Genomic DNA, 56,715 nt, shown 5'->3' with positions numbered 1-56,715 from the left:
GATACGTGGTGGAGCACACGCGCTGCGACCGGCATGCGCACCACCTCCTCTCCGACTCCCGGTGCCGCGTTGGCGACGACGCGGACCGGGCGGCCCAGGTCGTCGGCCCCGACGGTAGGTGCCGCGCCGACGCGCCGAAAGCGATTTCCCCGGCGGCGCGCCCTGCCCGGGCCCGCTAGTGTCGAACCGTGAGAACGCGATGACCACCGACCCCCTGCTGCTGACCGGCCCGCTGGCCGAGGCGAACGACCGTCTCCTGCGTACCGTGTCCGGCCTGACCGCGGCGGACGTCGCGGCGCCCTCGCTGCTGCCGGGCTGGTCCCGGGCGCACGTGCTCACCCACCTGGCCCGCAACGCCGACGGGTTCGTCAACCTGCTCACCTCCGCGCGCACCGGCGAGGACATCCCGATGTACGCCTCGGCGCAGGCCCGCGCCGCCGACATCGACGCCGGCGCCGACCGGGGTCCGGCCGACCTGCTCGACGACGTACGCCGCAGCGGCCAGCGCTTCGACGCGGCGGTCGCGGCGATGCCCGTGGACGCCTGGGGTGCCACCGTGCAGACCCGGCGCGGCCCCTGGCCGGCGGCGATGCTGGTCTGGGGCCGGCTGCGCGAGGTCGAGGTCCACCACGTCGACCTGGCGGCCGGTTACCTTCCGGCGGACTGGCCGGAGGCGTTCGCCCAGCGGCTGCTGCACGAGGTGGTGACCGGGCTGTCCGGCAATCCGGCCGCGCCGGCCATGGTGCTGCGCTTCGACGGCGCGGCCTCCGAACTCGTCGTGGGTGACCCCGAGGGGGCGCCCACGGTCACCGGCCCCGCGCCGGAACTCGCCGCCTGGCTGACCGGCCGGGGCGCGGGCGAGCTGCTCACCGTCGACCCCGACGGCCCTCTGCCCAACCCACCGGAATGGATCTGAACATCGTCATGACCTACACCGGAGACGTCACGCCCGGCGGGCCGCCGGCCGTGCGCGAGCTCGACCGGCTCACCGTCACCAAGCTGTCGGTGGGCCCGATGGACAACAACGCCTACCTGTTGCGCTGCAACGCCACCGGCGAGCAGGTGCTGATCGACGCCGCGAACGAGGCGCCGCGCCTGCTGGAGCTGGCCGGCGACGGCGGGCTGGCCGCCGTGGTGACCACGCACCAGCACATGGACCACTGGGTCGCGCTGGAAGAGGTGGTGGCCAAGACCGGGGCGCGCGCGCTCGTGCACGCCGACGACGCCGAGGGCCTGCCCATCTCCGCCGAGCGGCTCGGCGAGGGCGACACGGTGCCGGTCGGCGACTGCGCGCTGGAGGTCATCCACCTGCGCGGGCACACGCCGGGCTCGATCGCGCTGCTCTACCGCGACCCCTCCGGCACCCCGCACCTGTTCACCGGCGACTCTCTCTTCCCGGGCGGCGTCGGCAACACCGACCAGGACCCGGAGCGCTTCGGGCAGCTCATCGACGACGTCGAGGCCAAGCTCTTCGACCGGCTGCCCGACGACACCTGGTTCTACCCGGGCCACGGCAAGGACAGCACCATCGGCGCCGAGCGGCCCGCGCTGCCGCAGTGGCGCGCCCGCGGCTGGTGAACACGCCCGGTCCGGCCTCCCCCGTGGCGGCCGGGCCGGGCGCGGTCAGCCGGTGACCGCGCGCAGGCGGCGCCGGGTGGCGAGCAGCACCGGGCCGGCGAGCAGCAGCCCGACCGCCATGGTCAGCACCGTGGGGTTGAGCGCCGCGGGCAGCAGCCCGGTCAGCGCCCGCGCGGTCAGGCCCAGCGCCACGTAGAGCCCGGCCCAGGCGGTCGCCCCCGCCGCCGCGCAGGCCAGGAACCGCCGGTACGACATCCGCAGCCCGCCGGCGGCCAGCGGCAGCAGCGCGTTGAACACCGGCAGGAACGGCGCCACCAGCACGATCCGTCCGCCACCGCGGTGCAGCAGCGTCTCGGCGGCGGTCCACCGGGACTCGCCGATCCAGCCGCCGACCCGGCTCTCCCGCAGCTGCCCGCCCCAGCGCCGTCCGGCGAAGAAGCTCAGCGACCAGCCGGCCAGGCAGCCGGTGACCACCGCGGCGACGGTCAGGGCCCCGCCGGCCGGGCGACCGGCCCCGACCGCCGCGAGGACCGCCGCGTCGCCGGGCACCAGCACCCCGATCAGGGGTACGGCGTCGGCGAGCATCACGATGCCCAGCAGACCCATCAGGAGGGTGGTGGGCAGCTCACCGGCGGCGGCCACGAGATCGTTCATGAGCTGCACGCTATGGCCCGCCGGTCACCCGGCACATCGGGCATGATCCCCCAGTGGCCCCCGACACCCGACCCGGAGATCCCTGAGGGTCATCGGGGTCGCAGCACCTGCACCCGGCGTACCGGGGAGTCGACGGAGGGCTCGGTGGTCGGCACCGGGTAGCTGGCCACCAGCTCCAGCCCGCCCGGCGGCAGGTGGCCCCGGTCCGGGTCGCCGACCAGCACCTCGACGCCGTGGTCGGCGCAGCGCCGCAGGTAGGGCAGGACCCGCGCGGCCAGTCCGGCGTCGTAGAGCACGTCCCCGGCCACCAGCAGGTCGGCGCCCGCGACGCCGTCGAGCAGGTCGTCGCCGTCGGCCGCCACCCGGACCCGGTTGGCGCGGGCGTTCACAGTGACGGCCGCCACCGCGTACGGGTCGATGTCGTTGGCGACCACCTCGTCCGCCCCGGCGAGCGCGGCGGCGATGGCGACCAGCCCCGATCCGGCGGCCAGGTCGAGCACCCGCCGCCCGGCGGCCAGTTCGGGGTGGTCGAGCAGGTGCCGGGCCAGCGCCTGCCCGCCGGCCCAGACCGACGCCCAGTACGGCGGCGGCAGCGACCGACCGGCGGCGGCCTCCATCCGGGCCCACCACAGGATGGCGTCCTCGGCCAGGTGCAGGCGCACCTCGGGCACGAACGGCGTGTCGACCAGTCGCAGGCGGTCCGGGCCCGCGCCGGGCACCGCGATCTCCTGTTCCAGGTCGGCCAGAGCCGTCTGCGTGCTCATCGGGGCAAGCATGCCGCGCCGCGCCCGGCGCCGGGGTCATTTTCCCGGCGCGGCACGTATTCACGGGCGCGCCGCGCGCTTCCGGCAGCGGATTGCGGTCCGGACGGTTACTGTCGGGGTGGTACAGGGCGACCACCGGCCGCGGGGCCGGCGCTCGCCCGCATTGAACAGGGAGAGACGCATGGCAACCGGCACGGTCAAGTGGTTCAACTCGGAAAAGGGCTTCGGCTTCATCGAGCAGGACGGCGGAGGCCCGGACGTGTTCGTCCACTACTCGGCCATCCAGAGCAGTGGCTACCGCGAGCTGAACGAGGGTCAGAAGGTCGAGTTCGAGGTGACCCAGGGCCAGAAGGGCCCGCAGGCGGACAACGTCCGTCCGATGTAGTGACGTGCCGGTGGCGGCGGTCGGGGCTCCGACCGCCGCCGCAGCGCATCATCAGGACGGCGCGGCCGGCAGGTCGCGCCGTCTCCGTAGCGGCCCGGCCAGCAGGATCAGCGGGGTCAGCGCCAGCCACGCGGTCATCACCCGGATCGCGCCACCCGGCCCCCAGGCCGCGCCCAGCGCGCCGGCGAGCAGGGCGGCCAGCGGAATGGTGCCGTAGTTGAGCAGATGCATGCTCACCGTCACGCGGCCGAGCAGCCGGTGCGGGGTGTACGTCTGCCGGAAGCTGCCCTTGACCACGTTGCCGATCGCGACGCCCAGGCTCACGAGCACACCGCCGAGCACCAGCCAGGCGGTCCGCGCGCCGGGACCGGCGAGCGGGATGAGCAGCGCGGGCGGCCCGGTGAGAGCGCCGGCGACCAGCAACGTCCGGGCGCTGCCGATCCGGCGGGCCAGGCGCGCGGCGAGCGCGGCGCCGATCACGCCGCCGAGGCTGGCGAGTCCGATCAGGAGGCCGACCAGGCCCGCCGGGAGTTCGGCCGAGCGCACCAGGAACACCACGAGCACCGCCTGGTAGCCGGTGAGCCCGATGTTGCTCGCCGCCCCGAAGACCGTCAGCACCCGCAGGTACGGGTCGCGGACGACGAACCGCAGTCCGGTGGCGACCTCGCGGCGCAGCGACGTCGTCCCGGCGTTCCGGTGCGGCCGGGCCTCGACCGCGCTGATCCGGCGCAGGCAGAGCGCGGACAGCAGGAAGGTGAGCGCGTCCAGCGCCACCGCGGTCACCGCGCCGACGAGCTGGGCGACGAGACCGGCCAGTCCCGGGCCGACGAGGTAGCTCGCGGTCTGGGTGGCGTGCAGCCGGGCGTTCGCCTCGGGCACCTGCTCGGGACGCAGCAGCGTGGGCAGGTAGACCTGGTCGGCGGTCTCGAAGAAGACCCGGGCCAGGCCGGCGCCGAGCGCCACGACCAGCAGGTGCCCGACGGTGAGCATCCCGGCCAGGGCGGCCACCGGCACGCTGGCGAACAACGCGGCGGCGGCGAGGTCGGCGGCGATCATCACCGGGCGACGGCGGACCCGGTCGACCCACGCCCCGACCGGCAGGCCGGCCAGCAGCCAGGGCAGCCACGCCGCGGCGGTGAGCACCGCCACCTGGAACGTGCTCGCGTCGAGCACCGCGACCGCGACCAGGGGCAGCGCCACTGCGGTCATGTTGCTGCCGACGGCGCTCACCGTGTGGCCGGTCCAGAGCAGCCGGAAGTCCCGGTGCCGGAACAGCCCGCCGCGCGGCGGGGCGGCCGGCCCGGACGTGCGCGCGGGGGCGGTCATGACGCGCGCCCCGGTAAGGCGTTCGCGGGCGGCGCCGGAACGCGGTGGGCGGTCACGGCCGGCCCGGGACGCCGTGGGCGAACACGAAGACCGGCTCGCGGCGCTGCCCGTCCTCGGGCGCCGGCCGGTCGGCCCACCGTGCGAACAGCGCGATCACCTCGCGGCTGAGCTCGGCCAGCTCGTCCGGGGTCAGGTGCAGCCACTTGTCGGTGCTGAACGGCCCCTCTCCCCACGCGGCGTGCGCCTCGTCGGGGGCGGCGTGCCAGGCGCGGACCAGCTCGGCGTGCCGCTCCAGGTTGAGCGAGCTGGCCGCGTCGGCCACCACCCGGGCCGCCGGGTCGTCGTCGAAGTCGCTGTTGGACCAGCGCACCCCGCGATCGCGCAGCCGCCACCAGCGTTCCCGGCGGTCGCGTGCCAGCTCGGGCGCCTCGACCAGCAGGTCGGCGGCGGCCAGCACCTTGAGGTGGTGGCTCACGTTCGCCGGCGCCTGGTCGGTGCGGTCGGCGAGCATGCCGACGGTGCACGGGCCGTACACCTTGAGCACGTCCATGAGCCGGCGGCGCAGTGGGTGGGCGAGCGCGGCGAGCACCCGCGAGTCGGTGATCTGCCGGACGGTCCGCTGTTCCATGCGCCCGAGTCTCACATCCGCAAGAGCTGTTGCGCAACAGCTCTTGCGGAATGCGTCGGCCGACGGCGCCGCGACCCGCGGTCGCGGCGCCGGACCGTCAGGCGATCAACCGCCGGGACAACTCGTCGGCCACGTCCCGGGCGATCTGCGGCGGGATGGCCTCGGCGATCTTCTCCGGCGGCAACCCGGCCAGCACACCGGAGACGATCTGCTGCTCGTCGGTGAAGTCCCGGCCGGACAACTCGTTCACCTGCGCGACCAGCGCCGGCCAGGCGCGCAGCATCGCCAGCATCTGCTGCAACGGCGAGTTGGGCATGGGCGGGTTGACCAGCCCGGTGGTGTTGGCCGGCGAGATCAGCCAGTTGCGCAGGTTCTGCAGGTCGGCCAGGACGTCGCCCACAGTGCGGTTCTTCGAGCCGGTGTCCTTGATGAGCCGGTCGGTCTGTTCCATGTCGTCCTCCGGTTTCGCGGTGGCGATCATTCCGATCGCGGTCAGATAGCGGCGGAACAGCGGGGTCAGGTCACGCCCCGCCTTTGTCGAGTCACGGAAGAAGCTGAAATGCGTGTGGTACAGGTGGCTGCTGTCGCCGCTGGTGCGCCGTCCCAGCCGGTCCCAGCGGCGCACGGTCCGCCCGTCCGGGGAGTAGATGATCTCCCGGATGTCCCGGGTGTCGGCCGCGTTCGCCACGCACTGCGCCACCATCCAGGTGGAGAACGTCCGCAGGTTGTGCGTACCGCCGCCGGAGCGGACGGAGAACGTGCCGACGTCCAACGCGGACGCGTACAGGGTCAGGCCGGACCGGTCCCGGGTGGACTCCACCACCGAGTAGTCGTTCGTCACGACCCGGTCGGATCCGCAGTGGTAGCCGCCCCGGTGGTTGGGGTCGCCGACGATGCCGACCTCCGCCGGCTCCAGGTCGTCGGCGCGTACGGACTTCTTGTCGACGTTGAGATAGGTGAGCAACAGGTTCCGGACGGCCAGCAGGTTCGCCGGGGCCGACGTCATGGCAGATCCCCTTCCGATCGATGACCGGCGAGGGCACGACAATCACACCGCGTGATGGCGTGCGATCCGCGGACGCGCCCCGCCGGATAACTGCACGGCACCGGGCACTTGCTCCGAGCTTAACCACGGTTAGGCAGAAGTGCCCAGCTCAGGGACGGTTTTTTGGACTATCAGCCCGCTGTGGACGGTGTCCGCGTGAGCGGCAGCTCCAACCCCGAGGGATGCTCACGATCGCTGAGAATCTCTCGCCAACCAGCACGAAGAGTCACGGCAGTGCCGAGTGGCTCACCGGTGCCGGGATTGCGCGCGTACCGGGGGTGGGCGCCACCGGAGACCTGGACCCGCAGCCGGTGCCCGGGCGCGAAGCGGTACGCGGTCGGCCAGAGCGTCACCGGCACGGCGACCACACCGGACGGATCGCGCGGGAACCGGCCCGGCTCGACCCGGACCAGCCCGTCGCAGACGTTCCAGGAACGCCCCCGCCGGTCCACGTCGCACAGACGCACGAACACGTCCAGGTACGACAGTTCGCTGCGTACATGAATCTCGGCGCGTACCGGCCCGGCCACCTCGACCGGCTCCGGCAGCGGCCCACCGGTGTAGGTGAGCACGTCCGGCCGGGCCTCCACCGGCCGGTTGTCGACCGCGCCGGCCCGCTGGGCCACGAGCAGCGGCCCGCCCAGCGACGGGGTCGGGTCGGCCGGGTCGTACCAGAAGCGGTCGGGCGTGGTGCCGGGCTCCGGCGGCTCCGGGGCGAGCCCGCCGCCCGAGCGCAGGTGCCACCGCACGGGCGTGGCGGGCGGCGGCCAGTCCGGCAGGTCACGCCAGCCGCCGCCGGCGCCGCCGACGTGCACCCGCACCGGCGCGCGCTGCGGCGCGGGCCGCCCCGCCAGGTGCGTGTTGAGCCAGTCCAGCCCTTCGCGCAGCGACGCCAGGAGCAGCCCCGGGCTGCCGTGGGTCCAGGGGCCGACGACCAGGCGGGGTCGCGCTCCGGCGGCCCGCAGGCGGGCGTAGTCGTCGAGTTGGGCCGGCAGGAAGATGTCCTGCCAGCCGCTGACCATGGCGACCGGGGCGCGCACCTCGGTGATCCGTTCGCCGAAGACCCGGGTACGCCAGTAGTCGGCGTCGGGGGTGTGGTGGCGCAGCCACTCCTGGAAGAACGGCACCGTGACACCGGTGGCGACCCGGTCCGCCTCGGCCAGCGGCAGGTGCGCCAGGGCACGGACGAGGCGGGGCTGACCGCGCTTGAGTTCCCACTGCCGGGCCAGCCAGGGCACCGTCTGCGCCTGGAGCAGCTCGGCCCAGGTGAGCACCGTGTCCAGGGCGAACGACTCCCCCGCGTACGTGGAGTCGCGGGTGCCCGACGCGGTCACCACGGCAACCATCGCGCGCAGCTCGTCGCCCGCCTCGGCGGCGAGCGCCCACTGCACGAAGCCCTGGTAGCTGGCACCGAACATGCCGAACGCGCCGGTCCACCAGCGCTGGCGGCGCAGCCAGTCCAGCGTGTCGAGGCCGTCGTCGCGCTCGTGCACCAGCGGCGCGAACTCGCCGCCCGAGCCGTACGTGCCGCGGCAGGACTGGATGACCACGTGGAAGCCCCGCTCGGCGATCAGGCGGCCGAGCAGGCGGATCGGCCCGCCCCGCCCGTACGGGGTGCGGATCAGCACGCAGTGCGCGCCGGGCAGGTTGGGTGCGTAGTGGTCGGCACGCAGCGTCACCCCGTCGCGGACCCGGACCGGGATGTCCCGGGTGACGGTGACCCGCCCGGTGCGGGCGGCCGGTAGTCGCAGCGCCGCGGCGGCGGCCCGGGTGACCAGCCGCACGGTCAGTCGCCCTCGCCGGGGCCGGGTGCGGCGCCGCGGCGGGGCGCGGCGCGGATCTCGTCCCGGTGGGTACGCATGGAGCGCACCATCTCCGCCATGAACCGCTGCACCACGGCCAGCTCGTCGTCGGTGAAGCGGTCCATCACCTCGTCGGTGCGGCGCCCGAGCGGGCCGAAGAAGCTCTGCGCCAGCGTGGCGCCACGGTCGGCGTAGTGCAGGAGGATCTTGCGGCGGTCGGCGGTGTCCCGGTCGCGGCGGATGTGACCGCCGCGTTCCAGGCGGTCGACGAGCGCGGTCACCGACCCGGAGGAGATGTTGAGCGCCTCACCGAGGCGGCCCGGGGTGATCGGGTCGCCGACCAGCTCGGCCTCCATCACCGCGATCAGCGCGTGCAGGTCGGTGGCGTTGAGCCCGTGCAGTCCGGCGAAGGCGTGCCCGATGTGCTGGGCGTCGACGGAGTAGCGCCGCAGGTCGTTGGTGATCTCGGCGATCATCCGCCCGCGCGGGTCGTCCCGTCGCCGGTACATCCTGTGCGCCACCGCTCGCCGACACCCCCTGCCCGAACTGATCCGGTTGCAGCATAGAACCACCCCGGATAATCTCGCCTATCAAGATACTCGTTCAGAGAGAATCCTCCGCGACCAATAGTGAGGGCATCCGATGTCACTGTTCTCCCGCGTCGTCCGGGGCCGGCTCGCCGCCTGGCTCACCCTGGCCGTCGCGCTCGTCGTCGGCGTAGTCGCCTTCGGGCTGCCGAAGCCGGACAATCCCGACCCGGTCTCCGGCACCGGCCTGTCCGTGGAATGGCAGTCGACGCAGGTCGAACGGCTGCAGGATCAGTTGCCCTCCAAGGACGCCCAGACCGCCCTGGTCGTGGTCAGCCGCGCCGACCAGGCCCCGCTGAGCGGCGCCGACCGGGGCCAGCTCGACGGCCTCGCCGGCCAGCTGAGCTCACTCGCCGCCGGCGGCCGGGTCTCCCCCGCCCAGGTCTCCCCGGACGGAACCGTGGCGCTGGTCGCGGTGCCGCTGTCCACCGAGGGCGGCCCGTCGGCGGTGGTCGACGAGGTGGAGAAGCTCCGTGAGGCGGTCGGTGACCTGCCCGGCGAGCTGACCGTCGAGGTCACCGGCGGGCCCGCGTTCACCGCCGACCTGGGCAAGGTGTTCCAGGGCGCGGACACCACGCTGCTGCTGGTCACCGCCGCCGTGGTGGCGGTGCTGCTGCTGGTCACCTACCGCAGCCCGTTCCTGTGGCTCGTACCGCTGCTCGTGGTGGGCGCGACCGAGCAGATCACGCTGCGCGTGGTGGAGTCCCTCGTGCCCGCGTTCGGCATCTACCTGCCCAGCGGCCAGGTCACCGGCATCGCCAGCGTGCTGGTGTTCGGCGCCGCGACCAACTACGCCCTGCTGCTCATCGCCCGCTACCGGGAGGAGCTGCGCCGGGAGGAGGACCGGTTCGCCGCCATGCGCTCGGCGCTGCGCCGCACCGCCGAACCGATCCTGGCCAGCGGCAGCACCGTCGTCCTCGGCGTGCTCACGCTGCTGCTGTCCGAGCAGGAGACCAACCGGGCGCTCGCCATCGCCTGCGCCACCGGTGTGATCCTCGCCATGCTCTCCGCCCTGTTCGTGCTCCCCGCGGCCCTGCTGCTGTTCGGCCGGGGCCTGTTCTGGCCGTTCATCCCCCGCGTCGGCAGCGCCGCCCGCGAGGGCCGGATCTGGGGCCGCCTCGGCGAGATGGTCATCCGCCGGCCGCTGCCGGTCGCCGCGCTCGCCGTCCTGCTGCTCGCCGGCCTGGCCCTCGGCGGCCTCGGCATCCGCACCGGCCTGTCCGAGACCGAGCAGTTCAGCGAGAAGCCGGAGGCGGTCGCCGGGGCGGAGACGCTCGCCCGGGCGTTCCCGGCCGGCAGCACCCAGCCGGTTGCGGTGCTCACCAACCCGCAGGCCGCCCCGGCGGTGCTCGCCGCCGCCTCCGACGTCGACGGGGTCGCCTCGGCCCGGCCGGGCGCCGCCGGAGACCGGGTCGCCCAGATCGACGTGGTGCTCACCGCCGAGCCCGGCAGCGCCGCCTCCGACCGGGCCGTGGTGGCGCTGCGCGACGCCGTGGCCGCCGTACCGGATTCCGCGCCGCCCGCCGTGGACGGCGCGGACGCCCCCGACGGCGCCCTGGTCGGTGGTTCGGTCGCCGCGACCTACGACTCGAACGAGGCGAACACCAAGGACCTCAAGCTGATCCTGCCGCTCATCCTGCTGCTGGTCGGCGCAGTGCTGGTGCTGCTGCTGCGCGGAATCCTGGCGCCGCTGCTGCTGGTGGTGACCGTGATCGCGTCGTTCTTCGCCAGCCTCGGCGCGGCCTGGCTGCTCTTCGACCACGTGCTGGACTTCCCGGCGCTGGACAGCGGGGTGCTGCTGCTCGCGTTCGTCTTCCTGGTGGCGCTCGGCGTCGACTACAACATCTTCCTGGTCACCCGGGCCCGGGAGGACGCCCGGCGCACCGGCACCCGCGACGGCATGCTGTCGGCGCTGCGGGTCACCGGCGGCGTCATCACCAGCGCGGGCGTGCTGCTCGCCGCGGTCTTCGCGGTGCTCGGCGTGCTGCCGCTGATCACGCTCACCCAGATCGGCATCATCGTCTGCATCGGTGTGCTGCTGGACACGCTGCTGGTCCGTACCGTGCTGGTGCCGTCGCTGGCGTTCCTGCTCGGCGACCGGTTCTGGTGGCCCGGCCGGATCACCCGGGACGCCGACGCGCCCGGCGACGCCGTCGACGCGCCGGCCGAGCCGGTGCCCGCGCGGGACTGACCTGGACAGACGGGTGGGGCCGGCACGTTCGCCGGCCCCGCCCGTTCGTTTGTTCCGTTCGCTCGTTCGCTCAGAAGCTCAGGCACTCGCACTCGGTCATCAGCGCCCGCACGTTGCGCACGTACTGCGGGTTGGGGATGTCCAGCGGCTTGTCCTTCTGCGCCACCGCGCCGTGACCGAAGTTGTACGCCGAGATCACGGCGTTGAGCAGACATGAGTCCAGCTCCGCGGTGCACAGCGAGGCGTCGAGGCGGTAGTCGGCCTTGAAGTACATGTCGCCGATGTACTTGGTCAGCCAAGCCAGGTAGCTGCCGCCCAGGTAGGCGTTGTCCTGGTAGTCCTCGACGTCGTACGACTGGCCGAACCGCTGGTTCATCCACTCCGCCGTATCCGGCATGACCTGCATCAGACCGATCCCGGTGTCGCAGGCGATGATGTTGGACTGCCACCCGCTCTCCTGCCAGGCGGTGGCCTTCATCAGGGCCGACGGGATGCGGATGTCCGGCGCCGAGGTGGGCCAGTAGGTGCGCGCCGCGGCATCGGCGAGCGCCGCTTTCACCTGGCTCCGGCTCGCCGCGGTGCCCCGGTAGCTCGGCTTGCAGCCGGCCACCGGCTTGCGCGGGGGCGGCGGAACCTTGGTCTCGGTCGGCGGATCCGGCTTGGCGAGCGGCCCGGTGGACGTGCGGGACGGCTTGGCCCGCGGGCTGGCCGACGCGCTCGGGCTGGGCCGCCCACCCATCGCCGCGACCGCCGGTGGCTCCTCGCTGGGCGCGTCGGCGGGCGCCTCCTGCGGTTCGTCCGCCGGCGCCGCCGTGGGCAGGTCCGCGGCGACCTCGCGGACCGGCCGTTCCTGTTCGCCGCACGCCGTCAGCGTGCCCGTCGCGAGCAGCGCCGCCACCGCCACCGCGGCCCACCTGCCGAATCCTCGCCGCATCCGACCTCCCCCGTCGTTGCCGTCGGCGCACCCTAACAAGGATCGGCAGGTCCGCGGGGTACCCGAGACGCCGACCGGCGCCGCCGGGGCCGGGGCGGCGCGTCCCGTGGGGCCGGGCCGCCATCCGCCGGGTCCGGCCGCTCGGCGCCGTCCGCCAGCCGGTCCCGGGTCGCCCACGCCACCACGAACACGGTGGTCCAGGCGATGCCCAGCAGCACCGCCGTGACGGTGCCGCTCGCGGTGCTGAGTCCCAGGTAGAGCCGCGCGCCGGTGACCATGACCACGCCTGCCGACGCGGCCGTCCACACGGCCACGCCGACCGGCCAGCGCGCGCCGCGGGACAGCAGCCAGGCCAGCGTGCCGAAGCTCGCCGTCACCACCGCGTTCTGGGTCGGGAACAGGTCACCGGCCCGGTCCGGGCCACCCGGATCGGTCAGCTCCGCGACAACGACGAGCAACACCAGCGGCACCGCCGCGCCGACGGTGCCCAGCACCCCGAGCGGGTCGGCCCGCCACGGCCGGCCCCGCCCCGTCACCACGGCCGCCACCACGGCGACCGCGGCGATGAGCAGCCAGCCGCGCAGCCCCGACACCGCGGCCTGCGCCGCGTCGACCACCCCGGGGGTACGCCGGGCGGCGAACCAGTCGGAGACCAGCCCGTCGAGGACACCCAGCCCGCTGTGCCGGACCACCGCCTCCAGCAGCAGCGCCACGGCCAGCCCGGCGACGAACAGCAGCGCCAGCCCCAGCACCAGGTTGACCAGCAGGCTCCAGGCCGGGCCGACCCGCATCGCGACCAGGAAGAACAGCACGCCGTACCGGGACCGCAGCCAGCGCAGCGGCGGCAGCGCGGCGGCCCGGGCGGCCAGCGCGCGCACCGGGTCCGGGTTGCGCCCCAGCCAGCGGCCCGCCAGCACCACGCCGAGCAGGCACAGCAGCAGGGCCAGCACCGCCCCGGTGGCCTGGCCGAGCAGCTTCGACACCCGCTCGTACGACTCCCCGGCCAGGTAACCGGCCAGCACCGAGGCGCCGACCCAGCTCGCCACCCCGGCGAGGTTCCACGGCGCGAACCGCCGGTACGGCATTCCGGCCGACCCGGCCAGCCGGGGCGCCAGCGTACGGGCGAACGCGATCCAGCGGGCGGCCAGCACGCCGCGACCGCCCAGCCGGTCCAGCAGCGAATCGGCCCGCCGCCACCGGTGCGCCCCGATCCGGGCACCCACCCCCGAGGCGCGCAGCCGTGGGCCGTACCGCCGCCCGGCCCGCCACGCGAGTGTGTCTCCGATCACGGCGGCGGCGGTCATGGCCACCAGCACGGGCGCGAGGCGCAGCGTCCCCGCGTACGCTAGGAAGCCGACCAGAAGCAGGGTCGCCTCGCCGGGCATCAGCAGCCCGACGATCACCGCGGTCTCCGCCGCGACGATCGCCGCGGCGGCCAGGTAGATCAGCAGGGGCGGCAGCTCCTGCAGCCAGCTCAGCAGGTCAGGCATCGGACACCCCGCACGGGTGTCAGCATGCCAGTCGCTGGAACGGTCGGCACAGCACTTTCGACGCAGATCCGGGCGATCTCGGGGTGACCCCGAGGCGTGCCCGGGCTACCGCAGACAGGAGTATGGAGGGTATGCAGCTACGCACCGACCTCCGCAACGTCGCCATCATCGCCCACGTCGACCACGGCAAGACGACCCTGGTCGACGCCATGTTGCGGCAGGCCGGCGCCTACGGCGCCCGCGGTGAGAACACCGAGCGGGTCATGGACTCGATGGACCTCGAGCGCGAGAAGGGCATCACCATCCTCGCCAAGAACACCGGCGTGCGGTATCTGCCGGCGGACGGCTCGGAACCGGTCACCATCAACATCATCGACACCCCCGGTCACGCCGACTTCGGCGGCGAGGTCGAGCGCGGCCTGACCATGGTCGACGGTGTGGTGCTGCTGGTCGACGCCAGCGAGGGCCCCCTGCCGCAGACCCGGTTCGTGCTCCGCAAGGCGCTGCGCGCGCGGCTGCCGATCATCCTGGTGATCAACAAGGTGGACCGTCCGGACGCCCGGATCAAGGAGGTCGTCGACGACACCTACGAGCTGTTCCTCGACCTGGACGCCGACGAGGAGCAGATCGACTTCCCGATCGTCTACGCCTGCGCCCGCGACGGCATCGCCTCGCTGACCCAGCCCGCCGACGGCGCGGTCCCGGATGACAGCCACAACCTGGAGCCGCTGTTCCGCACCCTGCTGGACACCATCCCGGCCCCCGCGTACGACGAGGGCGCGCCGCTGCAGGCGCACGTCACCAACCTCGACGCCTCGCCGTTCCTGGGCCGGCTCGCGCTGTGCCGGGTCCGCCAGGGCACGATCAGCAAGGGCCAGACCGTGGCCTGGTGCCGCACCGACGGCAGCACCCAGCGGGTACGCATCTCCGAGCTGCTGATGACCGAGGGCCTGGAGCGCAAGCCGGCCGAGTCCGCCGGGCCGGGCGACATCATCGCCGTGGCCGGCATCCCGGAGATCATGATCGGTGAGACACTCGCCGACGCCGAGAACCCGGTGCCGCTGCCGCTGATCACCGTGGACGAGCCGGCCATCTCGATGACCATCGGCACCAACACCTCGCCGCTGGTCGGCCGAGTCAAGGGCGCCAAGGTCACCGCCCGGATGGTCAAGGACCGGCTCGACAAGGAGCTGATCGGCAACGTGTCGCTGCGGGTGCTGCCCACCGAGCGGCCGGACGCCTGGGAGGTGCAGGGCCGTGGTGAGCTGGCCCTGGCGATCCTGGTCGAGCAGATGCGCCGCGAGTCCTTCGAGCTCACCGTCGGCAAGCCGCAGGTCGTCACCCGGGAGATCGACGGGAAGACCTGCGAGCCGGTCGAGCGGCTGACCATCGACGCCCCGGAGGAGTACCTCGGCGCGATCACCCAGCTCCTGGCCACCCGCAAGGGCCGGATGGAGCAGCTGGTCAACCACGGCACCGGCTGGATCCGGATGGAGTGGCTGGTCCCGGCGCGCGGCCTGATCGGCTTCCGCACCGAGTTCCTCACCGAGACCCGCGGCACCGGCATCCTGCACCACGTCTTCGAGTCGTACGAGCCGTGGTTCGGCGAGCTGCGCACCCGCAACAACGGGTCGCTGGTCGCCGACCGGGCCGGCGCGGTCACCGCGTTCGCGATGACCAACCTCCAGGAGCGCGGCCAGCTCTTCGTCGAGCCGGGCACCGAGGTGTACGAGGGCATGATCGTCGGTGAGAACTCCCGCTCCGACGACATGGACGTCAACATCACCAAGGAGAAGAAGCTCACCAACATGCGCTCGTCGACCGCCGACGAGACCGAGAAGCTGATCCCGCCGCGCAAGCTGTCCCTGGAGCAGGCGCTGGAGTTCTGCCGCGAGGACGAGTGCGTCGAAGTCACCCCGGCCGCGGTGCGCATCCGCAAGGTGGTGCTGGACCAGACCCAGCGCGGCCGGATGGCGGCCCGCCGCAAGCACGCAGGCTGACCCACCCCGCCCCACCCGGAGCCCGGCCCGCCCCAGGCGGACCGGGCTCCCCCGTCTCTCCCTCTCTGCCCTGCCCTGCCCGGTTGATCATGAGGTTGGCGGCGTTTTCGATCTCCATAACCGCCGCTAACCTCATGATCGACCGCCAAAGCGCGAGATCTTGGTACGAAATGGCCCCTCCAGGGGCCGATTCCTACCAAGATCTACACGGATCTCGGGATATGACCTTCCAGATCCCGGATAGTGGGAGATTGGGCGGTCTCCGCGGACGGCATGGGAGCGGCCGTCGGATGACGTGGAACTGGCGGACTGAGCCAGCAGTGGACGGCCCGGCGCAGGCCGGAACCGGTGGGCGGAGGAGAAGCGAGCGGGCCGACGCAGGCGGAAGCCGGCGGACGGGGGCAGGAGCGGGCGGGCGGATCCCGGAAGCGGGCGGACGAGTGGCCGACCACGGTGGAGGTCGGGCGACAGCGGTGGCGGCACTGCCCCGGACGAACGCCCGTAACAGGACGATCGTGGGGACGAGGCGTCAGCGGGGCTTGGTGGCGGCGATCGCCAGGGCCGGGGACAGGCCCGGAGCCGGACTCGACCACCCGGGTCACCACCAGACCGGCCGCGGTGACGGCGTTGAGCAGGTCGGCCAGGGGCAGGTGCCAGGCGCCGACACGCGCCCGCACCCCCACGGCGTTCCACGACCGCAGCGTGTGCTCCCGTGAGGCGTACCCGCCGTCGATCACGATCCGCTCCGGCTCGGACCGGTCGGCGAACGCGCCCACGTAACACGGGTGCACCCCGACGTGCACCAGCCGGCCACCGGGCGCCAGCACCCGCGCCGCCTCCGCGAGCGCGGCCGGATAGTCGGGCATGTCGGTGTGCGCGAGCACGCACACCGCGGCCGGCACCGCGCCGGCGGCCAGCGGCAGCGCTGTCGCGTCAGCCCGGGCCACCGGCAGCCGCGACCGGGCGTGGCGCAGTTGCCCGCCGGACAGGTCCACACCCACCGGCGTCCATCCGAGACGGCGCAGCTCGGCCGCGTGCGCGCCGGTGCCGCAGCACAGGTCCAGGCAGCGGCCCGGGCCCTCGCCCAGCAGGCCGGCCAGCACCGACCGGATCCGGTCCATGTAGATCGACGAGGTCTCGCTGGCGTACTCCTCGTACCAGTCGGCGATGTCGTCGTACAACGGGGTCGTCATCTCCGCACGCTAGCCCCGCACCGGGCCCGCCGCTGCCCCGCAGATCGGCTACGGTGCCCCCATGACCTGGGAGGAGCTCGACGCGCACCTGGACAAGGTGCCCGGCACCGTCTCCGCGTACGTGGGCCGGCCCGGCGCGCGGCCGGCGTGGACGCGGCGCGCCGACGCCACCCACTACGCGGCGAGCACGATGAAGCTCGCCGTGCTGGTGGCGCTGTTCCGCGCCGCCGAGGCCGGCCGGCTCGACCTGGACGCGCCGGTGCCGGTGCGCAACTCGTTCGACTCCGCGCTGCCCGGCGCGCCCCGGTTCGCCAACGCCCGGAACTACGACAACGACGAGGCGGTCTGGGACCGCGTCGGCGGGGACGCGCCGCTGCGTTGGCTCGCCGAACGGATGATCGTCCGGTCCAGCAACCTGGCCACGAACATCTGCATCGGCCAGGTGGGGCTGCCCGCCGTGGCGCGGGCGTGGGCGCTCGCCGGGGCGCGGCACAGCGTCACCGGCCGCGGCATCGAGGACTTCGCCGCCCGCGACTCCGGCATCGACAACCTGGTCACCGCCGCCGACCTGGCCGCCCTGCTCGGCGAGCTGGCGCTCGGCGCGACCCGGCCCGGCCCGCTCGCCTCGCCGTCTGCCTGCGCGGCCATGCTCGACGTGCTCGCCGCCCAGGAGCACCGCGAGGACCTGGCCGCCGGGCTGCCCGACGGCACCCGCATCGCGCACAAGAACGGCTGGGTGCGCGGCGTGCGCCACGGCGCGGGCGTGGTCTTCCCGGACGACGCGCCGCCGTACACGATCGTCGTCTGCACCACCACCGACCTGGCCGACGGCGGCGCGGACGGCGACGAGGTGGAGGACGACGCCTGCCGGCTGATCGCGCACGTCTCCGCGCGGGTCTGGGCGGCGCGGCACGACCTGGCCGCCTGACCCGGCTACTCCAGCAGCCGCTCGCGCAGCGCCGCGCGGTCCGCGTCGGTCACCCCCAGACCGTCGCGCAGGTACGCCTCGAACGAGCCGTGTGTCCGGCGCACCTCGTCGTAGGCGGCGTCCAGGTATTCCGGGCGCACCTCCAGCAGCGGCCGCGCCACCGCCGGATCCAGGTCCGGCCGACGCTGGATCATCGCGGACAGCAGCACCTCGCGCAGGCTCTCGGTCAGCTCGTTGTGCACCAGGTAGTCGGCGCGGATCGCCTCCTCCTGGACGCCCAGCGCGGTCAGCAGCACCACCGACAGCCAGCCGGTGCGGTCCTTGCCGGCCGAGCAGTGGAACAGCAGCGGCAGGTTCGCGTCCTCGACGGCCAGCCGCACCGCCGCGCTGAAACCGGCCCGCGCCGACTCGCCGGTGACGAACCAGCGGTAGATCGCCGTCATCGCCCCCGGCATGCCCTCCCGGGCCAGCGCCGCGTAGGCGTTCAGGTCGTGGCCCTGCAGCACCGCCGAGACGTACGTGAAGACGGGATGCGCCGCGTCGTAGACGGGCAGGTGCACCACGCGGGGCGCACCGGCCAGCCGGTCCGGCGGGGCCACCGCCTGCTCGTGGACGTCACGCAGGTCCACCACGCAGGCCGGGCCGAGCTTGCCCAGCACCGGCAGGTCCTCGTCGGTGAGCCGGCCCAGCGCGGGCGTGCGGATGAGCCGCCCGGCGCGTACCCGCCGCCCGTCTGTCGTCGGCAGTCCGCCCAGGTCACGCGCGTTCGGCGCGCCCACCAGCTCCCATTCCCGCCCGGTCATCGGCCCTCCCCTGCTCGCCGCCAGTTGGCTATAGGGTGCCCCACATGACCATCGCCGCGGTACGCACCCACCGTCTGTCGGCCCCCTTACACACCCCGTTCGTCACCGCGCTGCGCCGCACCACCACAGTGGACACGCTGGTCGTGGAGGTGATCGACGGCGACGGCCGCTCGGGTTTCGGTGAGGCGCCGCAGGTCTGGCAGGTGACCGGCGCGTCGGTGGCCGGCGCCGAGGCGTGCGTACGCGAACTGCTCGCGCCGCTGCTGATCGGCCGGGACGCCGACGACCTCCAGGCGGGCTGCGCCCTGGTGCGTCGCGCCGTGGTGGGCAACGAGTCGGCGAAGGCGGCGGTCGACGTGGCGCTGCACGACCTGGCCGCGCGGCGGCTCGGCGTACCCCTGGTGCGTCTGCTCGGCGGCACGGCGCTGCGGGTGCCGACGGACGTCACGCTGGCCGCCGGCGACGCGGTCGACCTGGCCGCGACGGCGGCGCGGCGCGGCGCCGAGGGGTTCGGGGTGCTCAAGCTCAAGGTCGGCACCGACGCCCGCGGCGACCTGGACCGGGTGCGCGCGGTGCGGGCCGCGGTCGGGCCGGACGTGCGGATCCGGCTGGACGCCAACCAGGGCTGGACGCCCCGGGAGGCGGTGCGGGTGATCCGCGCGATCGAGGACGCGGGGCTCGACGTCGAGCTGGTCGAGCAGCCGGTGCACCGCCGTGACCTGGACGGGCTGGCCTGGGTCAGCGACCGGGTCGGGCTGCCGATCCTGGCCGACGAGTCCGTCTTCGACGTGCGGGACATGGTCGAGGTGATCCGGCGGCGGGCCGCCGACATGGTCAACGTGAAGCTGGCCAAGTGCGGTGGGCTGCAACCGGCCCGCACGCTGCTGGACCTGGCCGCCGCGCACGGCATGGGCACCATCGTCGGCTCGATGATGGAGGGCCCGGTCGGCGTGGGCGCCGCCGCTAGCCTGGTCGCCGCCTACGGCACCACCGCCGTGTCGGACCTCGACGCCGCCTGGTGGCTGGCCTGGTCGCCGGTGACCGGCGGCATCCGGTACGAGGGCGCGAGCGTGCTGCTGCCGGACGCGCCGGGTCTCGGCGTCACCGGCCTCCGTGAAGCTAAAATTCAGTCACATGGTTGAGTAGCGGCAGAATTTTTCATATGGTCGCCCGGAGAAGCATTCCAGAGAGGGGTACGCGTGGCGCCTCAACCGTGCCGACAGGCCGTCGTACGGGTGCCGGTGGCGACCCTGTGGACAGCACCCGATGCGGTGCGCCCGATCGACCGGCCCGCTCTCGCCGACTGCCCCGACGTCGCCGGCTGGATCGCCGGGATGGACCGCGACCAGCGGGTCGGTGACTGCGTCCTGACCCAGTTGCTGCTCGGCGAGCCGGTACGGATCACCGAGACGCGGCCGGACGGCTGGGCCCGCGTCGTCGCGCTCGGCCAGCCCGCCGCGAAACACGGCGCCGACGGCTATCCGGGCTGGGTGCGGACCGCCCACCTGACCACCGCCGAGCCGGCCGGCGCCGCGCTGACCGTCGACGTCGCCCACACCACGCTGCACGCCTCGCCGGGTGGAGCACCGGCGCTTCGCGGCCTGGTGCTCGGCACCCGCCTGGAGTCGGCCGGGCGGCCGGTGGACGGCGGGCGACCGGTCCGCGTACCGGGTCGGGCCGACCCGCTGTGGGCCCCGGAGGGCGACCTGGTGCCGCTGCCGGCCGAACGCCCCGAGGCCAAGGAGGTGCTCGCGGTCGCCGAGCGGCTGCGTGACCTGCTCTACGTCTGGGGCGGCCTGTCCACCGACGGCATCGACTGCTCCGGGCTGGTCCACCTGGCCTGGCGGCGGCACGGGATCACGCTCCCCCGCGACGCCGACGACCAGGCGGACGCGACGACGCCGGTGGCGCTCGGCGACGAACGTCCCGGCGACCTCTACTTCTTCGCGCGGCCCGGCCGGCGCGTCCACCACGTCGGGATCGTCTCGGCCGAGCCGCACGGCGGCCGGCGCCGGATGCTGCACGCCTGCTACCTGACCCGCCGGGTGGTCGAGGAGGAGCTGCCCGCCGACCGGGCCGCCACGCTCGTCGGCGCGCACCGCGTCTGACCCTGCGGTCAGGGGCGGGTCTTGACCAGCTCCCGTCGCCGGTCCCGCGACGACTTCGCCAGGCTTGCCGCAGTGGCCACGGCCAGGGTGCCGAGGATGACGGTGAGCGACAGCCAGATCGGGATGTGTGGGGCCCACCCCACGGGCTCGCCGCCGTTGATGAACGGCAGGTGGTTGTCGGCGAGCGCCTCCAGCATCAGCTTCACGCCGATGAAGCCGAGCACCACGGCGAGGCCGTAGCTGAGGTAGATGAGCCGGTCCAGCAGGCCGCCGAGCAGGAAGTAGAGCTGCCGCAGCCCCATCAGGGCGAAGACGTTGGCGGTGAAGACCAGGTACGGCTCCTGGGTGATGCCGAAGATCGCCGGGATCGAGTCGAGCGCGAAGATCAGGTCGGTGGTGCCGATCGCGATCATCACGATCAGCATCGGGGTGAACAGCCGCCGACCGTTCTCCCGGGTGGTGATCTTCGCCCCGTCGTAGTCCCGGGACAGCGGCAGCGCCCGCCGGCTCCACCGGATCAGCACGTTCTCGCTGAACTCGTCCTCGTCCGGCTCGCCCTGCCGGGCCAGGTTCACCGCGGTGTAGATGAGGAACGCGCCGAAGATGTAGAACACCCAGGAGAACTGGGAGATCAGCGCCGCGCCGGCCGCGATGAAGCCGCCGCGCATGACCAGCGCCAGGATGATGCCGACGAGCAGCACCTTCTGCTGGTACTGCCGGGGCACCCCGAAGCGGGCCATGATGATGACGAAGACGAAGAGGTTGTCCACCGAGAGGCTGTACTCGGTGAGCCAGCCGGTGTAGAACTCCCCCGCCACGCGGCCACCGGCGGTCAGCCAGAGCACCCCGCCGAAGATCAGCGCCAGGCCGACGTAGAAGCCCACCCAGAGGCTGGACTCGCGGACGCTGGGCTCGTGCGGTCGCCGGCCGATGATGAACAGGTCGGCGAGCAGGACCGCGATCATCGCGATCAGCGTTACCGCCCACACCAATGCGGACACGTTCAAATCCATCCTCCGGCAGACACGCGGCCTCGGGCACACCGTACGCCGGGTGGGCTGCAGGGGTGCGTCGACGCCGACAGGGGTGACTGTCGGAGGTCTCTTCCGCCGGAGCCTGACAGCAGGTTCCGACCGACGGAGCCGGGTCGGGCCACCGTAAGGTACCGGCGCTCTTCCGTGCTGACGACTCCACCGCGAGGGAATACTCCCCTCCTCGGGCGCCATTGTTCACCATCACACCCAGGTGCCGCATCTCCGGGCCGTCGTACGGCTGGGTGACGTGCGCCGCCTCACCCCGCGTAGCGCATCCTAGGAGGCTAGCCCAGCAACTCTCGCCCGGGCGTCTCCCCCGGTGCGTACACCCGGCGGGGTGGCATGGCAGGCTGCGGACATGGTTCTTGAGGTCGCGCTGATCGATGTGACGCCCGGAAACGAGGACGACTTCGCCGCCGCCTACGCGCAGGCACGGCCGATCCTCGCCGGCGCCGAGGGCTGCCGTTCCGTGCGGATGACCCGGGGCGTGGAGTCGCCCACCCGGTTCGTCCTGCTGGTCGAGTGGGACTCGGTCGAGGCGCACGACGTGAACTTCCGCCAGACCGACCGGTTCGCGCAGTGGCGCGGGCTGATCGGCCCGTACTTCGCGGGGCCGCCGCTGGTCGAGCACTTCACCGACGTCCCGGCCTGAACTGTCGTACCCGTGCCGTAGCCTGCGCGCTGCGCGGCCACCGGCCCCGACGGTCATCGGGGGCGCCGGGCCCGGTGGTCGCGCCAGCTCGTGCCGGTCGATCCAGCTCGCGCCGGTCAGCCCAGGTCGTGCGGATCGCGCTGACGGGGCACCGGCGCGGCGCCCAGCCGCCGGGCCACCAGCTCGGCCGTGGCATCGGGTGGCAGCGCGACCGCGAGCAGCCGCTCGATGACCCGTTCGTAGTGGCTCACGTCCGTCTCGGACACCAGGCGCACGTCGGTGGTCAGCGTCTCCACCAGCACGGTGCGCGGGTCCGCCGGATCGGGGTAGGCGTAGTAGGAGAACGGCGCGAGCGGGTGCGGGCCGTCGCCGCAGGACGCGCCGGGCAGCAGCCGGACGCTGACGCGAGGCCGCTCGGCGAGCGCGAGCAGATGCCGCATCTGGTCACGCCACACGTCACCGGGCAGGCCGTCCGGGTCGCAGACCCGCTCGTCGATCAGCGCCGTGTAGTGCGGCGGATCCGGCCGGATCAGCAGCTCCTGACGCGCCGCGCGGGCGCGGACCTCGGCCTCCACGTCCACGTCCCCGGTCAGCGCCGCGCCCGCCGATACACGCAACCGGGCGTACGCCGGGGTCTGGAGCAGGCCGGGCACGAGCGCGCACTGATACTCGACGATGCGCTCGGCGCCCGCCTCCAGCTCGACGTACGCCCGCTGCCGTTCGCCCATCTCGCCGAGCGCCCGGGACCAGCCGCGTCCGGTGGCGGCGTCCCGGGCGATGACTATCAGCTCGTCCCGCTGCGGTGACGGCACCTGATAGACGTCGAGCAGGTCGAGCACGTCGGCCAGGTCGGGCCGACTCTGCCCCAGCTCGATGCGGGACAGCTTCGAGGTGGACGCCCAACCCAGCCGGACGCAGACCTGCTCCAACGTGAGCGACTCGCGACGGCGCAGCCGGCGCAGCTCCACACCGAGCCGCGCCCTCCGGACCACGGGACTTGCTGACAACGGCATGCACGCCTCCCAGGGGAGGAGAGTACGCATGACCATCACGCTCGGCAATACCTCGCCCACACAGCGCTACCACGCCCGGAGTAGGCGCCAGTCGTTCAGGGGCGGTAGGTGCCGAACGACCAGACGTGCCCGGACAGGTCGCGGGCGATGTAGTCACGGGAGCCGTAGTCGGTGTCGAACGGCGCCCTGATGATCTCCGCGCCGGCCGCCCCGGCCCGCTCGTGATGCGCGTCGACGTCCTCGATCGCCAGGTAGACGCGGTAGTCGTCGTCGGCCGGGCGGGGCTGCGGCGCCGGCCCCGGGCCGAGCATCACCAGATCGCCGGCGTACTCCAGCTCGACGTGGACCAGGGTGCCGTCGGGCAGCTCGTGCAGCTCGCGCACGGTGAGGCCGAACGCGGAACAGAGGAAGTCGACGGCGGCTCGCACGTCGGGATAGCGCAAGACGGGATAAACGCTCTGCATGCCGCCAGTCTGCCGCCGCCTCGGTCAGGCCGGATTGGACGAATGAGATCCCGGCCCGGCCAGCGCGGCCGGGGTGACGCCGGCGAACTCGCGGAACTCCCGGATCAGATGCGACTGGTCGTAGTAGCCCCACCGGGCCGCCCGCTCCGCCCATCCGGTGTCGTCGGGCACGGCGGAGGGCGCGGTGAGCACGGTACGGCCCAGGCTCGCGTACGCCCGGTCGAAACGCAGCAGACGGGCGACGGTCCTCGGCGGCAGGCCGAACTCCCGTCGGAACCGGACCGACAGGTGGCGACGCGACCAGCCCAGCTCCTCGGCCAGGGTGGCCACGCCGACCGCTTCCCCGCCGCCGTCCAGCCGCCGCCAGGCGGCCAGCAGGTGCGGGTCCACCGGCGTGGTCGCCGCCAGCCGCGCGGACAGCGCGGCGTCGAGCCGGGCGAAGCGCTCCGGCCAGCCCGGTGCTGCGGCCAGCTCGTCGCGCAGCCGGGCCAGCCAGCCCGCCACCGCGTCGACCGGCGCCGCCCGGTTGGCCAGCTCGGCCAGCGGCAGCCCGAGCAGGCGGCGGGCCGCCGGGGCGGTCAGCATCACCTGGACCCCGGTGCCCGTCCCCACGGTGCGGGTGGCGCACCAGCTGTCGAACGGGCCGGCCAGGAAGGCGTTCGTGCCGTACGCGCCCCGGGCCCGGTCACGCGGGTCGGCGACGTCCATCGGGGCGCCCCAGCCCAGGATCAGCACCACGAACGCGCCCGCCACCTCCCGGCGCGCCAGCGGGACGGACACGTCCTCGCGGTAGCCGAGGTAGCTGTCCACCCACTGGCGCAGTCGCGGATCGGGGCGCGCGACGACGGCCTCGGTCAGCATCGCGCCACCCCGGCCGTCACGCCGGTCACCGGACTCCTGCGGCGTCCATCCCGCGCAGCTCCTTCTTGAGGTCGGCGACCTCGTCCCGGATGCGTGCGGCCAGCTCGAACTGCAGCTCCCGCGCGGCGGCGAGCATCTGGTCGTTGAGCTCCTGGATGAGGTTGGCCAGGTCGGCCCGGGCCATGCCCTCGCGGGACGGGGTGGTCGCGGCGCCCCGGCGGCTGCGGGTCTCCTTCACCGGCGCCTTGCCCCGGGAGAGCTGCCGCACGGCACCGCCGACGTTGCTGTTCTCGGTGTCCTCCGCCTCGCGGTAGATGTCGTCGAGGATGTCGTGGATCTTCTTGCGCAACGGCTCCGGCTTGATGCCGTTCGCCTCGTTGTGCGCGATCTGCTTGGCCCGGCGCCGGTTGGTCTCGTCGATCGCGTCCGCCATCGACGGCGTGATCTTGTCGGCGTACATGTGGACCTGGCCGGAGACGTTACGGGCCGCCCGGCCGATGGTCTGGATCAGCGACCGGCCGCTGCGCAGGAACCCCTCCTTGTCGGCGTCGAGGATCGCCACCAGGGAGACCTCGGGCAGGTCGAGACCCTCCCGGAGCAGGTTGATGCCGACGAGCACGTCGTAGTCGCCCTTGCGCAGCTCGCGCAGCAGCTCGACCCGGCGCAGCGTGTCGACCTCGGAGTGCAGGTAGCGCACCCGGATGCCGTTCTCCAGCAGGTAGTCGGAGAGGTCCTCGGCCATCTTCTTGGTGAGCGTGGTGACCAGGACGCGCTCGTCCCGCTCGGTGCGCAGCTTGATCTCGTGCATGAGGTCGTCGATCTGGCCCTTTGTCGGCTTGACCACGACCTCCGGGTCGATCAGGCCGGTGGGGCGGATCACCTGCTCGACGAACTCGCCCTGCGCCTGCTCCAGCTCCCACGGGCCGGGGGTGGCGGACAGGTAGACCATCTGGCCCACCCGCTCCAGGAACTCGTCGAAGCGCAGCGGGCGGTTGTCCGCCGCGCTGGGCAGCCGGAAGCCGTGGTCGATGAGCATCCGCTTGCGGGAGGCGTCGCCCTCGTACATGCCGCCGATCTGCGGGATCGTCACGTGCGACTCGTCGACCACGGTGAGGAAGTCGTCGGGGAAGTAGTCGAGCAGGCAGTGCGGCGGGCTGCCGGGCAGCCGGCCGTCGATGTGCATGGAGTAGTTCTCGATGCCGGAGCAGAAGCCCACCTGCCGCATCATCTCGATGTCGTAGGTGGTGCGCATGCGCAGCCGCTGGGCCTCCAGCAGCTTGCCCTGCCGCTCCAGCTCGGCCAGCCGCTCGCCCAGCTCGGCCTCGATGTCGCGGATCGCCCGTTCCATCCGCTCCGGGCCGGCGGCGTAGTGCGTGGCCGGGAAGATCATCAAGCTGTCGACCTCGCGGACCACGTCACCGGTCAGCGGGTTCAGGTAGTAGAGCTTCTCGATCTCGTCACCGAACAGCTCGATGCGGACCGCCAGCTCCTCGTACGCCGGGATGATCTCCAGCGTGTCGCCGCGGACCCGGAAGGTGCCGCGCTGGAAGGCCATGTCGTTGCGCGTGTAGTGGATGTCGACCAGCCGCCGCAGCAACTGGTCACGGTCCAGCTCCTGCCCCACCTTCACCCGCACGGCCCGGTCGAGGTATTCCTCCGGCGTGCCCAGCCCGTAGATCGCCGAGACGGTGGCGACCACGATGACGTCGCGCCGGGTGAGCAGCGACATGGTGGCCGAGTGCCGCAGCCGCTCGACCTCCTCGTTGATCGAGGAGTCCTTCTCGATGTAGGTGTCGGTCTGCGGGATGTACGCCTCGGGCTGGTAGTAGTCGTAGTAGGAGACGAAGTATTCGACGGCGTTGCGCGGCAGCAGCTCGCCGAACTCCTTCGCCAGCTGGGCCGCGAGGGTCTTGTTGGGGGCGAGCACCAGGGTCGGCCGCTGCAGCCGCTCGACCAGCCACGCCGTGGTGGCGCTCTTGCCGGTGCCGGTCGCGCCGAGCAGCACCGTGTTGCGGTCGCCGCGCCGCACGCGACGCTCAAGCTCGTCGATGGCAGCCGGCTGGTCACCGGCCGGCTGGAACTCACTGACGACCTGGAAGCGGCCGTCGAGCCGGGGAATGTCGAGCGCCATGACACCAACCGTACGCCCGCGGTCCGACACTTCCGGCCACGACCACGGACCGTCCCTGATCAGCTTCGATATTCCCATTGTGTGGCTCATCTCACGGGTTTACCCTCGTACCGTAGGCCGCTCGCGGCGGCCGACCGGGCCGGCGACCGCCCCCTTCCGAGGGCCGGTTGCCCCCGGCGCCAGGGCCGCAGCACCCGGGTCGACCGGCGTGCGCGCCGACGGTGGTCGCGCGCAGGCGCTGACCGGCCGCCGCGAGCGCCCCTGCTCGTCACCGAAACCCCGCTCTCGCGTTTTCCACTCGTGGGGACCTCTCCCGACCGCCGGCCGCGACGCGAGCCGCCCGACACCGGCGCGCCCCCGTCCGCCGACGACGCCGGCCGCCCGCGCGGCGCGGGTCGCCCCCGCCGCCTCACCGCCCGGGGCGGCGGCGACCAGTCCGTGCCCCGTGAGCCCGGCCGCCGGCACCGCCGCGCCCGCACCAGCACGCCGGCCCGGCCCGCCACCGTGGCCGGCCGGCGCCGCCGCGAGCTCGTCACCGGCCGCTCCCCCGCTCACCCGGCCCGGCCCGGAGGCGGCCCGGAACTGGACGGCGCCGACGACCCACCGGACGGGCCGGGCCGCCGCCGGATCATGCTCGCCGCGCTCGCCGGCGCCGCCGTGATCTCCGCGACGGCGCTGGTCGCCGCGCTGCTGACCGGGACGCCCGGGCGCGACGCACCGGCCGGGACGACTCGCCCGCTCACCTCCGCCGAGGCCGACCGGGTGGCCGCGCTGCGGGTCACCAACCTGCGCGACGTACGCGCCGGCGTCCGGGTCACTGTGGGCGCCGGCGGCGCCCGTACCGAACTGGTCGGCTGGGTCGACTGGGCCCGCCCCCTGGTCTACCTGGACGTCGGCGGCCCCGGCGCGGACGCCGACCGGGGCCTGGCCCAGGCCACCGGCTCCGCGTTGCTCGTGCGCCCCGACCCCGGCGCGCTCCCCACGCCGGCCCGGCCCCCGCTGGTGCCGCCCACTGACGGCTGGCGGATGCGGGCCCCGGGCGGCGGGCACGGCCTGGGCGCGGTACGCGACCTGCTGATCGGGCTCGGCGCCGGGCGGGTCGACCCGCCCGGCGCCGACGGCCGGTGGCTGCGCCACGACAGCGTCGGCGGGATCCCGGTGGACGTGCTCCAGGCCCCGCTCGCCGTGCCGGGCGACCCGCGGCCCACGCTCTGGCTGGACGCCGACGCCCGCCTGCACCGGCTCGCCGGACGGCTGGCCGACGGCACCCCGGTCACCGTCGAGCTGAGCCGCGCGGACCGGCCCACGCTGCACCCGGTGGACGCCCTCGGCGGCCGGCCCGGGCAACCCCGTGACCTCACCGACGACGAGGCCGAGCGGCTGGCCGCGCTGCCCGCCCGCCTGCGCGCCGTCGGCGGCGCGGCGGTGACCGTGACCGCCCCGCTCGGCCCGTCCGCCACCCTGCGCGGCACGGGCACGCTGAGCTGGGCTACCTCGTCGGCGTACCTGGTGGTGATCGAGGACGGCAGCGGCCGGCGTACCCTGCGCTGGGTCCGGCCGGGCCGGGTGGCCGAGGCGCACCGGTCCCCCGACGGGCCGGCCACGCCGCCGACGCCGATGCCGCCCGGGTTGCTCGCGGCGCCCGCGCGCCCGCCCGGCGACGACCTGGACCGGCTGATCGACGCGGCGCTGCGCGCCGGGACGCACGCGCCGGACGGAGACGCCGTCCGGGTACGGGAGGACCGGGTCGCCGACCGGACCGTCGACGTGGTCGAGGTGCCGGGCGGCAGGCGCTGGTGGCTCGACCGCGGTGGGCTGCCACGCCGGCTGGAACTGCGCACCGGGTCCGGTGTCTGGGTCCGGCTCGACCTCACGCCGGGCCGTGTGTCCGCCGGTCCACCGGGCCCGGCGTCGCGCTGACCCGCCCGCCGCCGCGCGCGACGCCGGGGGTGAGCGTCAGGGACGCCAGCCGGTCTGCGCGGCCCACTCCTCGGCGCGCAGGTGCTCCTCGTCGAACCACGGGTCGTTGACAGTGCCCCACGCCGCGTGCTCCGGCGCGGTGGCCGCCAGCTCCCGCTTCACCTGCAGGTAGTCGGCCCGCCGCGCCGGGTCGGCGCGCAGGTGGTCGCGCATCAGCAGCGCGTACCGCCAGCCGGGCGAGCCGGCCTCGCGCAGGTGCAGCCGCACCGGACGCCCCGGGTCCGCGCCGCCGTGCAGCCGCTTGGGCCAGCGCACCGGCTCCGGCTGCCGGGGGACGTCCCACCAGTCACCCGGCAGGCGCGGGAAGCCCGCCTCGGCCAGCCGCTGCGCGATCGGCCCGTCCGCCTCGTCCAGCGAGGAGACAGTCACCTGGATGTCGATCACGTCCGGCGCGGCCAGCCCCGGCACGGCGGTGGAGCCGACGTGGTCGACCCGGACGTCACCGCCCGCCGCGTGGCGGATCCGGGCGGCCAGCCGGGCGTACTGCTCGGGCCAGGTCGGGTCCGGCCCGGCGAGCGCCGCCGGGTCGGCCGGCACGGCGCGGCGCTCGCGGACGTTGCGCTCGTAGGGCACCAGGCGGTCCCGCCAGAGGGCGTCCACGGCGGCGTGCAGCTCGGTGAGCGTGCCGTCGTTGGCCAGCAGCACGTCGGCGACCGCGCGCCGGGTGGCGTCGTCGGCCTGCGCGGCGATGCGCCGCTGCGCCTCCGCCGCGGCCATGCCCCGGTCGCGGGTCAGCCGGGCCATCCGGGTCGGCACGGCCGTCTGCACCACGACCACCAGGTGGTACGTGGGCGCGAGCCCCACCTCGACCAGCAGCGGGACGTCGTTGACGACTATCGCGTCGGCGGGGGCGGCGGCGACCAGTTCGGCGCTGCGTGCGCGTACCCGGGGGTGGGTGATCCCTTCGAGCGTGCGGCGGGCGGCCTCGTCGCCGAAGACCAGCGCGCCGAGGGCGGCCCGGTCCAGCGCCCCGTCGGCGTCGAGGACCCTGTCGGAGAAGGCGGCGACCACCTCGGCCAGCCCGTCGGTGCCGGGCGCGACGATCTCGCGGGCGATGCGGTCCGAGTCGACGATCACCGCGCCCAGCGCGGCGAGGCGGCTCGCCACCGCGCTCTTGCCCGATCCGATTCCGCCGGTCAGCCCCACCTTCAGCACCCGGACAGTCAACCGGATCGCTCGTCCACATGCCAAACCGTCCCGGCACACGACGCGGGCCCCGCCCCCGGCGCTCCGCTGGTGCGGAACGCGGGGACGGGGCCCGTCGTCAGAGGCGGTCGCCGGCTCGTCCGGTGGGACGAGCCGGCGTCAGCGTCCGGTCACTTGCCGCCGGCGAGCTTCTCCCGCAGCGCGGCGAGCGCCTCGTCGGTCGCGAGCGTGCCGGCCGGCTCCTCGGCCTGACGGCTCGGGGCCGAGGTCGAGGTGGTGGTGCCGCTGGTGGCGGGCGGAGCCGGGTTGGCAGCGGCCTCGGCGTCGGCGGCGCGGGAGGTCTGCACCTGCTTGGTGTGGGCCTCCCAGCGCTGACGTGCCTCGGCGTACTGCTGCTCCCAGGTCTCGCGCTGCTTGTCGTAGCCCTCGAGCCACTCGCCCGTCTCCGGGTCGAAGCCCTCCGGGTAGATGTAGTTGCCCTGCTCGTCGTAGGTCGCGGCCATGCCGTAGAGGGTCGGGTCGAAGTGCTCCTCGCCCTCGACGAAGCCCTCGTTGGCCTGCTTGAGCGACAGCGAGATCCGGCGGCGCTCCAGGTCGATGTCGATGACCTTGACCATGACCTCGGAGCCGACCTGCACGACCTGCTCCGGGATCTCCACGTGGCGCTCGGCCAGCTCGGAGATGTGGACCAGGCCCTCGATGCCGTCGTCCACCCGGACGAACGCGCCGAACGGCACCAGCTTGGTGACCTTACCCGGCACGATCTGCTGGATCGCGTGGGTGCGGGCGAACTGACGCCACGGGTCCTCCTGCGTCGCCTTCAGCGACAGCGAGACCCGCTCGCGGTCCAGGTCGACGTCCAGGACCTCGACCTCGACCTCCTGGCCCACCTCGACGACCTCGGACGGGTGGTCGATGTGCTTCCAGGACAGCTCGGAGACGTGCACGAGGCCGTCCACGCCGCCCAGGTCGACGAACGCGCCGAAGTTGACGATCGAGGAGACGACGCCCTTGCGGACCTGCCCCTTCTGCAGCTTGTTGAGGAACTCGGTGCGCACCTCGGACTGCGTCTGCTCCAGCCAGGCACGGCGGGACAGGACCACGTTGTTGCGGTTCTTGTCCAGCTCGATGATCTTGGCTTCGAGCTCGCGGCCGACGTACGGCTGCAGGTCACGCACACGCCGCATCTCGACGAGCGACGCGGGCAGGAAGCCACGCAGGCCGATGTCGAGGATGAGACCACCCTTGACGACCTCGATGACCGAGCCGCGGACGACGCCGTCCTCGTCCTTGATCTTCTCGATCGTGCCCCAGGCCCGCTCGTACTGCGCCCGCTTCTTGGAGAGGATCAGCCGACCCTCCTTGTCCTCCTTCTGGAGGACGAGGGCCTCGATGTGGTCGCCCACCGAAACGACCTCGGCCGGGTCCACGTCGTGCTTGATCGACAACTCCCGAGAGGGGATGACACCCTCGGTCTTGTAGCCGATGTCGAGCAGGACCTCGTCCCGATCGACCTTGACGACGGTGCCTTCGACAATGTCGCCGTCGTTGAAGTACTTGATGGTCTCGTCGATCGCGGCGAGGAAAGCTTCCTCAGAGCCGAGGTCGTCGTGGGTGACCTTGTTGGCGCTCGAGGTGGCCTCGATGCTGCTCGTCATGTGGGCGGTTGCTCCGGTCGGATGGGTTGTCACAGCGGGCATGGGTGTCGCGGTGACTCTGCCGCGCCAACGGATCCGTCGCCGGGCACACCGAACGATCGACGCGAGAAGATCATTAGTGGCTCCGGTGACCGCGCACCTGCTCCCTGCCGAGGCACACGATCCGCGAGCGCATCGTCTAGCCTACCCGCTGCATTACCACAGCGTGCAAGCCCTCCCGGGTCCGCGCGAACTCATCCGCTGCGAAAGCGGAGATTTTGCGCGGTAAGGGGCCACAGCTGTCTCGTCCGTCACACCCGTCCCAACCGCCACCCCACCCGACCGGCCGGACGCCGCCGGACCTAGCGTGGACGGGTGGACGACGACAGGGTGACCCGCCGACGGGTCGACGCCGGTGAGATCCGCCGGGCCAACCGCGGCTGGTGGGACACCGACGCCGACGCGTACCAGGCCGAGCACGGCGCGTTCCTCGGTGACGCCGACTTCGTCTGGTGCCCGGAGGGCCTGCGCGAGGCCGACGCGCGGCTGCTCGGCGACGTGGCCGGCCGGCGGATCCTCGAACTCGGCGCCGGGGCGGCCGCCGCCGCCCGCTGGCTCGCCGCCCAGGGCGCCCGGCCGGTCGCGCTGGACCTGTCCGCCGGCATGTTGCGGCACGCCGCCGAGGCCGCCGAACGCACCGGGGTACGCGTGCCGCTGGTGCAGGCCGACGCGCTCGCCCTGCCGTTCGCCGACGCCGCGTTCGACACGGTCTGCACCGCGTTCGGCGCGATCCCGTTCGTGGACGACTCGGCGGCGGCGATGCGCGAGGTGGCCCGGGTGCTGCGCCCCGGCGGCCGGTGGGTCTTCTCGGTCACCCACCCGATGCGCTGGATCTTCCTGGACGACCCGGGCGAGGGCGGGCTGACCGCCGTGCACTCGTACTTCGACCGCTCCCCCTACGTCGAGCAGGACGAGCACGGCGTGGCCACGTACGTCGAGCAGCACCGCACCCTGGGCGACCGGATCCGGGAGCTGGTCGGCGCCGGGTTCCGGCTGCTGGACCTGGTGGAGCCGGAGTGGCCGGCCGGGCACGAGGGCATCTGGGGGCAGTGGAGCCCGTTGCGCGGCCGGCTGTTCCCCGGCACCGCGATCTTCGTCGCCGAGAAGCCGGCCCGCTGACGCCGGACGGACGCGCGGTGCGATCGGGGCGGCGGTAGCGCCCCTACGTTGCCCTGGTGAGCGCCGAGCCGATCGCGACACCATCCTCTCCATGGCGTCCGGACCCGCTTCGGCAACAGCGTGCCGACCACATGGTGGAGGAACTGCTGACGCTGCCGCCCTGCTGACCTGGTGGCTGCGATCCCACGCGCCGGCGTATCTGCGTGCGACCCAGGCAGTGAGCATCGGGTTGGACGTCGACGCCAGCCGCCGACCGGACGTCCTGCTCCACCACGCCGGGCTGCCGAGCGACAGGTCCCTCCTGCGACCGGCGGACGTCGTCCTGGCCGTCGAGATCGTCTCCCCCGGCACCCGGCGCGTCGACCGGTTCGCCAAGCCGGGCGAGTACGCCGCCGCGGGGATCCCCTTCTACTGGCGGATCGAGCAGGATCCGGTGCACCTCTACGCGTACCGCCTCGGTGACCGGATCGGCCCGGGCGGCGAGCGGCAGTACGAGCTGGTGGACGACAGCAGCGAGGTGATCGAGCTGCCCGAGCCCTTCGCGATCAAGCTGCCGATCGCGGAGATCCGGCCCTGACGACGCCGTTACTCGGTATCCACTCCGGGTAACCGGGCGGCATGGCCGAGAAGGAGTTCCACGCCGGGGACCACGTCTCCTGGGCCAGCCACAGCGGCCGGGCGTACGGGGTGGTCAAGGAGAAGCTGACCGAGCGCACCCACGTCCGCGGGCACACCGTGAACGCCTCGCCGGAGCAGCCGCAGTACCGGATCACCAACGACGACTCGGGCCGCGACGTCGCCCACCGCCCGGAGGTGCTGCGCCATGAGTCGCGCTGAGGACCCGCAGCAGACGTACCGGGAGTTCACCGACGCGGTGAACATGAAGCCGGGTGAGCTGTCCCGCTGGCTGGAGACCGAGGAGTCCAAGCACGTCGGCTGGCACAAGAAGGGCACCGCCGGCGGCGAGTCGGTCGGGCACGACTCCGGCCGGCGCATCGTCGACCTGCTGCGCCGCAAACGCGCCGACCTGACCGCCGCCGACTACAAGCACATGCGCAAGGTGATCGGGTACGTCCACCGCCACCTCGCCCAGCGGCCGTCCGGGGACGTGCGGGACACCAGGTGGCGCTGGTCGCTGATGAACTGGGGGCACGACCCGCTCAAGGGCTGAGCCGCCCGGGTCGTTCGCCGCGCGTTGGTACCGTGCCGGCGATGACGACAGACGTCCCGACCGCCGGCCGTCATCCCCGCGCCGGACGGGTGGTCCTCCTGGCGGGCCTCGGCCTGATCGCCGTCGCGGCAGTCTTCCTGGTGGCAACCGGCAACACCGGCGTCAGGTACAGCGCCGACCACGACGGCACCGTGCCGATGTGGAGCCGCTGGATCCCGGCGCTGGCCGGGATCGCGCTGATCCGGCTGATCCCGCCCGCGCCCGACCCGAGGTGGCCGGACCTGGTCGCGCCGTACCGCGAGGCGGTGCCGCTGCTGCTGGCCGGGATCGCGTTCGCCGCCGTCATGCCGCTGCTGGGCGGCGAACCCGCGTACACGGTGTTGAAGCTCGCGCTGCTGCTCGGCGTACCCCTTGTGGTGTTCCTCGCCGCGCGCCGCCGGCCGCCACGGTGGTCGCCCGGCCCGGCCCCGGCGGACGCCGCCCACCGGTGGGGTCCGGCGCTGCCGGTGGCGGTGTGGCTGGCACTCAGCTACGCGACGCCGCTGGCCGTGCCGGCGAGCGACTGGGGGCGGACCGTCACGCCGGTCGAGCTGGCCGTCACGCTGCTGGTGGCCTTCGCGGTGAACGCGCTGCTGGAGGAGGTCTTCTACCGGCGGTGGCTGCAGACCCGGTGGGAGTCGCTGCTGGGACGCTGGCCGGCGATCGTGCTCGCGTCGCTGGTGTGGGCGGTCTGGCACGTGGCCATCCAGGGCAGCGGCCGTCCCGCCGTCGACCTGGCGTCGGTGATCGTGAACCAGGGGATCGCCGGGCTGTTCCTCGGCTACCTGTGGTCGCGGTACCGCCGCATGTGGCCGCTGCTCGTGGTGCACGGCGCGGTAAACGCGATGCCCGTCCTGCTCGGCCTCTGACTTGACCCTGCCGCAGGCGGCAGGGTCGGACGATGCCGGCATGGAACGCCGCACACCACGGGCCGCCGTGGTCACCGGTGCGGGCACCGGCATCGGCCGGGCCACCGCACACGCCCTCGCCACCGCCGGGTACGCCGTCGTCGCCGTCGGCCGGCGCGCCGCGCCGCTGTCGGAGACCGCCGCCGGCCGGCCGGACATCACGCCACTGACCGCCGACGTCACCGCGCCCGACGGGCCCGGCCGGATCGTCAGCGCCGCGCTCGACCGGTACGGCCGCCTGGACGTCCTGGTCAACAACGCGGGCGTGGCCGGCGGCGGGCCGCTGGCGGATCTGGACGAGGACGCCGCCCGGCGGCAACTGGAGACGAACCTCCTCGCGCCCGTCCGGCTGGCGCACGCCGCCGTCGAGGCGCTCGCCGCGACACGCGGTGTGCTGGTCAACGTCACCACGTCGGTCGGCCTGCGCGCCTGGCCGGGCAGTTCGGTGTACGCGGCCGGCAAGGCCGCGCTGGACTCGCTGACCCGCAGCTGGGCGGTGGAACTCGCGCCGCGCGGCGTCCGGGTGGTGGCCGTGGCGCCCGGAGCGATCGACACGCCGATCGGCGTGCACAGTGGCCTGTCCTCCGAAGGTCGAGCGGCGGTGCGGGACTGGCAACTCGCGCACACCCCGGCGGGCCGGATCGGCCGCCCGGAGGACGTAGCCTGGGCGATCCGGCGGCTGTGCGAGCCGGAGGCGGGCTTCGTCACCGGCGTGGTGCTGCCGGTGGACGGGGGCGCGGTGGTCGCGTGAGAGGACGGTGACGGCGGTGCGGATCGGCGCGGTGGCGAAGGCGACGGGCTGCACGCCGCGTGCCCTGCGGCACTACGAGGAACACGGGCTCATCGCCTCGGCCCGGGCCGCGAACGGCTACCGCGAGTACGACGACGCGGTGGTCACCCGGGTCCGCAACATCCGTCACCTGCTCGACGCCGGGCTGACGCTCGACGACGTGCGGGTCTTCCTGCCCTGCCTGGACGGGGACGTGGCGTCCGCGCCGCCGTCAGTGGCCGGGCTGCGGGTCGGCCGGGAGCGGCTGGCCGTGCTGGACGCCCGGATCGCGGCCCAGGTGGCCGTCCGCGACCGCCTGGCCGCCGCCCTCCAGGCCGCCGCCCCTGCGCACTCGCCCCTCCTCTCGTCGCCGTCGCCTCCTGTGAGGTGACCAAGGAGTTTGTGTCACGCCAGAGCCCGTTCGGGGACACAAACTCCTTGATCACCGCCGGGGCGGGCGGGTGGTGGCGCGGGTGGGACGGCGGCGGGGTGTCAGTGGTCGGCGCTGTTCCAGTCGCGGCCCTCGCCCACCGACACCTCCAGCGGCACCGACAGCGGGTACGCCTCGCCCATCTGCTTGCGCACCAGCGCCTCCAACGCCTCCCGCTCGCCCGGCGCGACCTCGAAGACCAGCTCGTCGTGCACCTGCAGCAGCATCCGGGACCGCAGCCCGGCCTCGCGCAGCGCGCTGTCGACGTGCAGCATCGCGACCTTGATGATGTCGGCCGCCGAACCCTGGATCGGGGCGTTGAGCGCCATCCGCTCGGCCATCTCCCGGCGCTGCCGGTTGTCGCTGACCAGGTCGGGCAGGTAGCGGCGGCGGCCCAGGATGGTGGAGGTGTAGCCGTCCTGGCGGGCGCGGGCCACCACCTCCTGGAGGTAGTCACGCACCCCGCCGAACCCGGCGAAGTAGTTCTCCATCAGCCCGCGCGCCTCCTCGGCGCTGATGCCGAGCTGCTGGGACAGGCCGAACGCGCTGAGCCCGTACGCCAGGCCGTAGTTCATCGCCTTGATCTTGCGGCGCTGGTCGGCGGTGACGTCCGCGACCTCGACGGTGAAGACGGAGGACGCGGTGGCGGCGTGGAAGTCGTGCCCGGAGTTGAACGCCTCGATCAGCGCGTCGTCGGAGGACAGATGCGCCATGATCCGCATCTCGATCTGGCTGTAGTCGGCGGTGAGCAGGCACTCGTAGCCCTCGCCGACGACGAACGCGCGGCGGATCCGGCGACCCTCCTCGGTGCGGATCGGGATGTTCTGCAGGTTCGGCTCGGTGGACGACAGCCGCCCGGTCGCCGCCACCGTCTGGTTGAACGTGGTGTGGATCCGGCCGTCGTCGGAGACGGACTTGAGCAGGCCGTCGACAGTCGACTTGAGCTTCGCCACGTCGCGGTGGCGCAGCAGGTGGTGCAGCAGCGGGTGCTCGGTCTGGGCGTAGAGCCACTGGAGCGCGTCCGCGTCGGTGGTGTAGCCGGTCTTGATCCGCTTGGTCTTGGGCAGGCCCAGCTCGGTGAAGAGGATCTCCTGCAACTGCTTCGGCGACCCGAGGTTGAACTCGCGGCCGACCACCTCGTACGCGCTCTGGGCGGCGGCCTTCACCTCGGCGGCGAAGTGCGCCTCCAGCTCGGAGAGGTAGTCGGTGTCGGCGGCGATGCCGGTGCGCTCCATCGCGGCGAGCACCCGCATCAGCGGCAGCTCCACGCCGGCCATCAGCCGGGCCGACTGCTCGCCGTCGCGGGACAGCTCGGCGTCGATCGCGTCGGCCAGGTCGAGCGTGGCGCGGGCCTGGAGCATGAGGTTCTGCTCGGCCGCGCCCTCGTCGCCGAACCCGTCGAGCGTGAGCTGACCGGTCTCCGGCGCATCGACGCGCAGCTCCCGGTGCAGGTAGCGCAGCGCCAGGTCGGTCAGGTCGTACGAGCGCTGGTCGGGGCGGGCCAGGTAGGCGGCGATCTGGGTGTCGCGGGCGATGCCCTCCAGCTCCCAGCCGTGCGCGGCGAACGCCAGCACCGCCGGCTTGCTGTCGTGCAGCACCTTCGGGCGCTCGGCGTCGGCCAGCCAGCCGGCCAGCGCGGCCTCGTCGCCGGCGTCCAGCCGGCTCGGGTCGAACCAGGCGCCCGCGCCGGCGGCGGTGGCCAGCGCCATCCCGGTCACGGTGGCGGTGTGGCGGCGGTTCGGGCCGGTGTCGAGCGTGACCGCCAGGCCGACCGGCGCGCCGGCCGGGGCGTGCGTGTCGAGCCAGCCCGCGAGCGCGCCCGGCTCGGTGAGCACCGCGCCGTCCAGGTCGAAGCCCGCCTCGGCCTCCGGCTCGACCGCTTCCAGGTATTGGTAGAGGCGGTCGCGCAGGATGCGGAACTGGAGCGTGTCGAAGACCTGGTGCACCGCTTCGCGGTCCCAGCCCTGCCAGCGGGCGTCCTCGGGGCGTACCGGCAGCTCCAGGTCGGAGACCAGGCAGTTGATCTCGTAGTTGCGGATCACGTCGGCGAGCCGCTCGCGCAGGCTGTCGCCGGCCTTGCCCTTGATCTCGTCGGCGCGGGCCACCACGCCCTCGACGCCGCCGTACAGGTTGATCCACTTGGCCGCGGTCTTCGGGCCGACGCCGGGCACGCCGGGCAGGTTGTCGCTGGTCTCGCCGACCAGCGCGGCCAGGTCGCGGTAGCGATCAGGGGCGACGCCGTACTTCGCCTCGACCGCGGCCGGGTCCATCCGGGCCAGGTCGGAGACGCCCTTGCGCGGGTAGAGCACCGTGACCCGCTCGCCGACGAGCTGGAACGCGTCCCGGTCGCCGGTGGTGATCAGCACGTCCATGCCCTGGTCGCGAGCCTGGCAGGCGAGCGTGGCGATGACGTCGTCGGCCTCGTAGCCCTCCTTCTCGACCACCGGCACGCGCAGCGCGGCGAGGACCTCCTTGACCAAGCTGACCTGGCCCTTGAAGTCGGTCGGGGTCTCGCTGCGGCCGGCCTTGTACTCGGAGTACTTCTCGGTGCGGAAGGAGCGGCGGGACACGTCGAACGCCACGACGATGTGGGTCGGCTGCTCGTCGCGCAGCACGTTGATCAGCATCGAGGTGAAGCCGTAGACGGCGTTCGTCGGCTGCCCCGTGGTGGTGGAGAAGTTCTCCACAGGCAGGGCGAAGAACGCCCGGTATGCCAGGGAATGTCCGTCGACGAGGAGCAGGCGCGGCGTCGTAGCTGTCACGGCTGCGACTCTAGTCCGTACGCCCGACAACTCCGGCCTCCGGTGCGGCGCGCGCCGCACCGGAGGCCGAGGTCAGAGAACCTTGGCCAGGAACGCCTTGGTCCGCTCGTGCTTCGGCGCCGAGATCACCTCGCGCGGGTCCCCCTGCTCGACCACCACGCCGCCGTCCATGAACACGAGGTGGTCGCCCACCTCGCGGGCGAAGCCGATCTCGTGGGTCACCACGATCATCGTCATGCCGTCGCGGGCCAGGTCCTTCATCGTGTCCAGCACCTCGCCCACCAGCTCCGGGTCGAGCGCGCTGGTCGGCTCGTCGAACAGCATCAGCTTCGGCCGCATGGCCAGCGCCCGGGCGATCGCCACCCGCTGCTGCTGGCCGCCGGAGAGCTGACCGGGGTACGCGCCGAGCTTGTCGCCCAGCCCCACCCGGTCCAGCAACTGCGCGGCGTGCTCGCGGGCCTCCGCCTTCTTGGCCTGGCGCAGCAGCACCGGCGCCTCCATGACGTTCTGCAGCACCGTCATGTGCGGGAACAGGTTGAACCGCTGGAACACCATGCCGATGGCACGGCGCTGCGCGGCCACGTCCCGGTCGCGCATCTCGTACAGCTTGCCGCCGCGCTCCCGGTAGCCGATCAGGTCGCCGTCGACCCAGATGCGGCCGGCGTCGATCTTCTCCAGGTGGTTGATGCAGCGCAGGAACGTCGACTTGCCGGAGCCGGAGGGCCCGAGCAGGCAGCACACCTCGCCGGAGCGGACCTCCAGGTCGATGCCCTTGAGCACTTCCAGCGGCCCGAACGACTTGTGCACCTGCTCGGCCCGGACCATCAACTCGGCGGCCGGCGTCTGCGGGGAAGCGGTCATGTCCGTCATTGCGCCGTCCCACTCGTGGTACTGCCGCTCTCGGCGGTCAGATTCCGCAGCCGCTGCCGGGCCCGCCCGCTGCGCCCGAACCCCTTGGAGTAGTGCCGCTCCAGGTAGTACTGCCCCACCAGCAGGACGCTGGTCAGCAGCAGGTACCACAACGTCGCCGCGACGTACATCGGGAAGGGCTGGAAGGTCCGGGAACCGACGGCCTTGAGCTGGAAGAACAGCTCCATCGACACCGGCACGAAGGCCACCAGCGAGGTGTCCTTGAGCATCGCGATGGTCTCGTTGCCGGTCGGCGGAATGATCACCCGCATCGCCTGCGGCAGCACGATCCGCCGCAGGATCTGCGCCCGGCTCATGCCCAGCGCCTGAGCCGCCTCGGTCTGCCCCTCGTCCACCGACTGGATGCCGGCCCGGACGATCTCGGCCATGTACGCGGCCTCGGAAAGGCCCAGCGCCAGCATGCCGGCGACGAAGCCGGTCAGGATGTCCACCGCGCTGAACCCGAACAGCCGGGCCTCGAAGTCGTGCAACCCGAACAGGGCGCCGATCTGCCTGTCGAACGGCAGACCGAACTCCAGCCGCGACCAGAGGATGCCGAGGTTGCCGAAGAGGATCGCCAGCACCAGCCGGGGCACCGCCCGGAAGAACCAGGTGTACACCCAGGCCACGCCGCGCAGCACCGGGTTGGGCGACAGCCGCATGATCGCGATGACGATGCCCAGGCCGATGCCGATCACCATCGAGGTGATCAGCAGCAGGATGGTGCCGCGCAGCCCTTCGATGATCGGCGGACGGAACATCTCGTCCACCATGAACGACCACTGGAACGCGGAGTTCGTGACCAGCATGTGCACGAACATCGCGACCAGCACGGCGATGACCGCCACGCCGACCCAGCGCCCGGGGTGCCGCACGGGCACGGCCTTGATCGGTTCTGGCCGTGCCCGTCCGGATGTGTCGGCCGACATGGTCAGACCGACGGGTTCAGTTCAGCGTTGGTGATGGCGCCGCCCTCGACACCCCACTTGCTGAGCGCCGCCTTGTAGCTGCCGTCGGCGATGACCGCCTGCACGGCCTCCTTGAGCACCTCGGCGAACGCCTGCTGCTCCTTGTTCACCGCGTAGCCGTAGGGCGCCGACTCGTAGATGTCGCCGAGCACCTCCAGCTGGCCGTTGCTCTGCTTCACCGCGTACGCGCCGACCGGGGAGTCGGCCAGCATGGCGTCGTTCTTGCCACTGCCCACGGCGGCGGTGGCGTCGCTCTGCGCCTGGTACTGGTCGATCTTGATGGCCGGCTTGCCGGCGTCGGTGCACTTCTTCGACCGGGCGGTGATGTCGTCGAGCTGGACCGTACCGACCTGCACGGCGATCTTCTTGCCGCAGGCGTTCTCCGGGTCCACCCCGGCCGGGTTGCCCTTCTTGGTCGCCCACTGGGTGCCCGCCGAGTAGTAGCTCACCATGTTGACCGTCTTCAGACGGTCGGCGTTGATGGTGAACGACGAGACGCCGACCTCGTACTTGCCCGAACCCACACCGGGCAGGATCGCGTCGAACGGCGCCGACTCGTACTCGGCCTTGAGACCGAGCTTCTGCGCCACCGCGTTGAACAGCTCGACGTCGAAGCCGACCACGGTCTTGCCGTCCTGGTCCAGGAACTCGGCCGGGGCGTACGTCGAGTCGGTGCCGACCTTGATCACGCCGTCGGCCTTGATGGCGTCCGGCACCTTCGCGGCCAGGTTGGAGTCGGCCGTGGCGGACACCGACGGGCCGTCGCCCGGCTCGGCCGAGTTCTCCTTCTCGCCGCACGCGGCGAGGGAGAGCAGCAGGACGGCCGCACCGGCGACGCCGAGCGCCGCCCGCCGTCCGGGGTTGGGGTGGAACATGGCTGTACTCCTTATTGCGAGGGGTCGGTCGGTCAGGCCACGCCGAGGTAGGCCTCTTTGACCGAGGGGTCGTGCAGCAGGTCCGCGCCGGTGCCGCTCTTGACGATCCGGCCGGTCTCCAGCACGTACGCCCGGTGGGCGCGCGCCAGCGCCTGCTGGGCGTTCTGCTCCACCAGCAGGATCGTGGTGCCCTGCTGGTTGATCTCCGTGATGATCGTGAAGATCTGCTGGATCAGCATCGGCGCGAGACCCATCGACGGCTCGTCGAGCAGCAGCAGCTTCGGCCGGCTCATCAGCGCCCGGCCGACCGCGAGCATCTGCTGCTCACCGCCGGAGAGCGTGCCGCCGGCCTGCTTGCGCCGCTCGGCCAGCCGCGGGAACAGGTCCAGCACCCGGGCCAGGTCCTGCGCGATGCCGGCCTTGTCGCGCCGGGTGTACGCGCCCATGTCGAGGTTCTCCAGCACCGTCATGCCGGGGAAGATGCCCCGGCCCTCGGGCGCCTGGCACAGCCCGCGCCGGACCCGCAGGTCGGCGCGGAGCTTGGTGATGTCCTCACCGGCGAACTTGATCGTGCCGGAGGCGACCGGCCGGATGCCGGAGATCGCCCGCATGGTGGTGGACTTGCCGGCGCCGTTCGCGCCGATCAGCGCGACGATCTCCCCCTCGTCCACGGTCAGGCTGATGCCGTGCAGCGCCTGGATCCGCCCGTAGAGCAGGCTCACGTCCTCGATCTCAAGCAGCATCGTCCGGCACCCCCAGGTACGCCGCGACCACCTTCGGGTTGTCCCGCACCTCGGCGGGCAGCCCTTCGGCGATCTTCTTTCCGAACTCCAGGACCACGATCCGGTCGGTCACGCCCATCACCAGGCGCATGTCGTGCTCGATCAGCAGCACCGTCACGCCCTGGTCCCGGATCTGCCGGATGAGCTGCAACAGCTCCTCCTTCTCCGCCGGGTTGAAGCCGGCGGCCGGCTCGTCCAGGCAGAGCAGCTTCGGGTCGGTGGCCAGCGCGCGGGCGATCTCCAGCCGGCGCTGCTCGCCGTAGGACAGGTTGCGGGCGAACTCGTGCATCCGGTTGCTGATGCCGACGAACTCCAGCAGGCGCTCGGCCTTCTCCCGGCCCTCGCGCTCCTCCTTCCAGTGCCGCGGCAGGCGCAGCAGGGCGGCGATCACGCTGGTCTTGTGGTGCGCGTCCGCGCCGACCTGGACGTTCTCCAGCGCGGTCATCTCCGGGAAGAGGCGGATGTTCTGGAACGTACGGGCCATGCCCATCCGGGTGATCTGGTGGCGCTTCTTGCCACTGATCTTCTGGCCCAGGAACCGGATCTGCCCCTCGGTGGGCTGGTAGATGCCGGTCATCGCGTTGAAGCAGGTGGTCTTGCCGGCGCCGTTCGGTCCGATCAGACCGAGGATCTCCCCCTTGTAGAGGGTGAAGTCCACGTCGTTGAGGGCCACCACGCCGCCGAAGCGCAGCGTGACGTGGTCGACCTCCAGCAACGGCTCCCGCTTGTCGACCGTCTCGACGGCGGGGGCCGCCGCCTGGGCCGGAACTGCCGGGGTCTGCTCGGTGTCACTCACCGACGATCACCTCCTTGCGGCGGTCCTTGAACTCCGCCGCTCGTCGCCGGTTCGGGATCAGGCCCTGCGGCCGGAAGATCATCATCACCACGAGCACCAGACCGAAGAAGAGGAACCGGTACTCGTACAGCTCGATGCCGAACAGCTCGATGCCGCGGAACCGCTCGATCATGTACGCGACCAGGCCGCCGCCGACGATCGCACCGACGATGTTGCCCGAGCCGCCGAAGATGACGGCGGCCAGGATGATGATCGAGTTGAGCAGCTCGAAGTTCTGCGAGTTGACGAAGTTCTGCTTACCGGCGAACAACGCGCCGGCCAGGCCGGCGATGGCCGCGCCGGAGGCGAATGCCCACAGCTTGAACTTGAACGTCGGCACACCCATGAGCTGGGCCGCGTCCTCGTCCTCACGGATCGAGATCCAGGCCCGGCCGACCCGGCTGTGGGTCAGGTTCCGCACCCCGATCACCACCAGGATGATCAGCGTGAGCACCAGCCAGTAGTACGGGCGGGCGTCGAGCACGCCGAACCACGGCCGGCCGTCGGCGTACTGGCCGGGCGGGTGCGGAATCTGGTTGAAGCCGCGCTGTCCCTTGAGGAACTCGGAGCTGACCGCAGCGATCCGGATCATCTCGGCGAAGCCGAGCGTCACCAGCGCCAGGTAGTCGCCACGCAGACGCAGCGTCGGCGTGCCGAGCATCACGCCGGAGACCATGGTCAGGCCGATCGCGATCGGCACCACCGCCAGCCACGGCCACAGCGTCTTGAGGTCACTGCTCGGCGAGGTCAGCACCGCCACCGTGTACGCGCCGACGGCGAAGAAGCCGAAGTAGCCGAGGTCGAGCAGACCGGCGAAGCCGACCACGATGTTGAGGCCGACCGCCAGCAGCACGTAGATCGAGACCGTGAACATCACCTGGGTGAAGTTCGCGCCGGGCGTCGGGATCGGCCCGAGGTACTGGTAGAACTCCTTGTTCGGCAGCGCGTAGAAGAACGCGATGACCGCGACCAGCAGCACCCAGCGCACCCAGCGCGGCGCGTGGTGCCAGCGCTCCGAGATCGCGTGCCGGCCCTGCCGCAGCTTGTCCGCCGCCGTCTCCCGCCGCTCCGGCGGGTCGATGGTGGTCGTCATGCGCGTGCCCTCCCCAGTGATTCGCCGAGCAGACCGGTCGGCCGGAACATCAGCAGCACGACCAGCACCGCGAACGCGGCGAAGTCCTTCCACTGACTGCCGAACAGGCCCGCGGCGTAGTTCTCCACGACGCCGAGCAGCAACCCGCCGACGAGCGCGCCGCGCAGGTTGCCGATACCGCCGAGCACCGCCGCGGTGAACGCCTTGAGGCCCAGCAGGAAGCCGACGCTGTAGGTGAGCGTCTGGATCCGCACGTCGTAGAGCAGGCCCGCGACGCCGGCCATGGTGCCACCGGCGATGAAGACCATCAGGATGATGCGGTCCTTGTTGACGCCCATCAGCGCCGCCGTGTTGGCGTCCTGAGCCACCGCCCGGATGCCGCGGCCGGTACGGCTGCGGTTGATGAACTGGTCCAGCGCGAACATCATCACCAGCGCGGAGCCGATCGTGAGCAGCTGCACCGCGTCGATCGGCACCCCCGCGATGTGGAACAGCGGCTCCGAGCTGACCAGGATCGGCGCACCCTCCGGCCGCCGCCGGGTGTAGACGCCGAACGCCTCGGAGATGGCGATCGAGGCGCCGATGGCGGTGATGAGGAACGCCAGCGGCGGCGCGTTGCGCTTGCGCAGCGGCCGGTACGCCACCCGTTCGATCACCGTCGCGGTGCCCGCCGAGGCGATGGCCGCCACGATCATCGCCACCAGCAGGTAGAACAGGATCGAGCCGAGGCCGCTGACCTGCGAGTTCTGGTCGAGTCCGAATCCGTTCCAGGTCCAGATCGCGGCGAACGCGCCGGCGATGAAGACCTCGGAGTGGGCGAAGTTGATGAGCCTGAGCACGCCGTACACAAGCGTGTAGCCGAGCGCGACCAGGGCGTAGATGGCGCCCTGCGTCAAGCCGGTCGTGGTGAGTTCCCCGAAGTTGGAGAACAATCCGTCGAAGTCCAAGGGAGGGACGCTCCGTCGCTCAAGAGAAAAAGAGGGTGCGGCCGGGAGCCAGCTCCCGGCCGCACCCGCGATCACTACTCAATCGCCAGTCCAGCGATCGAACGATCAGGACTTGGGGATCTCCTGGTCCGGGACGACCTTGCCGCCCTGCACCTTGAACGCCCAGACCTTGACCTGCGCCGGGTCGAGCTCGCCGCCCTCGACGAACTTGTAGCTGGCGGCAACGCCCTCGCCGCTGTAGCCCTTCACGAACTCCAGCAGGTCGGCGCGGGTGCTCTTGCCGGCCTTGATGCCCGCCAGCAGGATGTTCGCCGCGTCGTAGGCGGTGTCGCTGTAGGTGCCCGGGTCGGTGCCGTTGAGCGCCTTGAAGTCGGCGGCGAAGGTGCCGCGCGCCTCGGTGGACGGAGCGCAGGGGCAGGTGAGGATGGTGCCCTCGGCGGCGGCCGCACCGGCGGAGGTGATGTACGCGCCGTCGTTCACGCCGTCACCGGCGACCAGCGGAGCGGTGACCCCGGCAGCGGTGAGCTGCTTACGGATCAGGCCGGCCTCCTGGTAGTAACCGCCGTAGAAGACCGCCTTCACGTTGGCGGCCTTGACCTTGGTGACCACACCGGAGAACTCGGTCTGCTTGCCCTCGCCCTGGACCTTGTCGCTGCCCACGACCGAGGCGCCGAGAACCTTCTTGACCTCGTCGGCCAGGCCGGCGCCGTACGCGGACTGGTCGTCGATGACGTAGACCCGGTCGGCCTTCATCACGTTCTTGATGTAGTTACCGGCGGCGGGGCCCTGGCTCAGGTCGTTGCCGACCGCGCGGAAGAACGTCTTCCAGCCCTGCTCGGCGAGGCTGGGACGGGTCGCGGAGGGGGTGATGGTGACCAGACCGGCCTCGTTGAACAGCGGACCGGCGGCCTCGGACTCGCCCGAGTAGGCCGGACCCACGACACCCAGGATCTTGGTGTCGTCGATCGCCTTCTGGGCCAGACCCGGCGCCTGGTCCGGGCTGCCCTGCGAGTCGAGCTCGGCGAGCTCCACCTTGCAGTCCGGGTTCTCCTTGTTGTACTTGTCGACGGCCAGCTTGACGCCGTTCTTCTCGTTGATGCCCAGCGCGGCCGAGCTACCGGTCAGCGCGCCGAAGAAAGCGATCTTGCTCCCGCAGGCGCTGCCCCCGGAACCCTCATCGTCGCTGCCGCTGGAACAAGCGGTGCCACCGGCGACGAGCGCCAGCATGGCGACCCCGCCGATCACGCGTGCGAGCTTCTGCCTCAAGGCCCGAACCCTCCTCCGTCCATGATCCGAACCACCCGCCGCTGATTGGCCCTTGCGGGGTGGACGAACCAAGACCGTCGTCGCCGGTCTGGGCCGGGACGTTATCCCACCGGAAGCGGTGGCGTAAGACCTGGAAAGCGGGGTTGACCGAACCGTTACACGCGGTGGCGGATTCAAGCCGATCGCCGTAAGAACCGTAGGCGGGGAAAGGCTTTCACCAACTATTCCTCGGTAACGGGCCCATCGGCGATCACCCGCTACCGATCGATGGCCGGCAACGCCCCCCACCAGGCACGGGACGTTTTCCCGTCGTCGGCGACCACGAACAGCCCGTCGTCGCCGACGGCCACCGCCAGCGCCGCGTCGCCACCGCCCGGCACCGGCACCGGAGTGATCACCGGAAGCCACGACGCGCCGCCGTCACGCGACATCCAGAGCCGTCGCTGAGCCCCGTCACCGGTCACCGCGACGAGCCGCCGACCCGCCGCCGCGAGCGCGTCCACCGACGACACCCCGGGACCCGCCGTACCGAACCCGCCGACCCGCCGCCACCCCTGCGCCGCACCCGCCGAACCGGTCGATGGCGAGCCGCAGTCGTCGCACCCGCGCCACACCGCGAACCGGTCACCCACCGGCCCGAGGACCACCGGCCCGCCGTCGGCCGGCACCACCCGCTCCGCCGCCCCGGCGGCGCCCGCCGGCACCGGCAACGCCGCGCGCCGCCACACCCGGCCGTCGGCCGAGGACCACGCGAGCGGAACCCGGGCCGTACCGCCGGGCGGCAGCAACGACCCCACCACCAGCCAACCCGAGCCCACCGCCGCCACGTCGTACGCCGCCGTCCGGCCCCGGCCGTCACCGGCCAGCTCCGCCACGCCCTCACGCAGGACGAACCCCTCGGCGTCCGGCGACGCCCACACCGACGCGCCGTCCGCGCGCGACCCGGCGACCAACCACCCACCCGGCCCCGCCGCCAGCCGCGACGCGCTCACCGCGCGCGGGCCACCGAACAACTCGAACGCCGCCGGCACCTCCCGCACCGGCCCACCCGGACGCCAGACCCACGTCCCGGTACGCGGATTGCCGTGCACACCACCGGTCTTCGCACCCAGCGCCGCCATCCCGTCGTCGCGGCACGCTACCGCGTAGAGCACGTGCTGACGGCCGTAGAACGTCTGCGCGCGCACCGGAATCGGCGACCAGGTCACGCCGTCCGATGAGGACCACACCGCCGGCCGGGTCTCCCCCGCCGCGTCGACCAGCCCGCCCACCACGTACCAGCGGCCGGCACAGCGCGCCGCGTCCCGGGGCACCGGGCGGCCTGCGGCACCGTCGGGAAGGGCCAGCTCCACGGCCCGCCACTCCGGGCGCACCGGCACCGGCACGGGCAGCGGCCGCGGGGTGGCGTGACAGGCCGCCACGAGCGACGCGGCAGCGGTCACGGCGGCGAGCGCCGGCCGGACGCGCACGGAAGGCATGGACCCGATCCTATCGATCGGGCACCTTCCGGCAGGTCAGGAAGCCGGCTGCTCCACCTCGCCGCCGGCGGTCTCGGCGAGGATCCGCTCGGCGACCTCCTTCATGGTCATCCGGTGGTCCATCGCGGTGCGCTGGATCCACTTGAAGGCCTGCGGCTCGGTCATGCCGTACGTGGTCATCAGCGCGCCCTTGGCGCGCTCCACGGTCTTGCGGATCTCCAGCCGGTCGGTGAGGCCGGCGACCTCCGACTCCAGCGCGGCGATCTCCGAGTAGCGGGACAGCGCGATCTCGACCGCCGGCACCAGGTCGCTCTTCTGGAACGGCTTGACCAGGTACGCCATCGCGCCGGCCGCCCGCGCCCGCTCCACCAGGTCACGCTGGCTGAACGCGGTCAGGATGATCACCGGGGCGATGCGCGCGCCGGCGATCCGCTCGGCGGCGGCCAGCCCGTCCATGATCGGCATCTTGATGTCGAGGATGACCAGGTCGGGCTTGAGCTGCTCGGCGAGCTTGACGGCGGTCTCGCCGTCGCCGGCCTCGCCGACCACCTCGTAGCCCTCTTCGACGAGCATCTCGGCCAGGTCCAGCCGGATGAGCGCCTCGTCCTCGGCGATCAGAACGCGCTTGCGCTCGGCGTCCGCCTGCATCTCGCCCACGAGCCACTCCCACCGGTTCGAGCCCGACACCCGCCCTGCCGGGTGTCGCCGCCCCTAGCGTAGTAGGTAACCTATGGCACGACGCGAGAGCGTCGCGCGAGCCTGTCCCCGTATTCCAACCGGTAGAGAAACGGAGCTCAAACCTCCGACAGTGTGGGTTCGAATCCCACCGGGGACACCGAAACTGTCGTACGCGCGTTCGAAGATGTCCGCGTGCATCCACCCGAGATACGCGCGCGAGCACGTCAGGCCTTCCTGTCCGGGGCCACCGTCGCGGAGGCGGCCCGCGCAGTGGGCCTCAACTACCGCACCGTCTGGCACTGGTGCAGGGATCGGCCGGAGTCGAGGGAGCACGGCACCGCGCTGCGGTGTTTCCGCTGCCGCGAGGGTGTCCGCGTTCCGACAGATCCGGCGGCCTATGCCTATCTCCTCGGGCTCTACCTGGGCGACGGGCATCTCGTGACCAGGGCACGGGTGCCGGTGCTCCGGATCTCCTGCAGTGACAGTTGGCCCGGGCTGATCGAGGCTTGCGACGACGCCATGCGGCGGGTCCTGGCGGCGAAGGTCCAGCGCGTCCAACATCCGGGCTGCGTCAGCGTGCAGAGCTACGGCAAGCACTGGCCGTGCCTGTTCCCACAGCACGGACCCGGCAAGAAGCACCAACGCCCGATCGTCCTGGCGGACTGGCAGCGCCCCATCGTCGAGGCTCAGGCGGGCGACTTCCTGCGCGGCCTCTTCCACTCCGACGGGTGCCGCTTCGCCAACCGCGTCGTCGTCCGGGAAAAGGAGTACGTCTATCCCCGTTACATGTTCCACAACGAGTCGGCCGACATCATGGGCCTGTGCCAGCAGGCCCTCGACCGGCTCGGCATCGCCTGGCGGATGAACCGCCCCAACTCCCTGTCGGTGGCCCGCCGGGAGGCGGTCGCCGCCCTCGACCAGCACGTCGGCCCGAAGTCGTGACCGGCCCGCGCCGCCGACCCGGCCGGCCGGCGGGCGTCAGATCCGCGACAGTGCCTGCGCGAGATCCGCCCGCAGGTCCTCCGGGTCCTCCAGGCCGACCGAGACGCGCAGCAGCCCGCCGCAGGGCTTCGCGTCACCCTCGACCGGCCGGTGGGTGAGCGAGGCTGGGTGCTGGATCAGCGTGTCGACGCCGCCGAGCGACACCGCGTGCGTGATCAGCTCGCAGGCGCCGGCGACCTCGGCCGCGGCGGGCGCGCCACCGCGTACCTCGAAGGCGAGCAGGCTGCCGGTGCCGGACATCTGCCAGCCGACCAGCCCGGCCGGGTCGTGCAGCGACGGGTGGTGGACGCGCTCGACGGCGGGGTGACCGGCGAGCCAGGCGGCGAGCTTCTCGGCGCCGGCCTGCTGGGCGCGGACGCGCAGCGGAAGGGTCTGGATGCCGCGGTGCAGCAGGTACGCGCCGAGCGGGTGCAGGACGGCACCGGTGACGGCGCGCACCTGGCGCAGCCGGGCGGCCCACTCGGGGGCGCAGGCGATCACGCCGGCGAGGACGTCGCCGTGGCCGCCGATGCTCTTGGTGGCGCTGTGCAGCACGAGCGCGGCGCCGTGGCGGGCGGGCTGCTGGAGCACCGGGGTGGCGACGGTGTTGTCGACGAGCAGCGGGACGTCACCGGCGGCGTCGGCGAGTGCGGCGATGTCGACCAGGTCGAGGCTGGGGTTCGCGGGGGTCTCGACCACGACCAGGGCGGTGTCGGGGCGGATCGCGGCGGCCACGTCGGCGGGGGTGGCCCAGGTGACCTCGGTGCCGAGCAGGCCGGTGGCGAGGACGTGGTCGGTGCCGCCGTAGAGGGGGCGGACTGCGACGATGTGGCGGTTGCCGTCGCGGGTGGCGGCGAGCAGGGCGGCGGTGAGCGCGGCCATGCCGCTGGCGAAGGCGACGGCCTCGGCGGTGCCTTCGAGCTGGGCGAGCGCGGTCTCGAACCGGGCCACCGTGGGGTTCCAGAGGCGCTGGTAGACGGCGCTGCCGCCGGCCGGGAGGGTGCCACCGGTGGCGAGCGTCTCGTAGTCGTCACCGCCGCCGGCCACCGAGGGCAGCGGGTTGGTGGTGGACAGGTCGATCGGCGGGACGTGGACGCCGAGCCCGGCGAGGTCGGCGCGCCCGGCGTGTACGGCTGCGGTGTCCACGGAAGTCATGCCGGAAGCGTCGAACATGACGATGGCTAGAGGCAATAGCAGCGAAGAAGATTCTGGCAATCACGCTTTCGCCCAGCGGTGATTCGGTGAAGGATGGTCACATGCCTGCCGCACCGAATGATGTACGGCCGTTCGCCGGCCTGGACGACGTCGACCGCGCGATCCTCACCGAGCTGGCGGCCGACGGCCGGCTGCCGAACAACGCGCTGGCCGAGCGGGTCGGGGTGGCGCCGTCGACGTGCCTGACGCGTACCCGGGCGCTGCGCGAGTGCGGGGCGATCCGCGGGTTCCACGCCGAGGTGGACCCGGCGGCGGTGGGGCTGCCGTTGCAGGCGCTGGTGTCGGTGCGGCTGACCGCGCACGAGCGGGCCGCCGTGGACGCGTTCCGGGCCCGGTCGGTGCGGCTACCAGGGGTGGTGTCGGTGTTCCACGTGGCCGGCGCGGAGGACTACGTGCTGCACGTGCGGGCCGCCTCCGGTGACGCGCTGCGGGACTTCGTCCTCGATCATCTCGCAGTCGATCCGGCGGTGCAGCACACCCAGACCAGCCTGATCTTCGAGCAGGCCCGGGGTATGGGGTAGCGCACCCGGCGGAACAATTCCGGCACGTGGCCTGTTGCACCACGCTGTGATCGACGTACCCATGTCTGTTCTTGATCTTGCCCCGGTGGCGGCGACCGGCAACGCCGGTGAGGCGCTGCGGTACACCACGGAGCTGGCCCGCCGCACCGAGGAGCTGGGCTACCGCCGGTTCTGGGTGGCCGAGCACCACAACATGCCCGCCATCGCCAGTTCCGCGCCGGCGGTGCTGCTCGCGCACCTGGCGGCGAACACCAGCACCATCCGGCTCGGCTCGGGCGGGGTGATGCTGCCCAACCACGCGCCGCTGGTGGTGGCCGAGCAGTTCGGCACCCTGGAGGCGCTGCACCCGGGCCGGATCGACCTGGGCATCGGCCGGGCGCCCGGCACCGACCAGGTGACCGCGCTGGCGCTGCGCCGCACCATGGAGGGCCTGTCCGCGGAGCACTTCCCGCGTGAGCTGGCCGACCTGATGAACTACTTCTCCGGCGCCGAGCCGGGCCCGATCACCGCGACGCCGGGCCGCGGCCAGTCGCCGCAGGTGTGGCTGCTCGGGTCCAGCGGGTTCAGCGCGCAGCTGGCCGGCCTGCTCGGGCTGCCGTTCTCGTTCGCGCACCACTTCAGCTCGCAGAACACGATCCCGGCGTTGCAGCTCTACCGGCAGCACTTCCGGCCGTCGCAGTGGCTGGACCGGCCGTACGCGATGGTGGCGGTCAACGCGGTCTGCGCGGAGACCGACGAGCGGGCCGAGTGGCTGGCCGGGCCGGCCGGGCTGTCGTTCCTGAAGCTGCGCTCGGGGCGCCCGGAGCCGCTGGTCACGCCGGAGGAGGCGGCAGCGTACCCGTACTCGGAGTTCGAGCGGGAGTTCGTCGCCCAGCGCCGCGACGGCCAGGCGACCGGCTCGCCGGAGACGGTGGCCCGGCAGCTCGGGGAACTGCTGGAGCGCACCGGCGCGGACGAGCTGATGCTCACCACGATGGTGTACGACGTGGCGGACCGGGTCCGCTCGTTCGAGCTGATCGCCGAGAAGGTGGCGGGCGGGCTGCGCCGGGAGGGCTGAAACACGCTCTTCATAGCCACGTCACCGCAGCGTCGCGCGGGACGCATAACTTTGTCCCCGGTGGTGGTACGGCATTCCCGGTCGGGACGGGTCGGGAATGCTGCGGTGTGGTGCACCGGGTCGCCGGCGGAGCGGATTCCGCGGCCGGCGACCCGGTGCCTGTCGTTTCAGCGCAGGTAGATGTTCGGCGCGGCCGGGGTGCTCATGCCGTCGCCAAGGTAGAAGCCCGGGTGCGGCGGCTGGTTGTAGGCGGTGTTCTGCCAGGCCACCGCCACCCGGTACTGCGGGTCGTGCATCAGCGTCGGCAGCCGCAGGCCGGTGGTGACCGGCGTGCTGTAGATCCGGAGCGCGGTGCTGTCGGAGGTGCGCCAGACGACCTCCTCCCGCCAGTCGCCGAGCAGGTCCGCCGAGAGCGCCGGGGTGGACTTGGTGCCGTTGTTCGAGGCGACGCCGCTGCCGGTGAGCAGCCGGGTCTCCCCGCCGGTGCCGTACTTGTCGATCTTCGTGGCGTCGAGCAGCTCCCGGACCGGGTCGCCGTCCCACCAGATCAGGAAGTTCGCCGACGACGGCTTGCGCCCGACGTTCTGGCCCCGGGTGTTGAGCAGCCCGTCGACGGCCGACGACCAGGACTCGGCGCCCGGGCTGCCGGCCCAGACGTCGCCGGAGACGCCGCGGCCGTTGTCGCCGTTCGGCGCGGTCTGCCAGATGATCTGCCCGGTACGCGCGTCGGCCATCCAGGAGCTGGGCTTGCTGCCGTCCTCGTCGACCTTGAACACCTCCAGGCCGGCGCGGGACGGGTCGAGGTCGCCGACGTGCAGCGCGTCGCCGTGGCCGTTGCCGGTGGAGTACAGCAGCCGGCCGTTGTCGTCGATGGTGGCGGCGCCGTACACGATCTCCTGACGGCCGTCGTTGTCGACGTCGGCCACGGAGAGCTGGTGGTTGCCCTGGCCGGCGGCGGCGCCGTTGCCGGAGGCGTTCGAGTCGAACGTCCAGCGCTTGCGCAGCGTGCCGTCGCGGAAGTCCCAGGCGGCGACGACGGCCCGGGTGTAGTAGCCACGCGCCATGATCAGCGAGGGGCGCTGCCCGTCCAGGTACGCGGTGCCGGCGAGGAACCTGTCGACCCGGTTGCCGTACGAGTCGCCCCAGGACGAGACGGTGCCTCGCGGCGGATCGTAGTCGACTGTGGACAGGGCCGCGCCGGTGCGGCCGTCGAACATGGTCAGGTACTCCGGGCCGGCGAGCACGTAACCGCTGGAGTTGCGGTGGTCGGCCGAGCCGTTGCCGATCACCTGACCGGTGCCGGAGCGGGTGCCGTCGGCGGTCTTCATGGCCACCTCGGCGTCCCCGTCGCCGTCGTAGTCGTACACCTGGAACTGGGTGTAGTGGGCGCCGGCGCGGATGTTGCGGCCCAGGTCGACGCGCCACAGCCGGGTGCCGGTGAGCGTGTACGCGTCGACGTAGACGTTGCCGGTGTAGCCGGACTGCGAGTTGTCCTTGGCGTTCGACGGGTCCCACTTGAGCACGAACTCGTAGCGGCCGTCGCCGTCGAGGTCACCGACGCTCGCGTCGTTCGCCGAGTAGCTGTACCCCTCCCCGGCCGGGGTGGTGCCGCCGGGCGGCGGCTGGATCGGCACGTCCAGGTAGCCGTTGGCGAACTGGAGCGCCGGGGCCGACGCCGCCTGCTCGGCGCCGTTCACCACGGCCCGCACGGTGTACGCGGACCCGGCCGCCGCGCCGCTGTCCAGGTACGTGGTGGCGCCGGTGATCGGGCTGGCGTTGACCTTGGTGCCACCTCGGTAGAGGTTGAACGCCACACCGGTGGTCTCGGTGCCGAGCAGCCGCCAGGAGACGAGGTTGCCGCTGCCGGAGCGGACGCTGACCAGCCCTCGGTCGAGCTTCTCCATCTGCTTCGCCCCGGCCGGCGGGTCGGTGGGCGGGGGCGTGGTTGGTGGCGGTGTGCTGGGCGGAGGTGTGGTGGGCGGCGGCGTGGTGGGCGGAGGCGGCGTCGACGGCGGCGCGCTGGTGGACGGCGCGCCGGTGCAGGCCGTGCCGTTGAGCGTGAACGCGGCCGGCACCGGGTTCGACGCGTTGTTCCACGAGCCGTTGAAGCCGAAGTTCGCGGTGCCGCCGGTGCCGATGGCCGCGTTGTAGCCGGCGTCGCGGGCGCTCACCTGCGCGCCGGACTGGCTGACCGTCGCGTTCCACGCCTGGACGACCTGCTGGCCGGCGGCGAAGCTCCAGCCGAGGGTCCAGCCGTTGACCGGGTCGCCGAGGTTGGTCACTGTCACGTCGGCGCCGAATCCGCCGCTCCACTGGTTGGTGATCCGGTAGTCGACCCGGCAGCCGGCGGCCGCCGCCGCGGCGGTCATCGTGGTGAGCGCGCCGGCCGACAGGGTGAGCGCCGAGGCCGCGGCGAGCAGCGCGAGCCGGCGGCGTGGGGTGGTGAGGTGCACGGAGATGCCTTTCGCGGAGGTCAGGCACGCGACGACGCCGGCCTGCCCGGACCGGCGGATACGTGCCCTGACGCGACGGGCGACGTCAACGCATCGACGTCGATGATTCGGCTCCGCGCTCCGTCAGCCTAGGTCACCGCCGGACACCCCCACAAGCGCGGCGGCGTGCGCGGGGCGGGCAGCGCGGCGGCGCGGCGTGGGCGTGGCAGCGCGGCGGCGCGGCGCGGGCGCGGCAGCGCGGCGGCGCGGGCGGGGCGGCGCGGCGGCGCGGGCGGGGCGGCGCGGCGGCGCGGGCGGGGCGGCGCGGCGGCGCGGGCGGGGCGGCGCGGCGGCGCGGGCGGGGCGGCGCGGGCGTGGCAGCGCGGCGGCGCGGCGGCGCGGCGGGGCGAGGCGGCGCGGGGCCGGGCGGGGCGGCGAAACGGCGCGGTGGAGTGGCGGCGCAGGAGCGCGGCGGCCAACAGCCGATGCCGACGCCGACGCCGACGCCGACGAGAAGAGATGCCTGAAAGCCGATATACCTCAGAGTCATAATTATGACTCTGAGGTATATCGGTCAGCAGGACATGTCTCTACGGCGCGCGACACGCCGAGACAGAACACTCCTGGGCGATGGCGCGGCCCGGGAACGCGAGCGGCTCAGCCCTCGACGGCGGCGGCGAGCTTCCGCGACTCCGCGGCCTCGGCAGGCTCGGAGGTCTCGGCGGTGACCACCGGCTCCGGGACTTGCCCCGACTTCGCGGCCTCTGCCGACCCGACGGATTCCCCCGGCCGAGCGGGCTCCCCCGCCTCCGCGGGCGACGCGGAGACGGGCGCGGCCTCGACCGGCGGCGCGGAGGCCGGCGGCGCGGAGGCCGGCGACGCGGAGGCCGGCGACGCGGAGGCCGGCCGCGCGGAGGCCAGCGCCGCTTCGACGGTGGCGCGGGCGCGGCGGGTGCGGCGCAGCGCCCGCACCGCCAGGACAATGGCGACCACCCAGGCGACACCGAGCAGCGCGTACACCACCACCGGCGCCGAGCCGCTCACGCCGCCGGCGCTGAGCAGCGTGCGGGCGTTGGTCAGCACGATCACGCCGCCGATCACGGCGCCGAGCAGCTGAGCGGGAACGATGCGGACCAGCCAGGCCGCGATCGGGGCGGCGATCAGGCCACCGATCAGGAGCGCGGCCACCGTGGGCAGCAGGAAGCCCTCGGTGCCCAGGCCGATCAGGAAGCCGACGCTCGCCGCGCCGGCCACGACGAACTCGGAGGTGTCGACCGAGCCGATGACCTTGCGGGGTTCCATCCGGCCGGAGACCAGCAGCGCCGGGGTGGCGACCGGGCCCCAGCCTCCGCCGCCGGTGGCGTCGACGAAGCCGGCGACCAGGCCGAGCGGGGCGAGGAAGCGGCTCCGCAGCCGGCCGGCGGCGCGGGTGGCCCGAAGCGGCCGGGAGAACCGCACCAGCAGGTACGCGCCGAGCGTGAACAGGATGGCCGCCATCCACGGCGCGGCGGCCTCGGTGGAGATGGAACTGAGGAACGTCGCCCCGGCGAACGCGCCGATCGCGCCGGGCAGCGCGATCCGGCCGACGACCCGCCAGTCGACGTTGCCGAAGCGCCAGTGCGAGACGCCCGCGGCGAGCGTGGTGCCGATCTCGGCCAGGTGCACCGAGGCCGACGCGGCGGCCGGCGCGACACCGGCGAACAGGAGCAGCGTCGAGGAGGTCAGCCCGTACGCCATGCCGAGCGAGCCGTCGACCAGTTGCGCGGCGAGCCCGACGAGGGCGAGGACCAGCAGCTTGCGCACGAGCGCCCCCTGACTTTTCGGTATCTCCTATCGACTTGGTCGACAATGCGGCACGAAGGTGGTCCCGGTCAAGTCCCCCATCCGGTTGGTAGGACACGCCGGACGGCGCGGTCAGCTCCAGGCGCGCGGGTCGGCGGCCAGTTCGTTGACCCGGCCGGGCAGCTCACCGGAGGCCACGTCGGCGATCGTGACCAGCTCCAGGATCTCCCGCTCGCTGGCCCGCAACGCGATCCAGACGTCCTGCAACGCGCGGGCCGCGCCCTGATAGCCGAGCTGTTCCGGA

54 protein-coding genes and 1 tRNA gene (1 of these 55 only partly in view) are annotated in these 56,715 nt (G+C 72.8%); 21 read left to right on the top strand and 34 right to left on the bottom strand.

Annotated features, from left to right (window positions below):
* Positions 1-199 precede the first annotated feature (199 nt).
* Positions 200-916 (top strand): maleylpyruvate isomerase family mycothiol-dependent enzyme, encoded by a 717-nt coding sequence (locus O7542_RS04880; protein ID WP_069089084.1) that lies wholly within the window; start codon positions 200-202, stop codon positions 914-916.
* 8 nt (positions 917-924) lie between these two features.
* A complete protein-coding gene (locus O7542_RS04875; RefSeq protein ID WP_043331130.1) occupies positions 925-1,578 on the top strand; it encodes an MBL fold metallo-hydrolase in 654 nt (217 codons plus the stop codon).
* 45 nt (positions 1,579-1,623) lie between these two features.
* Here O7542_RS04875 and O7542_RS04870 read toward each other — a convergent pair whose 3' ends face one another.
* Positions 1,624-2,232 carry a VTT domain-containing protein gene (locus O7542_RS04870; RefSeq protein ID WP_069089083.1) on the bottom strand — a complete coding sequence of 203 codons (609 nt, stop codon included), beginning with the start codon at positions 2,230-2,232 and terminating at the stop codon, positions 1,624-1,626.
* Between the two features lie 89 nt (positions 2,233-2,321).
* Positions 2,322-2,996 (bottom strand): 50S ribosomal protein L11 methyltransferase, encoded by a 675-nt coding sequence (locus O7542_RS04865; protein WP_043331125.1) that lies wholly within the window; start codon positions 2,994-2,996, stop codon positions 2,322-2,324.
* Positions 2,997-3,177: 181 nt separating this feature from the next.
* On the opposite strand from O7542_RS04865, the gene O7542_RS04860 reads away from it, so the two are divergent.
* A complete protein-coding gene (locus O7542_RS04860) occupies positions 3,178-3,381 on the top strand; it encodes a cold-shock protein (RefSeq protein WP_013287480.1) in 204 nt (67 codons plus the stop codon).
* Positions 3,382-3,432: 51 nt separating this feature from the next.
* Here the strand turns inward: O7542_RS04860 and O7542_RS04855 are convergent, their stop codons facing one another.
* The 5 genes from O7542_RS04855 to O7542_RS04835 form a co-directional block, all read right to left on the bottom strand.
* Entirely contained in the window at positions 3,433-4,707 is a 1,275-nt protein-coding gene (locus O7542_RS04855) for an MFS transporter (RefSeq protein WP_210869595.1), read from the bottom strand.
* 52 nt (positions 4,708-4,759) lie between these two features.
* Positions 4,760-5,335 (bottom strand): metalloregulator ArsR/SmtB family transcription factor, encoded by a 576-nt coding sequence (locus tag O7542_RS04850; RefSeq protein ID WP_210869607.1) that lies wholly within the window; start codon positions 5,333-5,335, stop codon positions 4,760-4,762.
* 97 nt (positions 5,336-5,432) lie between these two features.
* A complete protein-coding gene (locus tag O7542_RS04845) occupies positions 5,433-6,341 on the bottom strand; it encodes a hypothetical protein (RefSeq protein ID WP_281605759.1) in 909 nt (302 codons plus the stop codon).
* 170 nt (positions 6,342-6,511) lie between these two features.
* Entirely contained in the window at positions 6,512-8,170 is a 1,659-nt protein-coding gene (locus tag O7542_RS04840; protein ID WP_281606445.1) for a CocE/NonD family hydrolase, read from the bottom strand.
* Positions 8,167-8,691 carry a MarR family transcriptional regulator gene (locus tag O7542_RS04835; RefSeq protein WP_064445294.1) on the bottom strand — a complete coding sequence of 175 codons (525 nt, stop codon included), beginning with the start codon at positions 8,689-8,691 and terminating at the stop codon, positions 8,167-8,169. The genes O7542_RS04840 and O7542_RS04835 overlap by 4 nt, the downstream gene beginning before the upstream one ends.
* Before the next feature lie 133 nt (positions 8,692-8,824).
* On the opposite strand from O7542_RS04835, the gene O7542_RS04830 reads away from it, so the two are divergent.
* Entirely contained in the window at positions 8,825-10,960 is a 2,136-nt protein-coding gene (locus O7542_RS04830; protein ID WP_281605758.1) for an efflux RND transporter permease subunit, read from the top strand.
* A gap of 70 nt (positions 10,961-11,030) precedes the next feature.
* Here O7542_RS04830 and O7542_RS04825 read toward each other — a convergent pair whose 3' ends face one another.
* Together O7542_RS04825 and O7542_RS04820 are read right to left on the bottom strand one after the other, a co-directional pair.
* Complete coding sequence (locus tag O7542_RS04825; protein WP_274479071.1) at positions 11,031-11,894, bottom strand: transglycosylase SLT domain-containing protein; 864 nt, start codon at positions 11,892-11,894, stop codon at positions 11,031-11,033.
* 32 nt (positions 11,895-11,926) lie between these two features.
* Complete coding sequence (locus O7542_RS04820) at positions 11,927-13,384, bottom strand: DedA family protein (protein WP_043329599.1); 1,458 nt, start codon at positions 13,382-13,384, stop codon at positions 11,927-11,929.
* A 131-nt stretch (positions 13,385-13,515) separates the two neighbouring features.
* On the opposite strand from O7542_RS04820, the gene typA reads away from it, so the two are divergent.
* A complete protein-coding gene (gene typA / locus O7542_RS04815) occupies positions 13,516-15,384 on the top strand; it encodes a translational GTPase TypA (protein ID WP_210869602.1) in 1,869 nt (622 codons plus the stop codon).
* Between the two features lie 203 nt (positions 15,385-15,587).
* Here the strand turns inward: typA and O7542_RS04810 are convergent, their stop codons facing one another.
* Complete coding sequence (locus tag O7542_RS04810; protein ID WP_281605757.1) at positions 15,588-16,577, bottom strand: methyltransferase domain-containing protein; 990 nt, start codon at positions 16,575-16,577, stop codon at positions 15,588-15,590.
* Between the two features lie 61 nt (positions 16,578-16,638).
* Here O7542_RS04810 and O7542_RS04805 point away from each other — a divergent pair, with 61 nt between their 5' ends.
* The gene (locus tag O7542_RS04805) at positions 16,639-17,505 is read left to right on the top strand and encodes a serine hydrolase (protein ID WP_281605756.1); all 867 of its coding nucleotides are present in this window, start codon (positions 16,639-16,641) and stop codon (positions 17,503-17,505) included.
* A 5-nt stretch (positions 17,506-17,510) separates the two neighbouring features.
* Here the strand turns inward: O7542_RS04805 and O7542_RS04800 are convergent, their stop codons facing one another.
* A complete protein-coding gene (locus O7542_RS04800; RefSeq protein ID WP_043329595.1) occupies positions 17,511-18,308 on the bottom strand; it encodes a tyrosine-protein phosphatase in 798 nt (265 codons plus the stop codon).
* Between the two features lie 44 nt (positions 18,309-18,352).
* Between O7542_RS04800 and O7542_RS04795 the strand changes: the two genes are divergently transcribed.
* Positions 18,353-19,450 carry a dipeptide epimerase gene (locus O7542_RS04795; RefSeq protein WP_043329594.1) on the top strand — a complete coding sequence of 366 codons (1,098 nt, stop codon included), beginning with the start codon at positions 18,353-18,355 and terminating at the stop codon, positions 19,448-19,450.
* A gap of 129 nt (positions 19,451-19,579) precedes the next feature.
* Positions 19,580-20,416 (top strand): NlpC/P60 family protein, encoded by an 837-nt coding sequence (locus O7542_RS04790; protein WP_223201373.1) that lies wholly within the window; start codon positions 19,580-19,582, stop codon positions 20,414-20,416.
* Positions 20,417-20,424: 8 nt separating this feature from the next.
* Here the strand turns inward: O7542_RS04790 and O7542_RS04785 are convergent, their stop codons facing one another.
* Positions 20,425-21,423, bottom strand: a complete 999-nt coding sequence (locus tag O7542_RS04785) for a TerC family protein (protein WP_043329590.1) — start codon at positions 21,421-21,423, stop codon at positions 20,425-20,427.
* A gap of 385 nt (positions 21,424-21,808) precedes the next feature.
* Between O7542_RS04785 and O7542_RS04780 the strand changes: the two genes are divergently transcribed.
* Positions 21,809-22,102 carry an antibiotic biosynthesis monooxygenase gene (locus tag O7542_RS04780; RefSeq protein WP_030503827.1) on the top strand — a complete coding sequence of 98 codons (294 nt, stop codon included), beginning with the start codon at positions 21,809-21,811 and terminating at the stop codon, positions 22,100-22,102.
* Between the two features lie 116 nt (positions 22,103-22,218).
* Here the strand turns inward: O7542_RS04780 and O7542_RS04775 are convergent, their stop codons facing one another.
* The 4 genes from O7542_RS04775 to uvrB form a co-directional block, all read right to left on the bottom strand.
* On the bottom strand, positions 22,219-23,115 hold the full coding sequence (locus O7542_RS04775; protein WP_030503826.1) for a DUF5753 domain-containing protein: 897 nt from the start codon (positions 23,113-23,115) through the stop codon (positions 22,219-22,221).
* A gap of 95 nt (positions 23,116-23,210) precedes the next feature.
* On the bottom strand, positions 23,211-23,579 hold the full coding sequence (locus tag O7542_RS04770) for a VOC family protein (RefSeq protein WP_043329588.1): 369 nt from the start codon (positions 23,577-23,579) through the stop codon (positions 23,211-23,213).
* 24 nt (positions 23,580-23,603) lie between these two features.
* Complete coding sequence (locus O7542_RS04765) at positions 23,604-24,440, bottom strand: helix-turn-helix transcriptional regulator (RefSeq protein ID WP_069089073.1); 837 nt, start codon at positions 24,438-24,440, stop codon at positions 23,604-23,606.
* Between the two features lie 25 nt (positions 24,441-24,465).
* The gene (gene uvrB, locus O7542_RS04760) at positions 24,466-26,571 is read right to left on the bottom strand and encodes an excinuclease ABC subunit UvrB (protein WP_281605755.1); all 2,106 of its coding nucleotides are present in this window, start codon (positions 26,569-26,571) and stop codon (positions 24,466-24,468) included.
* Between the two features lie 300 nt (positions 26,572-26,871).
* Here uvrB and O7542_RS04755 point away from each other — a divergent pair, with 300 nt between their 5' ends.
* The gene (locus O7542_RS04755; RefSeq protein ID WP_281605754.1) at positions 26,872-28,491 is read left to right on the top strand and encodes a hypothetical protein; all 1,620 of its coding nucleotides are present in this window, start codon (positions 26,872-26,874) and stop codon (positions 28,489-28,491) included.
* Between the two features lie 36 nt (positions 28,492-28,527).
* Here the strand turns inward: O7542_RS04755 and coaE are convergent, their stop codons facing one another.
* Both coaE and rpsA read right to left on the bottom strand, forming a co-directional pair.
* The gene (coaE, locus tag O7542_RS04750) at positions 28,528-29,706 is read right to left on the bottom strand and encodes a dephospho-CoA kinase (RefSeq protein ID WP_069089072.1); all 1,179 of its coding nucleotides are present in this window, start codon (positions 29,704-29,706) and stop codon (positions 28,528-28,530) included.
* Positions 29,707-29,867: 161 nt separating this feature from the next.
* Positions 29,868-31,397, bottom strand: coding sequence for a 30S ribosomal protein S1 (gene rpsA / locus O7542_RS04745; RefSeq protein ID WP_051611429.1), 1,530 nt, complete (start codon positions 31,395-31,397; stop codon positions 29,868-29,870).
* A gap of 312 nt (positions 31,398-31,709) precedes the next feature.
* On the opposite strand from rpsA, the gene O7542_RS04740 reads away from it, so the two are divergent.
* From O7542_RS04740 to O7542_RS04710, 7 genes are all read left to right on the top strand, one after another.
* Complete coding sequence (locus O7542_RS04740; RefSeq protein WP_064445284.1) at positions 31,710-32,513, top strand: methyltransferase domain-containing protein; 804 nt, start codon at positions 31,710-31,712, stop codon at positions 32,511-32,513.
* 91 nt (positions 32,514-32,604) lie between these two features.
* Positions 32,605-33,090 carry a Uma2 family endonuclease gene (locus tag O7542_RS04735; protein ID WP_281605753.1) on the top strand — a complete coding sequence of 162 codons (486 nt, stop codon included), beginning with the start codon at positions 32,605-32,607 and terminating at the stop codon, positions 33,088-33,090.
* 41 nt (positions 33,091-33,131) lie between these two features.
* Positions 33,132-33,350, top strand: coding sequence for a DUF2945 domain-containing protein (locus tag O7542_RS04730; RefSeq protein ID WP_043329581.1), 219 nt, complete (start codon positions 33,132-33,134; stop codon positions 33,348-33,350).
* Positions 33,337-33,684 (top strand): DUF3140 domain-containing protein, encoded by a 348-nt coding sequence (locus O7542_RS04725; protein ID WP_043329580.1) that lies wholly within the window; start codon positions 33,337-33,339, stop codon positions 33,682-33,684. Before O7542_RS04730 ends, O7542_RS04725 begins: the two co-directional genes overlap by 14 nt.
* Before the next feature lie 41 nt (positions 33,685-33,725).
* Positions 33,726-34,592, top strand: a complete 867-nt coding sequence (locus tag O7542_RS04720) for a CPBP family intramembrane glutamic endopeptidase (RefSeq protein ID WP_113972498.1) — start codon at positions 33,726-33,728, stop codon at positions 34,590-34,592.
* Between the two features lie 40 nt (positions 34,593-34,632).
* A complete protein-coding gene (locus O7542_RS04715; protein WP_281605752.1) occupies positions 34,633-35,382 on the top strand; it encodes an SDR family oxidoreductase in 750 nt (249 codons plus the stop codon).
* A gap of 7 nt (positions 35,383-35,389) precedes the next feature.
* On the top strand, positions 35,390-35,791 hold the full coding sequence (locus O7542_RS04710; protein ID WP_281605751.1) for a MerR family transcriptional regulator: 402 nt from the start codon (positions 35,390-35,392) through the stop codon (positions 35,789-35,791).
* 101 nt (positions 35,792-35,892) lie between these two features.
* Here the strand turns inward: O7542_RS04710 and polA are convergent, their stop codons facing one another.
* The 11 genes from polA to O7542_RS04655 form a co-directional block, all read right to left on the bottom strand.
* On the bottom strand, positions 35,893-38,592 hold the full coding sequence (gene polA, locus O7542_RS04705) for a DNA polymerase I (protein WP_281605750.1): 2,700 nt from the start codon (positions 38,590-38,592) through the stop codon (positions 35,893-35,895).
* A gap of 72 nt (positions 38,593-38,664) precedes the next feature.
* Positions 38,665-39,462, bottom strand: coding sequence for an amino acid ABC transporter ATP-binding protein (locus O7542_RS04700; RefSeq protein ID WP_281605749.1), 798 nt, complete (start codon positions 39,460-39,462; stop codon positions 38,665-38,667).
* Positions 39,459-40,430, bottom strand: a complete 972-nt coding sequence (locus tag O7542_RS04695; protein WP_043329574.1) for an amino acid ABC transporter permease — start codon at positions 40,428-40,430, stop codon at positions 39,459-39,461. The genes O7542_RS04700 and O7542_RS04695 overlap by 4 nt, the downstream gene beginning before the upstream one ends.
* Before the next feature lie 2 nt (positions 40,431-40,432).
* On the bottom strand, positions 40,433-41,344 hold the full coding sequence (locus O7542_RS04690) for an ABC transporter substrate-binding protein (protein ID WP_104114974.1): 912 nt from the start codon (positions 41,342-41,344) through the stop codon (positions 40,433-40,435).
* Positions 41,345-41,376: 32 nt separating this feature from the next.
* Entirely contained in the window at positions 41,377-42,087 is a 711-nt protein-coding gene (locus O7542_RS04685; protein WP_043329572.1) for an ABC transporter ATP-binding protein, read from the bottom strand.
* The gene (locus O7542_RS04680; RefSeq protein WP_181373817.1) at positions 42,077-42,841 is read right to left on the bottom strand and encodes an ABC transporter ATP-binding protein; all 765 of its coding nucleotides are present in this window, start codon (positions 42,839-42,841) and stop codon (positions 42,077-42,079) included. The genes O7542_RS04685 and O7542_RS04680 overlap by 11 nt, the downstream gene beginning before the upstream one ends.
* Positions 42,842-42,914: 73 nt before the next feature.
* Positions 42,915-44,054, bottom strand: a complete 1,140-nt coding sequence (locus O7542_RS04675; protein ID WP_030503807.1) for a branched-chain amino acid ABC transporter permease — start codon at positions 44,052-44,054, stop codon at positions 42,915-42,917.
* Positions 44,051-45,001, bottom strand: coding sequence for a branched-chain amino acid ABC transporter permease (locus O7542_RS04670; protein WP_043329571.1), 951 nt, complete (start codon positions 44,999-45,001; stop codon positions 44,051-44,053). Before O7542_RS04670 ends, O7542_RS04675 begins: the two co-directional genes overlap by 4 nt.
* Positions 45,002-45,106: 105 nt before the next feature.
* Positions 45,107-46,267: a branched-chain amino acid ABC transporter substrate-binding protein gene (locus O7542_RS04665; protein ID WP_281605748.1), complete on the bottom strand. Its 1,161-nt coding sequence runs from the start codon at positions 46,265-46,267 to the stop codon at positions 45,107-45,109.
* Between the two features lie 257 nt (positions 46,268-46,524).
* A complete protein-coding gene (locus O7542_RS04660; protein WP_281605747.1) occupies positions 46,525-47,745 on the bottom strand; it encodes a hypothetical protein in 1,221 nt (406 codons plus the stop codon).
* A 36-nt stretch (positions 47,746-47,781) separates the two neighbouring features.
* The gene (locus O7542_RS04655; protein WP_043331122.1) at positions 47,782-48,402 is read right to left on the bottom strand and encodes a response regulator; all 621 of its coding nucleotides are present in this window, start codon (positions 48,400-48,402) and stop codon (positions 47,782-47,784) included.
* Positions 48,403-48,506: 104 nt separating this feature from the next.
* Between O7542_RS04655 and O7542_RS04650 the strand changes: the two genes are divergently transcribed.
* Positions 48,507-48,580: transfer RNA gene (locus O7542_RS04650), tRNA-Leu, on the top strand.
* A 35-nt stretch (positions 48,581-48,615) separates the two neighbouring features.
* Positions 48,616-49,365, top strand: a complete 750-nt coding sequence (locus tag O7542_RS04645) for a helix-turn-helix domain-containing protein (protein WP_069089064.1) — start codon at positions 48,616-48,618, stop codon at positions 49,363-49,365.
* Positions 49,366-49,401: 36 nt separating this feature from the next.
* On the opposite strand, the gene O7542_RS04640 is transcribed toward O7542_RS04645, so the two are convergent.
* Complete coding sequence (locus O7542_RS04640) at positions 49,402-50,577, bottom strand: PLP-dependent aspartate aminotransferase family protein (protein WP_281605746.1); 1,176 nt, start codon at positions 50,575-50,577, stop codon at positions 49,402-49,404.
* A gap of 83 nt (positions 50,578-50,660) precedes the next feature.
* On the opposite strand from O7542_RS04640, the gene O7542_RS04635 reads away from it, so the two are divergent.
* Together O7542_RS04635 and O7542_RS04630 are read left to right on the top strand one after the other, a co-directional pair.
* Positions 50,661-51,140, top strand: a complete 480-nt coding sequence (locus O7542_RS04635; protein ID WP_030503801.1) for an Lrp/AsnC family transcriptional regulator — start codon at positions 50,661-50,663, stop codon at positions 51,138-51,140.
* 61 nt (positions 51,141-51,201) lie between these two features.
* A complete protein-coding gene (locus O7542_RS04630) occupies positions 51,202-52,197 on the top strand; it encodes an LLM class flavin-dependent oxidoreductase (RefSeq protein WP_205797685.1) in 996 nt (331 codons plus the stop codon).
* A gap of 167 nt (positions 52,198-52,364) precedes the next feature.
* On the opposite strand, the gene O7542_RS04625 is transcribed toward O7542_RS04630, so the two are convergent.
* The 4 genes from O7542_RS04625 to O7542_RS04610 form a co-directional block, all read right to left on the bottom strand.
* Complete coding sequence (locus O7542_RS04625; RefSeq protein WP_210888472.1) at positions 52,365-54,650, bottom strand: cellulose binding domain-containing protein; 2,286 nt, start codon at positions 54,648-54,650, stop codon at positions 52,365-52,367.
* A gap of 128 nt (positions 54,651-54,778) precedes the next feature.
* A complete protein-coding gene (locus tag O7542_RS04620; protein WP_281605745.1) occupies positions 54,779-55,108 on the bottom strand; it encodes a hypothetical protein in 330 nt (109 codons plus the stop codon).
* 178 nt (positions 55,109-55,286) lie between these two features.
* Complete coding sequence (locus O7542_RS04615; RefSeq protein WP_281605744.1) at positions 55,287-56,432, bottom strand: sulfite exporter TauE/SafE family protein; 1,146 nt, start codon at positions 56,430-56,432, stop codon at positions 55,287-55,289.
* 111 nt (positions 56,433-56,543) lie between these two features.
* On the bottom strand, positions 56,544-56,715 hold the 3' end of the coding sequence (locus tag O7542_RS04610; RefSeq protein ID WP_043329564.1) for an Rrf2 family transcriptional regulator. 296 nt of this gene lie beyond the right edge of the window; the window shows 172 of its 468 coding nt (coding positions 297-468); the start codon falls outside the window, past its right edge — the gene reads right to left on this strand; its stop codon occupies positions 56,544-56,546.

Origin of the sequence: Micromonospora sp. WMMC264, assembly GCF_027497275.1 — a bacterium.
GTDB classification, from domain to species: domain Bacteria; phylum Actinomycetota; class Actinomycetes; order Mycobacteriales; family Micromonosporaceae; genus Micromonospora; species Micromonospora chalcea.
Note: the sequence above shows the minus strand (reverse complement) of the source record. Positions and strands in the feature narration are given on the sequence as shown.

Bases quoted from the DNA above. Each gene is read 5' to 3' on its own strand.
- O7542_RS04880 (WP_069089084.1), top strand. From the start codon at position 200: ATGACCACCGACCCCCTGCTGCTGACCGGCCCGCTGGCCGAGGCGAAC.
- O7542_RS04875 (WP_043331130.1), top strand. From the start codon at position 925: ATGACCTACACCGGAGACGTCACGCCCGGCGGGCCGCCGGCCGTGCGC.
- O7542_RS04870 (WP_069089083.1), bottom strand. From the start codon at position 2,232: ATGAACGATCTCGTGGCCGCCGCCGGTGAGCTGCCCACCACCCTCCTG.
- O7542_RS04865 (WP_043331125.1), bottom strand. From the start codon at position 2,996: ATGAGCACGCAGACGGCTCTGGCCGACCTGGAACAGGAGATCGCGGTG.
- O7542_RS04860 (WP_013287480.1), top strand. From the start codon at position 3,178: ATGGCAACCGGCACGGTCAAGTGGTTCAACTCGGAAAAGGGCTTCGGC.
- O7542_RS04855 (WP_210869595.1), bottom strand. From the start codon at position 4,707: ATGACCGCCCCCGCGCGCACGTCCGGGCCGGCCGCCCCGCCGCGCGGC.
- O7542_RS04850 (WP_210869607.1), bottom strand. From the start codon at position 5,335: ATGGAACAGCGGACCGTCCGGCAGATCACCGACTCGCGGGTGCTCGCC.
- O7542_RS04845 (WP_281605759.1), bottom strand. From the start codon at position 6,341: ATGACGTCGGCCCCGGCGAACCTGCTGGCCGTCCGGAACCTGTTGCTC.
- O7542_RS04835 (WP_064445294.1), bottom strand. From the start codon at position 8,691: ATGTACCGGCGACGGGACGACCCGCGCGGGCGGATGATCGCCGAGATC.
- O7542_RS04830 (WP_281605758.1), top strand. From the start codon at position 8,825: ATGTCACTGTTCTCCCGCGTCGTCCGGGGCCGGCTCGCCGCCTGGCTC.
- O7542_RS04825 (WP_274479071.1), bottom strand. From the start codon at position 11,894: ATGCGGCGAGGATTCGGCAGGTGGGCCGCGGTGGCGGTGGCGGCGCTG.
- O7542_RS04820 (WP_043329599.1), bottom strand. From the start codon at position 13,384: ATGCCTGACCTGCTGAGCTGGCTGCAGGAGCTGCCGCCCCTGCTGATC.
- typA (WP_210869602.1), top strand. From the start codon at position 13,516: ATGCAGCTACGCACCGACCTCCGCAACGTCGCCATCATCGCCCACGTC.
- O7542_RS04810 (WP_281605757.1), bottom strand. From the start codon at position 16,577: ATGACGACCCCGTTGTACGACGACATCGCCGACTGGTACGAGGAGTAC.
- O7542_RS04805 (WP_281605756.1), top strand. From the start codon at position 16,639: ATGACCTGGGAGGAGCTCGACGCGCACCTGGACAAGGTGCCCGGCACC.
- O7542_RS04800 (WP_043329595.1), bottom strand. From the start codon at position 18,308: ATGACCGGGCGGGAATGGGAGCTGGTGGGCGCGCCGAACGCGCGTGAC.
- O7542_RS04795 (WP_043329594.1), top strand. From the start codon at position 18,353: ATGACCATCGCCGCGGTACGCACCCACCGTCTGTCGGCCCCCTTACAC.
- O7542_RS04780 (WP_030503827.1), top strand. From the start codon at position 21,809: ATGGTTCTTGAGGTCGCGCTGATCGATGTGACGCCCGGAAACGAGGAC.
- O7542_RS04775 (WP_030503826.1), bottom strand. From the start codon at position 23,115: ATGCCGTTGTCAGCAAGTCCCGTGGTCCGGAGGGCGCGGCTCGGTGTG.
- O7542_RS04770 (WP_043329588.1), bottom strand. From the start codon at position 23,579: ATGCAGAGCGTTTATCCCGTCTTGCGCTATCCCGACGTGCGAGCCGCC.
- O7542_RS04765 (WP_069089073.1), bottom strand. From the start codon at position 24,440: ATGCTGACCGAGGCCGTCGTCGCGCGCCCCGATCCGCGACTGCGCCAG.
- uvrB (WP_281605755.1), bottom strand. From the start codon at position 26,571: ATGGCGCTCGACATTCCCCGGCTCGACGGCCGCTTCCAGGTCGTCAGT.
- rpsA (WP_051611429.1), bottom strand. From the start codon at position 31,397: ATGCCCGCTGTGACAACCCATCCGACCGGAGCAACCGCCCACATGACG.
- O7542_RS04735 (WP_281605753.1), top strand. From the start codon at position 32,605: ATGGCGTCCGGACCCGCTTCGGCAACAGCGTGCCGACCACATGGTGGA.
- O7542_RS04730 (WP_043329581.1), top strand. From the start codon at position 33,132: ATGGCCGAGAAGGAGTTCCACGCCGGGGACCACGTCTCCTGGGCCAGC.
- O7542_RS04725 (WP_043329580.1), top strand. From the start codon at position 33,337: ATGAGTCGCGCTGAGGACCCGCAGCAGACGTACCGGGAGTTCACCGAC.
- O7542_RS04720 (WP_113972498.1), top strand. From the start codon at position 33,726: ATGACGACAGACGTCCCGACCGCCGGCCGTCATCCCCGCGCCGGACGG.
- O7542_RS04715 (WP_281605752.1), top strand. From the start codon at position 34,633: ATGGAACGCCGCACACCACGGGCCGCCGTGGTCACCGGTGCGGGCACC.
- O7542_RS04700 (WP_281605749.1), bottom strand. From the start codon at position 39,462: ATGACGGACATGACCGCTTCCCCGCAGACGCCGGCCGCCGAGTTGATG.
- O7542_RS04695 (WP_043329574.1), bottom strand. From the start codon at position 40,430: ATGTCGGCCGACACATCCGGACGGGCACGGCCAGAACCGATCAAGGCC.
- O7542_RS04690 (WP_104114974.1), bottom strand. From the start codon at position 41,344: ATGTTCCACCCCAACCCCGGACGGCGGGCGGCGCTCGGCGTCGCCGGT.
- O7542_RS04685 (WP_043329572.1), bottom strand. From the start codon at position 42,087: ATGCTGCTTGAGATCGAGGACGTGAGCCTGCTCTACGGGCGGATCCAG.
- O7542_RS04675 (WP_030503807.1), bottom strand. From the start codon at position 44,054: ATGACGACCACCATCGACCCGCCGGAGCGGCGGGAGACGGCGGCGGAC.
- O7542_RS04660 (WP_281605747.1), bottom strand. From the start codon at position 47,745: ATGCCTTCCGTGCGCGTCCGGCCGGCGCTCGCCGCCGTGACCGCTGCC.
- O7542_RS04640 (WP_281605746.1), bottom strand. From the start codon at position 50,577: ATGTTCGACGCTTCCGGCATGACTTCCGTGGACACCGCAGCCGTACAC.
- O7542_RS04635 (WP_030503801.1), top strand. From the start codon at position 50,661: ATGCCTGCCGCACCGAATGATGTACGGCCGTTCGCCGGCCTGGACGAC.
- O7542_RS04630 (WP_205797685.1), top strand. From the start codon at position 51,202: ATGTCTGTTCTTGATCTTGCCCCGGTGGCGGCGACCGGCAACGCCGGT.